Origin of the sequence: Azospirillum sp. TSO35-2 (genome assembly GCF_003116095.1) — a bacterium.
Classification (GTDB): Bacteria; Pseudomonadota; Alphaproteobacteria; order Azospirillales; family Azospirillaceae; genus Azospirillum.
This window is the reverse complement of record NZ_LGRA01000013.1, coordinates 469,773-526,984: the sequence shown is the minus strand read 5'-3', so window position 1 is coordinate 526,984 and position 57,212 is coordinate 469,773. Positions and strand designations below refer to the sequence as shown.

Annotated in this window: 50 protein-coding genes (2 of these 50 cut by a window edge); 24 read left to right on the top strand and 26 right to left on the bottom strand. The window is 69.9% G+C overall.

What is annotated here, in order from left to right:
- Positions 1–514, bottom strand: partial view of an ATP-binding protein gene (locus tag TSO352_RS09740; RefSeq protein ID WP_109107385.1) — the 5' portion only. 1,388 nt of this gene lie to the left of the window's left edge; 514 of the gene's 1,902 nt are visible here — the first part of the coding sequence; its start codon is at positions 512–514; its stop codon lies beyond the left edge, outside the window.
- Between the two features lie 103 nt (positions 515–617).
- Complete coding sequence (locus TSO352_RS09735) at positions 618–1,898, bottom strand: dicarboxylate/amino acid:cation symporter (RefSeq protein ID WP_109107131.1); 1,281 nt, start codon at positions 1,896–1,898, stop codon at positions 618–620.
- Positions 1,899–2,444: 546 nt separating this feature from the next.
- Here TSO352_RS09735 and TSO352_RS09730 point away from each other — a divergent pair.
- From TSO352_RS09730 to TSO352_RS09685, 10 genes are all read left to right on the top strand, one after another.
- The gene (locus tag TSO352_RS09730) at positions 2,445–3,686 is read left to right on the top strand and encodes a polysaccharide pyruvyl transferase family protein (protein ID WP_109107130.1); all 1,242 of its coding nucleotides are present in this window, start codon (positions 2,445–2,447) and stop codon (positions 3,684–3,686) included.
- Between the two features lie 81 nt (positions 3,687–3,767).
- Positions 3,768–4,913 carry a hypothetical protein gene (locus TSO352_RS09725; RefSeq protein ID WP_109107129.1) on the top strand — a complete coding sequence of 382 codons (1,146 nt, stop codon included), beginning with the start codon at positions 3,768–3,770 and terminating at the stop codon, positions 4,911–4,913.
- 212 nt (positions 4,914–5,125) lie between these two features.
- A complete protein-coding gene (locus TSO352_RS09720; protein WP_247872001.1) occupies positions 5,126–6,226 on the top strand; it encodes an aromatic ring-hydroxylating dioxygenase subunit alpha in 1,101 nt (366 codons plus the stop codon).
- Positions 6,223–6,984 carry a GntR family transcriptional regulator gene (locus TSO352_RS09715; RefSeq protein WP_109107127.1) on the top strand — a complete coding sequence of 254 codons (762 nt, stop codon included), beginning with the start codon at positions 6,223–6,225 and terminating at the stop codon, positions 6,982–6,984. The genes TSO352_RS09720 and TSO352_RS09715 overlap by 4 nt, the downstream gene beginning before the upstream one ends.
- A 40-nt stretch (positions 6,985–7,024) precedes the next feature.
- Positions 7,025–7,999: a PDR/VanB family oxidoreductase gene (locus TSO352_RS09710; RefSeq protein WP_109107126.1), complete on the top strand. Its 975-nt coding sequence runs from the start codon at positions 7,025–7,027 to the stop codon at positions 7,997–7,999.
- A gap of 88 nt (positions 8,000–8,087) precedes the next feature.
- Positions 8,088–8,951: a branched-chain amino acid ABC transporter permease gene (locus tag TSO352_RS09705; protein WP_247872000.1), complete on the top strand. Its 864-nt coding sequence runs from the start codon at positions 8,088–8,090 to the stop codon at positions 8,949–8,951.
- A gap of 3 nt (positions 8,952–8,954) precedes the next feature.
- Positions 8,955–10,007, top strand: coding sequence for a branched-chain amino acid ABC transporter permease (locus tag TSO352_RS09700; RefSeq protein ID WP_109107125.1), 1,053 nt, complete (start codon positions 8,955–8,957; stop codon positions 10,005–10,007).
- Complete coding sequence (locus TSO352_RS09695; protein ID WP_109107124.1) at positions 10,004–10,756, top strand: ABC transporter ATP-binding protein; 753 nt, start codon at positions 10,004–10,006, stop codon at positions 10,754–10,756. Before TSO352_RS09700 ends, TSO352_RS09695 begins: the two co-directional genes overlap by 4 nt.
- Positions 10,749–11,471: an ABC transporter ATP-binding protein gene (locus TSO352_RS09690; RefSeq protein ID WP_109107383.1), complete on the top strand. Its 723-nt coding sequence runs from the start codon at positions 10,749–10,751 to the stop codon at positions 11,469–11,471. The genes TSO352_RS09695 and TSO352_RS09690 overlap by 8 nt, the downstream gene beginning before the upstream one ends.
- Before the next feature lie 49 nt (positions 11,472–11,520).
- Positions 11,521–12,723, top strand: coding sequence for an ABC transporter substrate-binding protein (locus tag TSO352_RS09685; protein WP_247871999.1), 1,203 nt, complete (start codon positions 11,521–11,523; stop codon positions 12,721–12,723).
- A gap of 79 nt (positions 12,724–12,802) precedes the next feature.
- Here TSO352_RS09685 and hypA read toward each other — a convergent pair whose 3' ends face one another.
- Positions 12,803–13,144 carry a hydrogenase maturation nickel metallochaperone HypA gene (gene hypA / locus TSO352_RS09680; RefSeq protein ID WP_109107123.1) on the bottom strand — a complete coding sequence of 114 codons (342 nt, stop codon included), beginning with the start codon at positions 13,142–13,144 and terminating at the stop codon, positions 12,803–12,805.
- A 560-nt stretch (positions 13,145–13,704) separates the two neighbouring features.
- On the opposite strand from hypA, the gene TSO352_RS09675 reads away from it, so the two are divergent.
- The 12 genes from TSO352_RS09675 to TSO352_RS09620 all read left to right on the top strand — a co-directional run bounded on the left by TSO352_RS09675 (position 13,705) and on the right by TSO352_RS09620 (position 26,034).
- Positions 13,705–14,181 carry a 4Fe-4S dicluster domain-containing protein gene (locus TSO352_RS09675; protein WP_085091330.1) on the top strand — a complete coding sequence of 159 codons (477 nt, stop codon included), beginning with the start codon at positions 13,705–13,707 and terminating at the stop codon, positions 14,179–14,181.
- 2 nt (positions 14,182–14,183) lie between these two features.
- Positions 14,184–15,989 carry an aldehyde ferredoxin oxidoreductase family protein gene (locus TSO352_RS09670; RefSeq protein ID WP_109107122.1) on the top strand — a complete coding sequence of 602 codons (1,806 nt, stop codon included), beginning with the start codon at positions 14,184–14,186 and terminating at the stop codon, positions 15,987–15,989.
- Between the two features lie 93 nt (positions 15,990–16,082).
- Positions 16,083–16,355, top strand: coding sequence for a MoaD/ThiS family protein (locus TSO352_RS09665; protein ID WP_109107121.1), 273 nt, complete (start codon positions 16,083–16,085; stop codon positions 16,353–16,355).
- A gap of 14 nt (positions 16,356–16,369) precedes the next feature.
- Positions 16,370–18,220: an NADH-quinone oxidoreductase subunit L gene (locus tag TSO352_RS09660; RefSeq protein WP_109107120.1), complete on the top strand. Its 1,851-nt coding sequence runs from the start codon at positions 16,370–16,372 to the stop codon at positions 18,218–18,220.
- Positions 18,221–18,240: 20 nt separating this feature from the next.
- On the top strand, positions 18,241–19,458 hold the full coding sequence (locus tag TSO352_RS09655) for a proton-conducting transporter membrane subunit (RefSeq protein ID WP_109107119.1): 1,218 nt from the start codon (positions 18,241–18,243) through the stop codon (positions 19,456–19,458).
- Positions 19,455–19,964 (top strand): NADH-quinone oxidoreductase subunit NuoB, encoded by a 510-nt coding sequence (nuoB, locus tag TSO352_RS09650; RefSeq protein ID WP_109107118.1) that lies wholly within the window; start codon positions 19,455–19,457, stop codon positions 19,962–19,964. Before TSO352_RS09655 ends, nuoB begins: the two co-directional genes overlap by 4 nt.
- A complete protein-coding gene (locus TSO352_RS09645; RefSeq protein WP_109107381.1) occupies positions 19,961–20,869 on the top strand; it encodes a complex I subunit 1 family protein in 909 nt (302 codons plus the stop codon). Before nuoB ends, TSO352_RS09645 begins: the two co-directional genes overlap by 4 nt.
- Before the next feature lie 14 nt (positions 20,870–20,883).
- Positions 20,884–21,426, top strand: coding sequence for a 4Fe-4S binding protein (locus tag TSO352_RS09640; RefSeq protein ID WP_109107117.1), 543 nt, complete (start codon positions 20,884–20,886; stop codon positions 21,424–21,426).
- Positions 21,416–21,964: an NADH-quinone oxidoreductase subunit C gene (locus TSO352_RS09635; RefSeq protein ID WP_109107116.1), complete on the top strand. Its 549-nt coding sequence runs from the start codon at positions 21,416–21,418 to the stop codon at positions 21,962–21,964. Before TSO352_RS09640 ends, TSO352_RS09635 begins: the two co-directional genes overlap by 11 nt.
- Before the next feature lie 12 nt (positions 21,965–21,976).
- Positions 21,977–23,056, top strand: a complete 1,080-nt coding sequence (locus TSO352_RS09630; protein ID WP_109107115.1) for a nickel-dependent hydrogenase large subunit — start codon at positions 21,977–21,979, stop codon at positions 23,054–23,056.
- 135 nt (positions 23,057–23,191) lie between these two features.
- Positions 23,192–24,784, top strand: a complete 1,593-nt coding sequence (gene ggt / locus TSO352_RS09625) for a gamma-glutamyltransferase (protein WP_109107114.1) — start codon at positions 23,192–23,194, stop codon at positions 24,782–24,784.
- 113 nt (positions 24,785–24,897) lie between these two features.
- Entirely contained in the window at positions 24,898–26,034 is a 1,137-nt protein-coding gene (locus tag TSO352_RS09620) for a malate/lactate/ureidoglycolate dehydrogenase (RefSeq protein WP_109107113.1), read from the top strand.
- A gap of 18 nt (positions 26,035–26,052) precedes the next feature.
- Here the strand turns inward: TSO352_RS09620 and iolB are convergent, their stop codons facing one another.
- The 10 genes from iolB to iolC all read right to left on the bottom strand — a co-directional run bounded on the left by iolB (position 26,053) and on the right by iolC (position 38,705).
- Positions 26,053–26,856, bottom strand: a complete 804-nt coding sequence (iolB, locus tag TSO352_RS09615; RefSeq protein WP_109107112.1) for a 5-deoxy-glucuronate isomerase — start codon at positions 26,854–26,856, stop codon at positions 26,053–26,055.
- Positions 26,857–27,063: 207 nt separating this feature from the next.
- Positions 27,064–27,909, bottom strand: a complete 846-nt coding sequence (locus TSO352_RS09610) for a MurR/RpiR family transcriptional regulator (RefSeq protein ID WP_109107111.1) — start codon at positions 27,907–27,909, stop codon at positions 27,064–27,066.
- 85 nt (positions 27,910–27,994) lie between these two features.
- On the bottom strand, positions 27,995–29,002 hold the full coding sequence (gene iolG / locus TSO352_RS09605; RefSeq protein ID WP_109107110.1) for an inositol 2-dehydrogenase: 1,008 nt from the start codon (positions 29,000–29,002) through the stop codon (positions 27,995–27,997).
- A 65-nt stretch (positions 29,003–29,067) separates the two neighbouring features.
- Positions 29,068–30,210 (bottom strand): Gfo/Idh/MocA family oxidoreductase, encoded by a 1,143-nt coding sequence (locus TSO352_RS09600; RefSeq protein ID WP_109107109.1) that lies wholly within the window; start codon positions 30,208–30,210, stop codon positions 29,068–29,070.
- Positions 30,211–30,236: 26 nt separating this feature from the next.
- Positions 30,237–31,247, bottom strand: coding sequence for an ABC transporter permease (locus TSO352_RS09595; protein WP_109107380.1), 1,011 nt, complete (start codon positions 31,245–31,247; stop codon positions 30,237–30,239).
- A 17-nt stretch (positions 31,248–31,264) separates the two neighbouring features.
- Positions 31,265–32,821 carry a sugar ABC transporter ATP-binding protein gene (locus TSO352_RS09590; protein ID WP_247871998.1) on the bottom strand — a complete coding sequence of 519 codons (1,557 nt, stop codon included), beginning with the start codon at positions 32,819–32,821 and terminating at the stop codon, positions 31,265–31,267.
- A 91-nt stretch (positions 32,822–32,912) separates the two neighbouring features.
- Positions 32,913–33,869, bottom strand: coding sequence for a substrate-binding domain-containing protein (locus TSO352_RS09585; RefSeq protein WP_109107107.1), 957 nt, complete (start codon positions 33,867–33,869; stop codon positions 32,913–32,915).
- 62 nt (positions 33,870–33,931) lie between these two features.
- Positions 33,932–34,822, bottom strand: coding sequence for a myo-inosose-2 dehydratase (gene iolE, locus TSO352_RS09580; protein ID WP_109107106.1), 891 nt, complete (start codon positions 34,820–34,822; stop codon positions 33,932–33,934).
- Between the two features lie 49 nt (positions 34,823–34,871).
- A complete protein-coding gene (iolD, locus tag TSO352_RS09575) occupies positions 34,872–36,713 on the bottom strand; it encodes a 3D-(3,5/4)-trihydroxycyclohexane-1,2-dione acylhydrolase (decyclizing) (RefSeq protein WP_109107105.1) in 1,842 nt (613 codons plus the stop codon).
- Between the two features lie 66 nt (positions 36,714–36,779).
- The gene (gene iolC / locus TSO352_RS09570) at positions 36,780–38,705 is read right to left on the bottom strand and encodes a 5-dehydro-2-deoxygluconokinase (RefSeq protein ID WP_109107104.1); all 1,926 of its coding nucleotides are present in this window, start codon (positions 38,703–38,705) and stop codon (positions 36,780–36,782) included.
- Positions 38,706–39,137: 432 nt separating this feature from the next.
- Between iolC and TSO352_RS09565 the strand changes: the two genes are divergently transcribed.
- Entirely contained in the window at positions 39,138–39,896 is a 759-nt protein-coding gene (locus TSO352_RS09565; protein WP_109107379.1) for a FadR/GntR family transcriptional regulator, read from the top strand.
- A 139-nt stretch (positions 39,897–40,035) separates the two neighbouring features.
- Here TSO352_RS09565 and TSO352_RS09560 read toward each other — a convergent pair whose 3' ends face one another.
- The 13 genes from TSO352_RS09560 to TSO352_RS09500 form a co-directional block, all read right to left on the bottom strand.
- Entirely contained in the window at positions 40,036–41,712 is a 1,677-nt protein-coding gene (locus TSO352_RS09560) for a copper resistance protein CopC (protein WP_109107103.1), read from the bottom strand.
- 158 nt (positions 41,713–41,870) lie between these two features.
- A complete protein-coding gene (locus TSO352_RS09555; protein ID WP_109107102.1) occupies positions 41,871–42,404 on the bottom strand; it encodes a YcnI family protein in 534 nt (177 codons plus the stop codon).
- A 63-nt stretch (positions 42,405–42,467) separates the two neighbouring features.
- Positions 42,468–42,953, bottom strand: a complete 486-nt coding sequence (locus tag TSO352_RS09550; RefSeq protein ID WP_109107101.1) for a DUF2946 family protein — start codon at positions 42,951–42,953, stop codon at positions 42,468–42,470.
- Between the two features lie 124 nt (positions 42,954–43,077).
- Positions 43,078–45,279: an aldehyde oxidoreductase molybdenum-binding subunit PaoC gene (gene paoC, locus TSO352_RS09545; RefSeq protein ID WP_109107100.1), complete on the bottom strand. Its 2,202-nt coding sequence runs from the start codon at positions 45,277–45,279 to the stop codon at positions 43,078–43,080.
- Between the two features lie 3 nt (positions 45,280–45,282).
- Complete coding sequence (locus tag TSO352_RS09540) at positions 45,283–46,233, bottom strand: xanthine dehydrogenase family protein subunit M (protein ID WP_109107099.1); 951 nt, start codon at positions 46,231–46,233, stop codon at positions 45,283–45,285.
- Positions 46,230–46,886 (bottom strand): aldehyde dehydrogenase iron-sulfur subunit PaoA, encoded by a 657-nt coding sequence (gene paoA, locus TSO352_RS09535; protein WP_109107098.1) that lies wholly within the window; start codon positions 46,884–46,886, stop codon positions 46,230–46,232. Before paoA ends, TSO352_RS09540 begins: the two co-directional genes overlap by 4 nt.
- Before the next feature lie 374 nt (positions 46,887–47,260).
- Positions 47,261–47,635, bottom strand: a complete 375-nt coding sequence (locus tag TSO352_RS09530; RefSeq protein ID WP_109107097.1) for a ribbon-helix-helix domain-containing protein — start codon at positions 47,633–47,635, stop codon at positions 47,261–47,263.
- A 52-nt stretch (positions 47,636–47,687) separates the two neighbouring features.
- A complete protein-coding gene (locus TSO352_RS09525) occupies positions 47,688–49,829 on the bottom strand; it encodes a sigma-54-dependent Fis family transcriptional regulator (protein ID WP_109107096.1) in 2,142 nt (713 codons plus the stop codon).
- Between the two features lie 409 nt (positions 49,830–50,238).
- Complete coding sequence (locus tag TSO352_RS09520; protein ID WP_109107095.1) at positions 50,239–51,888, bottom strand: molecular chaperone GroEL; 1,650 nt, start codon at positions 51,886–51,888, stop codon at positions 50,239–50,241.
- 88 nt (positions 51,889–51,976) lie between these two features.
- Positions 51,977–52,333 carry an MmoB/DmpM family protein gene (locus tag TSO352_RS09515; protein ID WP_085086548.1) on the bottom strand — a complete coding sequence of 119 codons (357 nt, stop codon included), beginning with the start codon at positions 52,331–52,333 and terminating at the stop codon, positions 51,977–51,979.
- Between the two features lie 34 nt (positions 52,334–52,367).
- Positions 52,368–53,516, bottom strand: coding sequence for an aromatic/alkene monooxygenase hydroxylase subunit beta (locus TSO352_RS09510; protein ID WP_109107094.1), 1,149 nt, complete (start codon positions 53,514–53,516; stop codon positions 52,368–52,370).
- A gap of 32 nt (positions 53,517–53,548) precedes the next feature.
- Complete coding sequence (locus TSO352_RS09505; RefSeq protein WP_109107093.1) at positions 53,549–54,607, bottom strand: 2Fe-2S iron-sulfur cluster-binding protein; 1,059 nt, start codon at positions 54,605–54,607, stop codon at positions 53,549–53,551.
- Positions 54,608–54,713: 106 nt separating this feature from the next.
- Complete coding sequence (locus tag TSO352_RS09500) at positions 54,714–56,378, bottom strand: aromatic/alkene/methane monooxygenase hydroxylase/oxygenase subunit alpha (RefSeq protein ID WP_109107092.1); 1,665 nt, start codon at positions 56,376–56,378, stop codon at positions 54,714–54,716.
- A 518-nt stretch (positions 56,379–56,896) separates the two neighbouring features.
- On the opposite strand from TSO352_RS09500, the gene TSO352_RS09495 reads away from it, so the two are divergent.
- On the top strand, positions 56,897–57,212 hold the 5' portion of the coding sequence (locus TSO352_RS09495) for a c-type cytochrome (protein ID WP_109107091.1). Its footprint extends 101 nt past the window's final position; only the first 316 of its 417 coding nucleotides appear in the window; the start codon lies at positions 56,897–56,899; its stop codon lies beyond the right edge, outside the window.

Sequence of the window (57,212 nt, the reverse complement as noted above, 5' to 3'; positions counted from 1 at the left end):
TGGTGCCGTCCTCCGCCAGGGGGGCCGACAGGTAATAGCCGGCCTCCCCCCGCGTGGTGCCGACGCCGAAGAAGCGGCCCTGGCGGCCGTCCATCGCGTCGACGAAATAGGGGCGGTAGGACAGATCCTCGCCCATGAAGCTGTCGGGGCGGTTCCAGTTGCTGGTGGCGACCACCCGGCCCTCGCGGGTCAGCGCGTAGATCGACAGGGTGCCGGCCCGCTCGTTCAACCGTTCCAGATAACGGTTCAGCCCCCAGGCCGACCGCGCCCGCCCGGTCACGAGGTCGAGCACGTCGCGCTCCAACCCCAGCGTCGCCGGGAAATAGGCGTATTTGTCGATCTCCCGCTCCAGGCTGGCGGCGTAGAGGTCGAGCCGGTGGCGCCCGGTCTCCTGCAGGGCGGCCAGCCCCATCCCCTCGCTGACGCGGAAGCCGGCGAAACCGGCGAGCAGCGCCAGCGCGGCCAGCGCCGGCAGCAGGAGACCGATGGTGCGGAAACGGCGGGCGACGGGCATGAGCAGCGCCGAGAGGAGGACGGACAGGGGAGCGGGCCGCGCCATCATAGCAGAGCTTTCCCTCCCCTGGCCCCTCCCCTTGCCCATCAGGCGGCGGTCGCGGTCACTCGGCCGCGGCGGGGGCGGGCAGCGGGTCGTCGGCGCCCTCGCCGATCTCCTCCTCGGTACCGATGGCATCCTCCCACTTGGCGACGACGGTGGTGGCGATGGCGTTGCCCAGCACGTTGGTGGCGGTGCGGCCCATGTCGAGGAAATGGTCGATGCCCATGATCAGCAGCACGCCGGCCTCGGGCAGATGGAACATCGGCAGCACGGCGGCGACCACCACCAGCGAGGAGCGCGGCACGCCGGCGATGCCCTTGCTCGACACCATCAGCACCAGCAGCATGATGATCTGCTGTTCCAGGGTCAGCGGGATGCCGTAGGCTTGGGCGATGAACAGCGACGCGAAGGTCGTGTAGATCATCGAGCCGTCGAGGTTGAAGGAATAGCCGAGCGGCAGGACGAAGCCGATCACCCGCTCCTTCACGCCGAAGGCCTTCAACTCCTCCATCACCCGCGGGTAGGCGGATTCGCTGGACGCGGTGGAGAAGCCCAGCAGCATCGGCTGGCGCACCGCCTTGACCAGGCGGAAGACGTCGCCCTTCAGCACGACGAAGCCGGCGAAGACCAGCGCCGCCCACAGCACCGCCAGCGCCAGGTAGAAGCTGCCCATGAACTTGCCGTAGACCACCAGCACGCCCAGCCCCTGGGTGGTCACCACGTTGGCGACCGCGGCGAAGACGCCGATCGGGGCGAAGCGCATCACATAGTCGGTGACCTTCAGCATCACCGGCACGACCTCTTCGATCGAGCGGGCGAGCAGGCCGGCCTTGGTGTCGCGCAGCTGGCCGATGGCGAGGCCGACGAAGATCGCGAAGATCAGGATCTGCAGGATCTCGTTGTTGGCCATCGCCTCGAAGAAGTTGCGCGGGAAGACGTGGGTCAGGAAGTCCTTCAGGTTGAGGGCCGACGTCTTCAGCCCGGCGCTGGCGGTCACGTCGGGCAGCGGCACGCCGACGTTGGCGCCCGGCTGCAGCAGGTTGGCGAAGATCAGCCCGATGAACAGCGACCCGACGGAGGCCATCAGGAACCAGCCGACCGCCTTGCCGCCGATGCGGCCGACGGTGCGGGCGTCGCCCATCCCCGCCATGCCGGCGACCAGCGTCGAGAAGATCAACGGCGCGATGATCATCTTGATCAGGCGCAGGAAGATGTCCGTCACCATGGCGAAATAGCTGGCGACGTCCTTGGCCGTGGCCGGGTCGATCAGGCTGTTGCAGGCGTATCCGACCAGGATGCCCAGCAGCATGGCGACGATGATCAGCGTCGTCTGTTTGTTCATGGACTTTCTACCTCAACCTGTCCCCGCCGCCTCACGCGCCGGCCGGGTAACGGACGTATGGAAGCCCGGTCGCGGTGCGGTCCGCGGTCCGGGCGGCGGGATGGGTCAGCCGGCGGTGATCCCGTGCTGCGTCGCCTGATGGCTCATCGGATGTTTCGCTCCCCGTGATGACCGTCCCGTCTGCGCGGGAACCGATCGCAACGGAGCAACCGGCATGCCAGCCGCGGCGGGCACGGTGTCGCAGGCCAAGTCCTTGACCCGGCGGGGGTTTATTGCTGGTCAGAGCCGCCACCGTTCGGATTTCCGAACGGTGGCCGGCGCCGGGCGTTCGGATTTCCGGATGGCGGGACACCAAACGCGACCGGCCCGGCCCGCCAAGCCAAGATATCGGGTCCCAGAAGAAAATCACCCGATAATGCTTCGAAATTCGCAAGATAAGCCGAGTAATGATTCCTGTGATATTTTCGGCCGGCGCTTGCGGACATACCTCTTCTGCGCTTACCGTCGGCTTTGTTGCAGAACCCAACGTCCTGAGGCCTCGCCGACATGCTTGAAGACATCACGCTCGACACCCCTGTCGCCCAGCCGCAGTCCTCCGGACGGCCGGCATCCCAGCCCGCATCCCAACCCCTGCGCGTTGCGGTGCTGTGGAAGACGCCGAATCTCGGCCTCTACTCCAACGCCCCGTTCGACGAGCTGTTCACCGCCATCGGGCACAACAACGGCAATCTGGCCTTCGTCCATTCCATCGCCAGCCACCTCGCCAACCCGGTGACCTTCTACAGCTGGGGGGCGTCGGCGGAGACGCTGCGGAAGAACGCCGACATCATCGTCATCCCCTGCGCCAACCAGCTCGGCCGCCACACCGACTATGGGCAGATGGCCGACAACCTCGAAAAATCGGGGCTGCCCATCGTCGCCATCGGGCTGGGCGCCCAGGCCAACAGCTACGACCACGACATCGAGCTGAGCCCCGGCACCCTGCGCTGGGCCCAGGTGATCGCGGCCTCCAACCCCGCCTCGTCGACCTCGTCGAACATCTACACCCGCGGCGCCTACACCACCGGCCAGCTCGACAAGCTGGGGATCACCGGCTCGCTGCCGGGCGGTTGCCCGTCCTACTTCCTCAACCAGGCGCCCGGGCTGGGCCGGAAGATCCACGCGAACTGGACGGCGCGGGCGCTGCCGCGCTCGGTCTCCGTCGCCGCCGGCCACCAGGCCTGGGTCAAGACCCGCGAGATCGAGCACCAGCTGATCAGCCTGATGATGGATCCGATCGCCCCCGGCCAGTATGTCGTGCAGTCGATGGGGGAGATGATCAAGATCTCCCGCGGCATCTTCGACAGCATCGAGCCGAAGGTGCTGACGGAGATCCACAACCACACCGTCCCGCATTACTCCGACGAGGAGTTCAAGGCGTGGTGCCGCAACTACGTCCGCTCCTTCTATGACGTGCCGGCCTGGATGGACAGCCTGCGCCAGCAGGATCTGACGATCGGTTGCCGCTACCACGGCGTCGCCCTGGCGCTCCAGGCCGAGCGGATGGGCCTGACGGTCACCATCGATTCCCGCACGCGCGAGCTGTGCGAGAACACCGGCGTCCCCTACGCCGAGGCCGCCGACCTGACCGCCCCGCTGACCCGCAGCCGCCTGAAGTCGCTGGTCCGCTTCGACCCCGACGCCTACGACGCCCACCGCGCCGAAGCGGCCGGGCGCTACCTGGACTTCCTGGAAGCCAACCGCCTGAAGCCGGCGGCCTTCCTGAAGGCCATCGCGACCGGCAAGTGACGCCGGGGCCCGCCGGTGGACGACAGCCGCCGGCGGGCCGCCGCTTTCCCAACCGCAGCGCCCGTTGTGCGGAGATGTGACATGCCACGCCCGATCCTTGCGCTTGCGCTGACCCTGTCGCTGGCGATGGCGGCGGTGCCGGCGTCCGCGCTGACCGTCCGGACGGCGGGGGAGCCGGAAGCGGTGACCTCGTGGCAGCGGGACGCCTGCGACCGGACCGATTCTCCCGACACCCCGGCGCGCGCCTTCCGCGACGCCACCGGCACCGTCCATCTGGTCGCGTCGCATGCGACGGCGCGCGCCCTCACCGGGCGGACGCTCGACGCCGTCCGGCCGAACTGCGCCGTCATCTTCCAGGGGCATGGCCAGGACGAACCCGGCCTGTTCGACGACCGCAGCTGGATTTCGTCCTTCTACACGCTCGACGGCACGACGGTGTACGCCCTGGTCAGCAACGAGTTCCACGGCGACCAGCGGCGGGCGCTCTGCCCGTCCGGACAATACATGCGCTGCTGGCGCAACAGCATCACCGCGGCGGTGTCGACCGACGGCGGCGCCAGCTTCCACCTCGGCGCGCCGCCGCCCAACCACACGGTCGCCACCCTGCCCTACCCCTATGGCGGCGACATCGGACGACGCACCGGCTATTTCGCCCCATCGAACATCGTCCGGCGCGACGGCCATTGGTACGCCTTCGTCTGGGCCGAAGGGTTGGCGGCGCAAAAGCGCGGCGCCTGCCTGCTGCGCACCGACACCCTCGCCGACCCGCAGGCGTGGCGGGCGTGGGACGGCAAGGACTTCTCGGTCCGCTTCGTCCGCGACGCCCAGGCCGGCGGCGCGCCGGACCGCCACACCTGCGCGCCGGTGGCGCCGGACGTCCTGCAGGGAACGGTGCGCAGCGTCGTCCGCCACCGGTCGAGCGGACTGTACATCGCGACGGTGGCGATGAGCCGGGACGGCGGCACCGGGATGTGGACGACGACCTCGCCCGATCTGGTGACGTGGTCGAAGCCGCAGTTGCTGTGGGCGGCGCCGCTGCTGTTCCGCTACGGCTGCGGCGACGCCGCGGCCTTCGACTACCCCGCCCTGCTCGACCCGGCCAGCCAAAGCGCGAATTTCGAGGATGTCGGCAAGACCGCCTACGTCTACATGACGCGGCTGAACCTGGATAAGTGCAAGATCACCTGGAACCGCGATCTCGTCCGCCTGCCGGTGACGATCGAGTAGCCTGCGGCCGGCCGCCGTCGCCCAAAAACCGGTATTGGATACAAAAATCGAGGGAGCGAGACGACGGGAGCGGTCGGATACCGCACAATCCCGCCGAATATCCATAACAATTTTGTCCACAAATGATTCGTTGTATACAACAATCGGCGACACTATACTCCAACCCGAAGCGAGCCACCGCATGGCCAGAACCGCTGAAGAGGGAGGAGCCGGTGTCGGACGCCAAGCCATTTCCCATGAATTCCTGGTACGCCGCCGCCTGGGGCCACGAGATCGAGCACGCGCTGACGCCGCGGACGATCTGCGGCAAGGACATCGTGCTGTACCGCCGCACCACCGGCGAGGTCGCGGCGCTGGAGGATGCCTGCTGGCACCGGCTGCTGCCGTTGTCGCTCGGCCGGCTGGACGGCGATCAGGTCGTCTGCGGCTATCACGGGCTGGTGTTCGACGCCGGCGGGCGCTGCACCCACATGCCGGCGCAGGAAACCATCAACCCGTCGGCCTGCGTGCGGAGCTTCCCGGTGGTCGAGCGGCACCGGCTGGTCTGGGCCTGGATGGGCGACCCGGCGCTGGCCGATCCCGACCGGATTCCCGACTTCCACTGGAACGACGGCACCGACTGGGTCGGCGAGGGCGGCACTTTCTACAGCCTGAAATGCGACTACCGGCTGGTCACCGACAATCTGATGGATTTGACCCACGAAACCTACGTCCACGCCGGCAGCATCGGCGACGACGCCATCACCCGCACCCCGTTCGAGGTCACCCACACCGACCGCACCGCGACGGTGGAGCGCTGGATGGAGGACATCGAGCCGCCGCCCTTCTGGGCCCGGCAACTGGCGTCCACCGGCCGCAGCGGCCGGGTCGACCGCTGGCAGATCATCCTGTTCCAGGCGCCGTCGACGGTGGTCGGCGACGTCGGCGTGGCGCTGACCGGGACCGGGGCCCGCGCCGGCGACCGCTCGCAGGGGGTCAACGGCTGCTTCCTCGCCGCGATCACGCCGGAAAGCGAGACGAGCTGCCATTATTTCTGGAACTTCGTCCGCACCTACCGGACCGACGACGCGGAGCTGACCAGGCAGCTCAACCTCGCCCACGTCAACAACGGCCGCGGCGTCTACGACCAGGACCACGCCGTGCTGGAGGCTCAGCAGGCGGCGATCGAGCGCAACCGGCGCCAGCCCTTCTACAACCTCAACATCGACGCGGGCGCCCTGTGGGCGCGCCGGCTGGTCGACGGGATGATTGCGGCGGAGAGCGGCGCGCCCCAGCCCCAGCCCCAGCCCAAGCCCCGCATGGCGGCGGAATGAGCGCCGCCGTCGCGGACGACAAGCCGCGCAACGCCCAGACGGTCAAGGCGCTGCTGAAGCTGCGCGAGATGGTGCTGAACGGCGAACTGCCGCCGGGCGAACGCGTCGCGGAGCTGAGCATCGTCGACCGGCTCGGCGTGTCGCGCACCCCGATCCGGATGGCGCTGGTCCGCCTGGAGGAGGAAGGGCTGGTGGATTGTCTCGCCACCGGCGGCTTCGTGGTGCGGGAGTTCAGCGACCAAGACATCGCCGATTCCATCGAGCTGCGCGGCACGATGGAGGGCATGGCCGCCCGCCGCGCCGCCGAACGCCGGCCGGACCGCGCCGAACTGGCGGAGATCCGCGACTGCGTCGGCAATCTGGACGCGCTGATCCGCCGGCGCGAGCTGAGCATGGATGACTTCTCCGACTACATCCGGCTCAACGACCGCTTCCACAGCCTGCTGGTGGAACTGGCGGCGAGCGCGGTGCTCAAGCGCTCGATCGAACGCATCCTGCATTTGCCCTTCGCCTCGCCCAACGCCTTCGTCTTCGTCCAGTCGGAGCTGCCGGAATCGCGCGAGATCCTGTCGATCGCGCAGGAGCATCACCGCTCCATCCTGGAGGCGATCGAGCATGGCGAGGGCGGCCGGGCGGAGGCGCTGGCGCGCGAGCATTCCCGCATCGCCCAGCGCAACCTGCAGGTCGCCCTGTCGAACCAGCAGCAGCGCGACCGCATCCCCGGCGCCTCGCTGATCCGCCAGCGCGAGCGCGCCTGATCCCCCGTTTCATCATCCGCCTGTCGCGTGGAGAGCCGATATGCCTGTTGAGTCCGATTGGCGTGACGCCCGGCTGCGGTCGGTGACCGACATCGCCGACGACATCCGTCTGTTCGACATTGAACCTGCGGGCTGGTTCGAACCGCCGCCGCCGGGCAGCCACATCGGCGTGGCGGTCCGGATTGGCGACCGGCCGGACACCCGCTCCTACTCCGTCGTCGGCCCCTGCCGCGACTCCGTCTACCGGATCGCGGTCAAGCGCATGCCGCAGAGCCGCGGCGGGTCGGCCTATCTGTGGTCGCTGGCCCCCGGCGCGCGGCTGTCGATCACGCCGCCGCGCAATCTGTTCCCGCTGGCCCATGGCCGGCCGCAGTATCTGCTGGTCGCCGGCGGCATCGGCATCACGCCGATCTACAGCATGGCCTTGGCACTGGCCGACAAGGGGGCGGAGTTCCGCCTGCTCTACGGCTGCCGCTCGCGCGGCGATCTCGCCTTCGCCGACGAATTGCGCGCGCGGATCGGCGACCGGCTGGAGATCGCCGTCGAGGAGGACGGGCAGCGGCCCGACCTGCCGGGCGCCGTGGCGGCGCTGGCGCCCGATGGCGAGTTGTATGTCTGCGGCCCGATCGGCCTGCTCGACGCCGTCCGCCGCCTGTGGCGCGACAGCGGCCGGCCCGCCGCCAACCTGCGCTTCGAAACCTTCGGCAACACCGGGCGCTTCGCGGCGGAGCCCTTCACCGTCCGCATCCCGCGGCTGGGGATGGAGGTCCAGGTGCCGCAGAACCAGACCATGCTGGACGCGCTGGAGGCGGCCGGCGTGGCGATGATCTCCGACTGCCGGCGCGGCGAGTGCGGGCTGTGCACCGTGGAGGTGCTGGAGGTCGACGGCGCGCTGGACCACCGCGACGTCTTCTTCAGCGACCGCCAGAAGGACGAGGGCAAGCGGATGTGCACCTGCGTGTCGCGCGCGGTGCAGGGCGGCATCACCATCGACACCGCCGACCGCAACGCCTGACCCGCGGCAGAGTGTGATGGCCGGCGCCTGACCGAATCCCGGAACGGGGGCGGCGCCGGTTGACGTAAGAATTGGGGAGGGGACGACCATGATGGTCAGTCTGGGCAACGTGCTGTTCAACGGCCTTGCCTATGGGATGCTGCTGTTCGTGATCTCGGTCGGCCTGTCGGTGACGATGGGGCTGATGGGCTTCGCCAACCTGGCGCACGGCGCCTTCGCCATGCTGGGCGGCTATGTCGCGACGACGCTGATGAACAAGGCGGGGGTGCCCTTCCTGCTGACGCTGCCGATCGCCTTCGTCGCGGTCGCGGCGGTCAGCGTCGTGCTGGAGCGGGTGCTGTACCGCCGGCTCTACCGGGCGGGCGAGCTGGACCAGGTGCTGCTGACCATCGGCCTCGTCTTCATGGCGGTGGCGGGGGCGACCTATGTCTGGGGGCCGGGCCAGCAGCCGGTGCGGATGCCCGACTATCTGACCGGCCAGTGGACGGTGGCCGGCATCGACATCGGCGTCTACCGGCTGTTCATGATCCTGGTCGGCATCGCCGTCACCGCCGCCCTGGTGCTGGGGATCGAGCGCACCCGGTTCGGCGCGATGATCCGCGCCGCCGTCGACAACCCGCGCATGGCCCAGGGTTGCGGCATCAACGTCAACCGGGTGTTCAGCCTGACCTTCATGGCCGGCAGCGGGCTGGCCGGCCTGGGCGGCGCGGTCGGCATCAACCTGATCGGGCTCGACCCCGGATTCCCGGTCAAGTTCATGGTCTATTTCCTGATCGTCGTCGCCGTCGGCGGCCTCGGCTCGATCAAGGGGTCGCTGATCGCCGCGCTGCTGCTCGGCGTCTTCGATGTCGGTGGCAAGTATTACGTGCCGGAGGTCGGCGCCTTCATCATCTACGCCGTCATGGTGTCGCTGCTGCTGTGGCGCCCCGCCGGCCTGTTCGGACGGAGGTAGCCGATGGTGTCGCTTCCCGTGGCGTCGCCCCAGGCGTCCCCCCAGGAGTCTGGCGCCGCTCCCCGCAGCCGCCCGGTCACCCAACTGGAACGGCGCAGCCGCTGGCGCTGGCACGAGATCCTGTTCTGGCTGGCGGCGGCGAGCTGCCCGCTGATCGTGCCCGACGATCTGGTGCTGGCCTCGCAGGTGCTGATCGCCGGGCTGTTCGCCCTGTCGCTCGACCTGCTGCTCGGCTATGGCGGCATCGTCTCGCTCGGCCATGCCGCCTTCTTCGGCGTCGGCGCCTACGCCGCCGGGCTGCTGGCCCGCCACGGCTGGGGCGAGCCGGTCAGCGGGCTGCTGCTGTCCGGCGCGCTGGCCGGGCTGCTCGGCTTCGCCCTCAGCTTCATCATCGTCCGGGTGCGCGGCATCGCGCTGCTGATGGTGACGCTCGGCGTTTCGCTGGTGCTGCACGAGGCGGCGGTGAAGGGCTACGCCGTCACCGGCGGCGACGACGGCCTGCAGGGCATCGCCGTCGACCCGCTGCTCGGGCTGTTTTCCATGGACATGTGGGGGCGGACCGCCTTCGGCTACAGCCTCGCCGTGGCCTTCGCCGGCTTCCTGCTGGCCCGCCGGCTGGTGTCCTCCCCCTTCGGGCTGGCGTTGCAGGGCATGCGCGAGAACGGCCGGCGGATGGCGGCCATCGGCGCGCCGCTGCGCCGGCACAGCGCGCTGATCTACACCGTGTCCGCCGCCCTGGCCGGGGTGGCCGGGGCCCTGCTGACCCAGACCACCGAGTTCGTGTCGGTCGAGGTGCTGGGCTTCCAGCGCTCCGCCGAGGTGCTGATCATGCTGATCCTCGGCGGGGCCGGGCATCTCTACGGTGCCTTCATCGGGGCGGCGGTCTTCATGATCGTCCGCGACCAATTGGCGGCGGCCAACCCGGAATACTGGTTCTTCTGGCTGGGCCTGATGCTGGTGCTGGTGGTGCTGTTCGCCCGCGGCGGCATCATCGGCGGGATCGCCACGGTCGCCGGCAAGCTGGGCTCCCGCTTCCGCAAGGGAGGCACGCGATGACCCCCGCCTTGTCCACAGAGGGACTGTCGGTCAATTTCGGCGCGCTGCTGGCGACGCGCAACGTGTCGCTCGACCTGCCGGTGGGGGCGCGCCACGCGCTGATCGGGCCGAACGGCGCCGGCAAGACGACGCTGATCAACCTGCTGACCGGGCTGCTGCGGCCGAGCGGCGGCGAAATCCGCCTGCATGGCGGCACCATCACCCACGCCACCCCGGCCGAGCGGGTGCGGCGCGGGCTGGTGCGCACCTTCCAGATCAACAGCTTGTTCCCGGCGCTGACGCCGCTGGAATCGGTGACGCTGGCGGTGTGCGAACGGCGTGGGCTGACGCGGAGCTGGTTGTCGCGGCTGAGCCGCCGCACCGACGCCATCGACGAGGCGCACGCCCTGCTCGACCGGCTGGGCCTCGGCCCCGACGCGGAACGGCCGACACGGGAGCTGGCCTATGGCCGGCAGCGGCTGGTCGAGATCGCGCTGGCGCTGGCCTGCGAGCCGCGGGTGCTGCTGCTGGACGAACCGGCGGCCGGCGTCCCGGCGCGCGAGAGCGCGGAACTGTTCGAGGTGATCGCCGGCCTGCCGCGCGACCTCGCCATCCTGTTCATCGAACACGACATGGACCTCGTCTTCCGCTTCGCCGACCGCATCACCGTGCTGGTCGGCGGCCAGGTGCTGTGCCACGGCACCCCGGCCGAAATCGCGGAGAATCCGGAGGTCCAGCGCGTCTATCTGGGGAGTGCCGGTCATGGCTGAACCGCTGCTGAGCGTCCGCGGCTTGAGCGCCGGCTACGGCGACGCGTCGGTGCTGGACGAGGTGTCGTTCGAGCTGGAGGAGGGCGGCGCGCTGGCCCTGCTCGGCCGCAACGGCATGGGCAAATCGACCCTGCTCGCCACGCTGATGGGGCACACGCTGCGCCGCGGCGGCACCATCGCCCTGCGGGGACGGCCGGTGGAGCGGCTTGCCCCCTATCGGCGGCCCGACGCCGGCTTCGGCTGGGTGCCGCAGGAGCGCGACATCTTCCCTTCCCTGACGGTGGAGGAGAACCTGACGGTGGCGGCGCGGCGCGGCCCGTGGACGCTCGCCCGCGTGCACGAGCTGTTTCCGCGGCTGCGCGAACGGCGGACCAACCTGGGTTCCCAGCTGTCGGGCGGCGAGCAGCAGATGCTGGCGATCGGCCGGGCGCTGATGCTGAACCCGGCGCTGGTGCTGCTGGACGAACCGCTGGAAGGGCTGGCCCCGGTGATCGTCGAGGAGCTGTCCGCCGCCATCCGCCGGATGGTGGAGCGCGAGGGCCTCGCCATCATCCTGGTGGAGCAGCACGCCCACATCGCGCTGGGCCTGACCCGCGACGCCATCGTGCTGGAACGCGGGCGGATCGTCCACCGCGCGCCCTCGACGGCGCTGGCGCAGGACCACGCCACGCTGGAACGCTACGTCGGCATGCGCGTCGCCGCCAAGGCGGCCTAGAGACACCATTCAAGCCAGAGACACCATTCAATAAGACTGGGGGAGGTTCATGATGACGTCTGTGCTGCGGAATTGGACGCCGAATTTGACGGTGGCGGCCGTGCTGGGAACGGTGGCCGGGACGATCCTGGCCGGAGCGCCCGCCCTGGCCGCCGACCCGGTGAAGATCGGCCTGATCCTGCCGATGTCCGGCCCCTTCGCCTCGACCGGCAAGCAGATCGAGGCGGCGGTCAAGCTCTACCAGCAGGTCAACGGCGACAGCGTCGCCGGCCGCAAGGTGGAGGTGATCGTCAAGGACGACACCGGCGTGGCGCCCGACATGACCAAGCGCCTGGCCCAGGAGCTGGTGGTGAAGGAGAAGGTGTCCGTCCTCGCCGGCTTCGGGCTGACCCCGCTGGCGCTGTCGGCCGCCCCGGTGTCGGAGCAGGCGAAGACGCCGATGATCGTCATGGCGGCGGCCTCCTCCGTCATCACCACCAAGTCGCCCTACATCCTGCGCACCTCGGGCACCTTGCCGCAGTCGGCCGCGACCATCGCCCAATGGGCGGCGAAGAACGGCGCCACCAAGATGTATTCGATGGTGACCGACTACGGCCCCGGCATCGACGCGGAAACCGTCTTCAAGACGCGCTTCGCCACGTCCGGCGGCACCGTGGTCGGCGACGTCCGCATCCCGCTGAAGAACCCGGACTACGGCCCCTTCATGCAGCGCGCCAAGGACACCGCCCCCGACGCGATCTTCGCCTTCGTGCCGTCGGGCGAGGGATCGTCCTTCATGAAGGAGTTCGCGGAACGCGGGCTGGCCAAGGCCGGGGTGCGCCTGCTCGCCACCGGCGACGTCACCGACGACGACATCCTGCCGGCGATGGGCGACGCCGCCATCGGCACGGTGACCGCGCACTACTACTCGGCCGCCCATCCGTCGCCGGAGAACAAGGCCTATGTCGAGGCGTTCCGCAAGGCGAACGGCGGCTTGCGTCCCAACTTCATGTCGGTCGGCGGCTGGGACGGCATGCATCTGGTCTATGAGGTGCTGAAGAAGACCGGCGGCAAGGCCGACGGCGACAGCTTCGTCGCCGCCGCCAAGGGCATGAGCTGGACCAGCCCGCGCGGCCCGGTGACCATCGACGCCGACACCCGCGACATCATCCAGGACATCTACATCCGCAAGGTCGAACGCCAGGACGGCGAGCTGTTCAACGTCGAGTTCGACAAGGTCGCCGCGGTGAAGGACCCCGGCAAGGGCGGCTGACGCCGCTCCATCCTCTATCGAGCCAAGCGGATGGGGTGGACGAGGGTCCGCCCCATCTCGCGTTTTCACCGCCGGAACTCTATTCCCCTTCGAACGACACCACCCGCATGTCGCGGCCGGCCAGCAGCGTGCGCCGGGTCCCGCCGCAGGCCGGGCATGGCGCGATCAGCGTGTCCGGCGCGTAGTCGGTGCCGCAGGCGTCGCAGCGAGCCTTCAGCGCCGTCCGCTCGATCGCCAGTTCCGCCCCGGCGGCGAGCGTGTCCTCCGTCACCAGGGGAAAGCAGAACAGCAGCGCGTCGGGATCGATGGCGGCGCCCGCGCCGATGTCCACCGTGACGCGGGTCACCCGGCGGATGCCCTCCCGTCCGGCGCTTTCGACCACCAGGGTGACGATGCTTTCGCACAATGACAGTTCGTGCATCGGTAAGTTTCCGAAGAAATCGGGGTTTTCCCCTAGGGCCGAATTCTATGTCTTCACCATAACGAGTGCAGAGGCGTTGATGTAAATCATATCGGTGCATGCAGGCTGGTGATAAGAAAGAGCAGTCTGGTCCTAAGATTGGCGGCCCCGCCCTCCAGACACGGTCGACAGCCGGGCCCTATGTTATTTCGATCATAACGGGTCAACGATTATGGTCACTCCAACGACGCGGACCGTCCGCCCGACAGCTTCGGGCTCCGGCGGATCGACAACGAACACCCTGGGTTGCCATCCGCCCTGACGGGCGTCCCGATCACGACCGGCCGGCTTCATCCCCGGGCCAGTCCCCCATGCCCCACGTCCAAGTCCTGGCCACGCCCGGCGGTTCCCCCGCCGTTCCGGCGGCGATCCCCTGTTGCCGCAAGCCGGCCAAGCCACGATCCGAGGAACCAGCCCAACACCGGACGCGCGAGACCGGCCCGTCAGAACGGCCGGAACGCACTCGACAGGAGCGCTGAGAAGCGGAGCCCGCGTCACGGTTATTAGGAGGTCACCCGACCATGAGCATGATGCTGATGATCCATCCGGACAAATGCACCGGATGCCGCAACTGCGAACTCGCCTGCTCCATGGAGCATGAGGGAGACTTTCGGCCGAAAGCCTCCCGCATCCATGTCTACACCTGGGAACGCGAAGGCTTCTCCGTCCCCATGATGTGCCAGCAGTGCAAGGACGCCGCCTGCACCACCGTCTGCATGCCGAAGGCGATGCACCGCAACCCGGCCAACGGCCAGGTCGAGCTGGATCAGTCGAAATGCATCGGCTGCAAGATGTGCGTGCAGGCCTGCCCGTTCGGCTGCGCCTCCTGGGATTTCCTGGGGTCGCAGATCCTGAAATGCGACACCTGCGGTGGCGATCCGGCCTGCGCGACGATCTGCCCCACCCACGCGCTGGAATGGGTCGAGGACACGGTGTCGGCGCAGGCGCGCAAACGCTCCTTCGCCACCAAGCTCAAGAACGCCTTTGCGGAGGTCTGATCATGCACGGTTGGACAGGAAAAATCCTTCGGATCGATCTTAGCACCGGCAAGATCACCACCGAAGCGCTGAAGACCGACTTGGCGCGCGACTACATCGGCGCCCGTGGCCTCGGCACCAAATACATGTATGACGAGGTGGATCCCACCGTCGACCCGCTGTCGCCGGCGAACAAGCTGATCTTCGCGTCGGGTCCGATGACCGGCACCTTCGCGCCGTCGGCCGGCCGCTACGACGTGGTCACCAAGGGGCCGCTGACCGGCACCATCGCTGCGTCGAATTCCGGCGGCGCCTGGGGGCCGGAGCTGAAATACGCCGGCTACGACATGCTGATCCTGGAAGGCCGCTCACCGAAGCCGGTCTATCTGTGGATCCAGGACGACAAGGTGGAGATCCGCAACGCCGCCCATCTCTGGGGCAAGGACGTGCCGGAGACGACCGAGGCGCTGAACGCCGAGACGGCCAACGACGCCAAGATCGCCTGCATCGGTCCGGCCGGTGAGAATCTGTCCTTCATCGCCTCCATCATGAACGACATGCAGCGTGCGGCCGGCCGCACCGGCGTCGGCGCGGTGATGGGGTCGAAGAACCTGAAGGCGGTGGTGGTGCGCGGCACCGGTGCCGTCACCGTCGCCGACAAGACCGCCTTCCTCGCCGCGGTGAGCAAGGCCAGCACCATGATCAAGGAGCATCCGGTCGGTGGCACCGGCTTGCGCCTCTACGGCACCAACGTGCTGGTCAACATCCTGAACTCGGTGGGCGGCCTGCCGACCGGCAACTTCCAGGACGGCCATTTCGAGACCGCCGACAAGGTGGGCGGCGAGACGCTGGCGGCCAACCAACTGCAACGGCCGAAGGGCTGCTTCTCCTGCATCATCTCCTGCGGCCGCGCCACCAAGGTCAACCACCCCAAATACAAGGGCGAGGGCGAGGGGCCGGAGTATGAGACCGCCTGGGGCTTCGGCCCGGATTGCCGGATCGACAACCTCGACGCGGTGATCAAGGCCAACTACTACTGCAACGAATACGGCCTGGACACCATCTCGATGGGCAGCACCGTCGCCTGCGCGATGGAGCTGTTCGACCGCGGCATCATCACGCTGGACGACACCGAGGGTCTGGAGCTGACCTTCGGCAACGCCGACGCGATGGTCGAGGCGGTGCGGCTGGCCGGCGTCGGCCAGGGCTTCGGCAAGAAGCTGGCGCTGGGCTCCTACCGGCTGGCCAGCCTCTACGGCCATCCCGAGCTGTCGATGACCGTCAAGAAGCAGGAGATGCCGGCCTACGACCCGCGCGCGGTCCAGGGCATCGGCCTGAACTACGCCACCAACAACCGCGGCGGCTGTCACGTCCGCGGCTACACCATCAGCCCCGAGGTGCTGGGTGTGCCGGTCAAGGTCGACAAGGACAGCATCGACGGCAAGGCGGAGCTGGTCGCCCTGTTCCAGAACCTGACGGCGGCGCTGGATTCGAGCGGATCCTGCCTGTTCGCCACCTTCGGCATCGGTGCGCCCGAATTCGCCGAGCTGATGACGGCGCTGACCGGCTTCGCCTACACCGGCGACAGCTTCATCGAGGCGGGTGAGCGGATCTGGAACCTGGAGCGGCTGTGGAACCTGAAGGCCGGCCTGACCGCCGCCGACGACACCCTGCCGCCGCGCCTGCTGAGTGAGCCGATCGTGACCGGCCCATCGAAGGGGGCGGTCAGCCGTCTGCCGGAAATGCTGCCGCTCTACTACGGCGTTCGCGGCTGGGACGCCAACGGCGTGCCCACGCCGGAGAAGCTGAGCGCGCTGGCGCTGGCCTGACCCTGTCCGGACCGCCGCCGCGGCCATCGGCCGCGGCGGCGGCGGTCGGGTGGCGGTGGTCAGGCGGCGGTCCCGGAAAAAGGGCCCTGTCCCATGAAAGTCTCCTATTTCGCGCTGCTGCGCGACGCCACCAAAAAGTCGCATGAGGTGTGGCAGCGTCCCGCGGCGACCCTGCGGGACCTGCTGCGCGATCTGGCCGCCGAATACGGCCCGAACTTCGCCCGCTGGATCCTGAAGGACGGTGAACTCGCCGGCTACGCCATCATCCTGGTCAACGGCCAGGATGTGCGCGGTCTTCAGGGGCTGGACACGCCACTGTCGCCGGACTCCGACGTCTTCATCTTTCCGCCGCTGGCCGGTGGCTGAGAAAGGGGCTGGTCATGACGTCCACAACGCTCCCCATTCTTCTCCTGCTCGGGGGCTTCGTCCTTCAACTCCTGCTCGCCCGCTGGCTGACGCCGGTCGGCAAGGGGGTGCTCGCGACCGCCGTGGTCTTCGCCTCCTTCCTCGCCTCGCTGACGCTGGTGCCCGCCAGCATGGCCGGCGTCGCGGCGGAGGCGCCGCTGCTTGCCGGCTGGGACGGTCCGCTGTCGATCGGCCTGCGCGTCGACGGGCTGAGCGTGCTGTTCATGGTGATGGGCACCGGGATCGGCGCTGCCATCCTGCTGTTCTCCGTCCGCTACATGGAGCATGAGGAGCAGGGCACGACGCGCTTCTACGCCATCATGCTGGTCTTCATCGCCGGCCTGCTGCTGCTGGCGGGCGCCGCCGACATGCTGGGCGCCTATGTGGCGTGGGAGGTGATCGGGCTGTGCTCCTACAGTCTGGTCGGCTTCTGGTACAAGCAGAAGGCGGCGACCGACGGCGCCCGCAAGGTGCTGGTCATCACCCACCTCGCCGGCTACGGCTTCCTGGTCGGGCTGGTGCTGGTCTATGCCCGCGCCGGCACGCTGGTGTGGACCGATCCGGCCGTCGCCCCCGCCTTCACCTCGGGCGTCGCGGCGCTGTTCATCGTCGCGGCGATGGCGAAATCGGTGATGTTCCCGCTGCACACCTGGATCCCGGAGGCGATGAACGCGCCGACGCCGGTGTCGGCGCTGCTGCATTCCGCCTGCTACGTCAAGGCCGGCGTCTACCTGATCGCCCGCATGTATGTGGTGGGCGGCGGCCAGTGGCACGAGGCGATGGGAACGCCGCTGCTGGCGGTCGGCTGCGTCACCATCCTGGTCGGCGTCATCTTCGCCATGGCGCAGACCGACCTGAAGCGGCTGCTCGCCTTCCACACCGTCAGCCAGCTCGGCTACATCGTCGTCGGGCTGGCGCTCGGCACCGATCTCGGGCTGGCGGCCGGACTGTTCTATTGCCTGAGCCACGCGCTGTTCAAGGGCACGCTGTTCATGTGCGCCGGCGCCATCCAGCACGCCACCGGCACCCGCGACCTGCGCGACCTCGGCGGTCTGGCGTCGGCGATGCCGGGGACGGCGAAGGTGTGGATCATCGCCGCCGCGTCGATCGCCGGCGTGCCGCTGACCAACGGCTTCGTCGCCAAATGGCTGCTGTTCAGCGCGGCGCTCGACAAGGGGCTGCTGGTCGTCGTGCTGGTCGGCTGGATCGGCAGCATCCTGACCGCCTTCTCCTTCCTGAAGGCCACCGTCAACGCCTTCTATGGCGTGCCGTCCACGGCGCTGCTCGGCAAGCGCATCCACGAGGCGTCGCCGAGCATGCTGGCCGGCATGGGGTCGATGGCCGGGCTGTGCCTGCTGTTCGGCGTCGCGCCGCAGTTGCTGATGCTGCCGATCGTCGCCCCGGCGGTGCGCTCCCTGGGGTTCGACTGGGCGGTGGAGATGAGCTGGCTCGGCATCCTGACCGACCGCGGCACCATCGCGGTGACCGTCGGCGGCGGCGTGGTGCTGGCCTCGGCCATGCTGGGGCTGCTGGTCTACCGGCTGGCGCAGGCGCCGGCCCCTGGGCTGGTGTCGGTCTATTCCGGCGGCGAGCCGCTGCCGGCCGGCGACCGGCCCGGCGCCGTCGATTTCGCCGAGATGGCGGAAACCGCCTTTCACCCCGTCTATTCGCTCGATCCCGATCCCGGCTATCTCCGGATCTGGCGCGCCCTGACCCGTGTGGCCGGTGCGGCGCAGACCACCGCGGGCGCCGTCCTTGAGGATCGCCCGCTGCTGCCCATCGGTCTCGTCGCGATTGCCGCGCTGGCCGGCGTGTGGCTGGTCTGAGCGCTGCCGGAGGCATCGACATGGACACGGTCCTGATACCACTCTTCCTGGGGATCGCGCTCGGCGTCGGCCTGTACGCCCGCGCCATCCCGCAGGGGGATCGATCCTGGTGGCGCTTCGCCGCCACCACGGTCGCGCTCGCCGTCGCCGCCCGGCTGGCCGGCCATTCCTGGACGGCGACGCTGCTCGCCTCCGCCGCCGAGCTGGTGGCGGTCGGCATGGTGTGGAGCGGCGGAACCGACGCGGCGCGGGCCGCCGCCCGCAAATACCTGACGGCGGTGGTCCTCGCCACGCTCTGCACCTGGGCGGCGCTGGCGCTGACCGGCCTCGGCACGCTGCGGCCGGGTGCGCCGTGGGACAAGCTGGCGGTGGCGCTGCTGCTGATCGGCGTCGCGCTGAAGCTGGGGCTGGTGCCGGTCTATTTCTGGCTGCCGGCGGTGGCGCGCGCCTCGTCGGCGATGACCACCGCGCTGATCGTCGCGGTGGTCGATGTCGGCGCCTTCTGCGAGCTGCTGACGCTGCGCGATACCGCCCCCTGGATCTTCACCGGCTTCGCGCCGCTGTGGATCGGGCTCGCGGTGCTGTCACTGCTGGGCGCCGCGCTGTTGGCGCTGGCCCAGCGCGCGCTGAAGCCGATGCTGGCCTTCTCCTCGATCGACGACATGGGCTATCTGCTGCTCGGGCTGGTCATCGGCGGCGCCGACGGCATGGCCGGGGCATGGTTCGGCATTCTCGGCCACGCGCTGGGCAAGATCGTGCTGTTCGGCGCGGTCGGGGCGGCGGAATGGCATCTCGGCCGGGCGGTGACGCTGGACGACCGCGGCCTGTCGACCCCGCTGCCGGTGGCGAGCGCCGCCTTCATGCTGGGGGCGCTGGGCTTCATCGGCATCCCGCCGACGCTGGGCTTCATCGGCCATTGGCGGCTCTACCTGGCCGGGGCGGAGCTGGGCGGGCCGCTGCTGCTCATCGTGCTCTACGCCTCCTCGGCGATGGCGCTGCTGTGCTACGTCCGCGTCATCCACCGGGTCTGGCTCGGTCCGGCCGCCGCGGGGCCTGCCGTTGGGACTGGCGGGCAGCCGCTGCCGCGCGCTGCCGCCGCGGTCCTGCTGGTCTTCGCCATTGCGCCGGTGCTGTTCGGGCTGGTCCCGAACCGGCTGCGCCCCACGCTCGACCCTCATCCGCACGTCGCTGAACTCACCGGCCCGCTGGTGGCCAACCCGCTGGGAGGTGTGAAATGAACCTCATCGAACGGGTCATCGCGATCTCGCGCCGCCGGTCGCCCTGGATCTGCCGGCTGAACGCCGGCTCCTGCAACGGCTGCGACATCGAGATCACGCCGCTGCTCAGCCCGCGCTACGACGCCGAGCAGTTGGGCATCGAGCTGCACGGCACGCCCAAGCACGCCGACATCGTGCTGATCTCCGGCACGCTGACCCTGCGCTCGCGCCAGGCGATCCTCGACATCTACGACCAGGTGCCCAACCCGAAGGCGGTGGTGGCGCTGGGATCCTGCCCGTCGTCGGGCAACGTCTTCGCCGGCAGCCCGCTGGTGCTGAGCTGCTCGCTCGACACCGTCGTTCCGGTCGATGTCTGGGTTCCCGGCTGCCCGCCGCGCCCCCAGGCCATCCTGGACGGCATCGCCCGCGCCGCCAAGCTGCTGGAGGACGGCGCGACCAAGAGCCAGTTGGCCAAGAGCCGGCTTGCCGGAAGCCAGCCTGAAAGCCGGTGCGGGAGGCCGTCATGAACGCCGTCTGGTCCTATCTGGTCGCCATCGCCGTCTGGCCCGGCCTGCTGTTCGCCGCCCCGCTCGGCTGGCTGGAGCTGTGGTTCATGCGCAAGCTGGTGGCCCGGTTGCAAGGCCGCCAGGGTCCGCCCTTCTTCCAGCCCTTCTTCGACGTCATGAAGCTGCTGGGCAAGGAGACGGTCATTCCCCGGGGCGTCAGCCGCGGCATCTTCCTGGCCCTGCCGCTGGTGTCGGTGGCGGCGGTGACCGCGGCGCTGGCCATCGTGCCGCTGCCCGGCAACCCGGTGCCGTCGCTGCCCGGCGACGTCGTGCTGCTGCTGTACCTGATGGAGGTGCCGGTCCTGTGCGAGGTGCTGGCCGGCTATGTCAGCCGGTCGATCTACGGGCAGGTCGCGGCGATGCGCGAGGCGATCCTGTCGCTGGCCTACAACCTGCCCTTCCTGGTCGCCATCATCGCCATGGCGCAGGTCGCCGGCAGCTTCCAGATGCGCGCCCTGCAGGAGGTGCCCTACGGCCTCGTCCATCTGCTGGCGGCCGTGACCTTCCTGCTGGCGCTGCCGGCGCGGATGAAGCTCAACCCCTTCTCCATCGCCAACGCCGAGCACGAGATCATCGCCGACAGCCACATCGAATACAGCGGTCCGCCGCTGGCGCTGTTCAAGCTGTCCCACGCCATCGAGGTCGTGCTGCTGACCGAGCTGTTCGCCGTGGTCTTCATCCCGGCGACACCCTGGCCGCTGGTCAATCTGGTGGTCTATCTCGTCGCCGGCATCCTGGTGCTTGGCGGGGTGACGCTGTTGGCGACCACCACCGCGCGGCTGCGCCTGACCCAGGCCTTCCGCTTCTACTGGGTCTGGGGCGGCCTCGCCTCGGCCATCACCATGGCCGCGACGCTGGTCCGGTGAAGGGGGATACCGCCATGGCAATGCTGAAGACCATCCTCGGCAACCTGCTGCGACCGTCGCGCACCCGCGCGCCGGCCGACATGCCGGTCGTGCCCCCGACCTACCGCGGCGCGCTCACCCACGACGCCGGCCGCTGCACCGCCTGCGGCACCTGCGCCTTCGTCTGCGCGCCCAAGGCCATCCATTTCACCCAGGATCCCGGCATCTCGGTGTCCTGGCATTTCTTCATCGGCCAATGCTCCTTCTGCGGGCTGTGCGAGCAGAACTGCCCGACCCGCGCGATCCATCTGCGCGCCGACGTCCCCGGCTCGACGAACAGCGCCGGCGGCGACGGGCTGCGGCTGGAAAGCGTCATCCACCTGCAGCCCTGCACCCGCTGTGGCGCCGCCCATGTCCCGCTGCCGGCGGCGACGATGGACGCGCTGTGGGCGGCGGGCGCGGACGAGGCCGAGCGCGGCTATTGCCCCGACTGCCGCCGCTGGGCGGCGAGCGCACGCCTGCGCACCGCCTTCACCCCGGACGGCGCCGTCGCGGAGGGAGGTCGCCATGACCGCTGACACCATGACCGCCGACATCATGACCGCCAACACGGCCGCCGGCACCGCCGAACGCGCGTGCCCGCGCCTGACCGAGGCGCTCCGCGCCATCCCCGGCGTCCGCTCGGTCGACGTCCGCAACGGCGCGCTGTGGGCCGACGCCCCGCTGCTGGATGTGGAGGCGATGGCCGCCGCGATGGCGGCGCTGGGCATCCGGCTCGGCACCGTCACCGCCATTCCGCACCCCGACAGCGCCGAATCGACGGTGATCTACCATTACATCGACGAACACCGGATCATCAACGTCAAGACCTGCACCCGCAACGGCGCGCTCGCCTCGCTGGCGCCCCGCGTCCGGGCGGCGTCCTGGGCCGAGCGCGAGATCCGCGACCTGTTCGCGGTCGAGTTCCCCGGCCACCCCAACCCGGTCCCGCTGATCCGTCCGGAGGGGATCGACACGGCGACGCTGCGCGAGGCAATGTGCCGCCCGGCGACGGTCGCCCGCAAGCCGTCCTCTCCGCTGGCCTCTCCGCCCGCCCCTCCTCCGGCCCGTTCCTAGGAGTTCCCGGCCATGCCCTACAGCTTTCCGCTCGGCCCCTATCACCCGGCCCTGGAAGAGCCCTTCAAGGTCAAGGTGCAGTGCAAGGGCGAGGTCATCGAGTCCGCCACCGTCGAGGTCGGCTTCAGCTATCGCGGCATCGAGCTGCTGGCGCAGAAACGCAACTGGGTCGAGGTCATCACCCTGATCGAGCGCGTCTGCGGCATCTGCTCCAACACCCACGCCATGACCTTCTGCCTGGCGGCGGAGACCATCGCCGGCATCGAGCTGCCCAAGCGCGCCGCCCACATCCGCACCATCATCGCCGAGTTGGAGCGGCTGCATTCGCACCTGCTGTGGGCCGGCGTCGGGGCGGAGGACATCGGCTTCCATTCGCTGTTCATGGAGGTCTTCACCCTGCGCGAGCGGGTGATGGACACGCTCGAGGCGATCAGCGGCAACCGGGTCAATTACGGCATGAACTGCATCGGCGGCGTCCTGCGCGACATCCCCGATCCGGCGGCGCATCTGCCGGCGCTCGACGCGCTGGCCAAGGGGCTGGGCGAGGTCGTCATCCCCACCTTCACCCAGAACCCGACCGCGCTGGCCCGCACCCGCGGCGTCGGCCGGCTGAGCAGGGAGCAGGCGGTGGAATGGGCGGTGGTCGGCCCGGTGGCGCGTGCCTCCGGCCTCGACATCGACGTGCGCAAGGACCAGCCCTACCTGTCCTACGCCGATCTGGGCTTCGAAAGCGTCGTCCGGCCGGAAGGCGACGTGCAGGCCCGCGTCGTGGTGCGGGCGCTGGAGATGATGGAGAGCGTCCGGCTGATCCGCGAGGCGCTGCTGTCGCTGCCCCCCGGCCCGCTGCGGGCGACCCAGGGGCTGCCGGAGATCCCGGCCGGCGAGGCGACCATCCGCACCGAGGCGCCGCGCGGCGAGGCCTTTTACTACGTCGCCTCCGAAGGCGGGGCCTCGCCGGCCCGCGTCAAGATCCGCACCCCGTCCTTCGTCAACATCCCGGCGATCGAACCGATGGTGATGGGCCAGCCGCTGGCCGACCTGTCGATCATCCAGGCCTCGGTGGACCCCTGCATTTCCTGCACCGACCGGTAACGGCCGGGTCCCGCGCGCGGGCCGTGCCGCCGCCGGCCCGCCGAACATCACCACCGGCCTATGCGATGTCGCATGTCCCATGCGAGGGGCCGTTCATGGCAGACTGGTGTCCCGAAACAAGGAGGCCGGGACCCCATGCGGAACTTCGAGACACCGGGACGGTCGCTGGCGGTCGGCCGCGACGGCATGGCGGCGACCTCACATCCCACCGCCACCCTGACGGCGGTCGAGATTCTGAAGGCCGGCGGCAACGCGGTGGACGCGGCGGTTGCCGCCTGCGCCGTGCAGTGCGTGGTCGAAGCCGGGTCGACCGGGGTCGGCGGGGACTGTTTCGCCCTGGTGGCGCCGGGCGGCAGCGCCGACGTGATCGCCTACAACGGGTCGGGCCGGACGCCCGCCGGGCTGACGCTGGCGCGCCTGCGCGACGCCGGGGGTTCGGCCATCGACCGGCGCTCGCCCCACGCGGTCACCGTGCCGGGGGCGGTCGAGGCGTGGGCGCGCCTGGTCGCCGGGCATGGCCGCCTGCCGCTGCGCGAGATCCTCGCCCCCGCCGTCGCGCTCGCCCGCAACGGCTACCCGGTCACGCCGCGCGTCGCCTTCGACATCGGCCATCAACGGGAGTTGCTGCTGCAGGACCCGATGGCGCGCACCACCTTCCTGGCGGACGGCGCCGTGCCCAAGGTCGGCAGCCTGCAGCACCAGCCGCGGCTCGCCGACACGCTGGAGGCGATCGGCCGCGACGGTCCCGACGCCTTCTACCGGGGCCCGGTGGCGGAGGACATGGTCGCCTGCCTGCAAGGCCACGGCGGCTGCCACACGATGGCCGACTTCGCCGCGGCGCAAGGCGAGTATGTGACGCCGATCCGCACCAGCTACCGGGGCCGCACCGTCTACGAATGCCCGCCGAACGGCCAGGGCGTCATCGCCCTGATGATCCTCAACATCCTGAAGCGCTTCACGCCCGGCAGCGATCCGCTCGGCGCCGACACCCTGCACATCGAGATCGAGGCGACCCGGCTCGCCTACGCCGCACGGGACGCCTTCGTCGCCGATCAGGCGGTGGCGGAGGTGCCGGTCGATCATCTGCTGTCGGACGCGCTGGCCGACGACCTCGCCGCCAGGATCGACCTGACGCGCGCCCTCCCCCGGCAGGCGGTCGAGGAGGCGGTCGAACACACCGACACCGTCTATATCGCCGTCGTCGACAAGGACCGCACCGCCGTCAGCTTCATCAACTCGCTCTTCACCCCCTATGGCAGCGGGCTGATGGCGCCGCGGTCCGGCGTGCTGTTCCACAACCGGGGCCAGAGCTTTTCGCTGGTCGACGGCCACCCGAACGCCATCGGGCCGGGCAAGCGCCCGATGCACACGATCATTCCTGGCATGGTGGCGGAGAACGGGCGCGTCTGCCTGACCTTCGGCGTCATGGGCGGCCATTATCAGGCGATGGGCCACGCCCATCTTCTGTCGAAGCTGTTCGACCACGGGCTGGACCTCCAGGCCGCCATCGAGCTGCCCCGGCTGTTCCCCCTGCCCGGCACCGGCGAGGTCGAGGCCGAACGCGCCATCCGCGAGACGGTGGGGCCGGAACTGGAGCGGCGCGGGTTCACCATCCAGACGCCCAGGGGGCCGATCGGCGGCGCCCAGGCGATCATGGTCGACTGGGAACAGGGAACGCTGCTGGGCGGCTCCGACCATCGCAAGGACGGCTGCGCCCTCGGCTTTTAGACCGCCGCGCCCCGCGGCAATTCAACCCCTTGTTCCGCCGTGACGTTCCGACCAAATGGAGGCCGGAAACAAGACCGCCGTCCAACGGCGGTGGTCGGTGGGGAAAGCATGACATGAGCGAAACTTCCACGGATCCCTACGCCGCAGCCGCGTCGTTCAACGCCGGCACCTACGGGACCGGCATCCACCGCGTCAAGGCGGCGGGCCTGCTCGACGCGATCCGCCGGCTGCTCCAGGCGGCCGGCAGCGCGGCGGAGGAGGCCCGGATCGTCGCCGACCATCTGGTCGAGGCCAACCTCCGCGGCCACGACAGCCACGGCGTCGGCATGCTGGCGATGTACATGCCGGCCATCGCCGCCGGCTTCCTGAAACCCAACCGGCACGCGGTCGTGGACGGCCAGTCCGGCCCGTTCCTGTCGGTCAGCGGCGGGTCCGGCTACGGGCAGGTGATCGCGCGCGAGGCGATGGAGCTTGCCATCGCCCAGGCGCGGCGGGACGGTCTGGTGGCGCTGTCGCTGCGCGACACCCACCACATCGGCCGGGTCGGATCCTATGGCGAGCAGTGCAGCGACGCCGGTTTGGTCGCCATGGCCTTCGTCAACGTCGCCAGCCGCCCGATGGTGGCGCCGTACAGCGGCCTCCAGCCCCGGCTGGGCACCAACCCGATCTGCATCGCGGTTCCGGCGACGTCGTCCACCCCGGCCCTCATCCTGGATTTCGCCACCAGCGCCGTCGCGGTCGGCAAATGCCGGGTCGCCATGGGCAAGGGTCAGGAGATGGCCCCCGGCCTGCTGCTCGACGCCGAGGGGAACGGCACGCGCGACCCGAAGGTGATGTTCGACGACCCGTCCGGGGCCCTGCTGCCGCTGGGCGGTGTGTCCGGCGGCCATAAGGGGTTCGGTCTGGCGCTGATGTGCGACGTCCTCGCCGGGGCGCTGGCCTCGGCGATGCCCGGCACGCCACCGCACCAGGGCCGGGAGCGGGTGATGAACAACATGTTCGCCGTCATCTTCGATCCGGCGCGCGGCGGGAACGCCCAGTGGGCTGCCGATCTGGACGATCTGGTCGCCTATGTCCGCGACACCCCCGCCGCGCCGGGCTCGGACGCCATCCTGATGCCGGGCGAGCCGGAGCGCCGGACGCGGGCGCAGCGGTTGGCGGACGGCATTCCCCTCGACAGCGCGACGCTGGCGATGCTGAACAGCCTGGGCCAGGAGCGTGGCGTGGCGGTGGCCGACCTGCTGGGTTGAACCGTCCGCCCTCCGGCCTCACCCCAGCAGCCAGCGGTGCTCCGGCGCGGTGTTGAAGTGCCACGCCCGGCGCGGCCCGGCCATCACGTTGAGGTAATAGCCGGTGTAGCCGTGCGCGGCGCCGACCGGGTGGTAGCCGCGCGGGACCATGACCAAGTCGCCGTCCTCGACCGCCATGGCTTCGTCGAGCGAGCGGTCGTCGGTGTAGACCCGCTGGAAGGCGAAGCCCTGCGGCGGGTTCAGGCGGTGGTAATAGGTTTCCTCCAGCTGGGTCTCCGCCGAGCCGGACTCGACGTCGTGCTTGTGCGGCGGATAGCTCGACCAGTGGCCCGGCGGTGTGATCACCTCGACCACCAGCAGGCTGTCCGCCGGCTGCTGGTCCGGCAGGATGTCGAAGACGTGGCGCGTGTTGGTGCCCTGGCCACGCACCGAGGCGCGGACATCCTCCGGCCGGATCAGCCGCACCGGCAAGCCGCCGGCGCGCCCCGGCGCGCTGCACACCGCCAGCTCGAGCGGGGTCGCCGCCGTCACGCTCCAGGTCTCGCCCTGCGGCACATAGATCGAATAGGGACGCTTGTCCTCGAAGGGACTCATCCGGTCGCCGAGGCCGCTCCAGCGCTCCGCGCCGGCGGCCGCATCGCCGCGGCCGGCGACGAAGACCAGGCAGACCTCCCGGTCGCCGGTGTCCCCGGTCACGCTCTGGCCGGGTTGAAGACGGTAGAGGTCGAAACCGATGTTCGTCCAGCCGGCGGATTCCGGGGTGACGTGATGGACCCGCCCCGTGTCGTCCGGTGCGTGGTTGCGCAGCAGAAGCTTGCTCATGGTCGGTTCCAGTTCCTGCATGAGGGGCCGCGCGGTGGCGGCGCGCCAAAGGATAACACACACATTCCGCCTTGCGGCGGATAGGGAATTTATATTCTATGACGCTGGCTCGCTGGAGCCACGCCGGTCACGCGTGATCGGCTTCCCTCGGGTGCGTCCGCCTCTTGCGATCTCCTGGCAGAGAGGCCACTTGGACCGGACGGTGCGTCACCGTCCGGTCTTTTCCCGATCCAGCCGCTGCCCCAGCGCCACGATCAGTCCGACCGCCAGACACATCGTCGCGGTCAGCGAGCGGAAACCCTTCACCTGGGCGTCCTCGACCGTCAGCGTCACCCCGGCCAGCGGCGCGATCGGGCTCAGCGTTCCATCGGTGATGCCCAGCACCGGCACGCCGTTCCCGGCGGCCAGCCGGCAGACCTCGACCGTGTCGTCGGAATAGGGCTTGAAGCTGATCGCCACCAGCAGGTCGCGGTCGCCGATCGCCTGCACCTGCTGGCGCAGCATGCCGCCCAGCCCGTCGAGCAGGATCGTCCGCCGCCCCAGCCGCCCCAGCGCGTAGCCCAGATAGGCGGCGACCGGGAAAGACCGGCGCTGCCCCATGACGTAGATGTGGTCGGCCTGTTCCAGCCGGTCGATCGCCTTGTCGAGGTCTTCGGCGCTGACCTCCCGCCGCAGATCCTCCAGCGCGTGGACGCCGGCATCGATGAAATGTTCCAGCACGCGCGAGGCGTCGGACAGGCTGGCGCCGCCGTCGGCCAGGGCGCGGATGCGCTCCTTGTAGTTGGGCATGTTGTCGGTCAGGCGGGTGCGGAAGACGCGCTGCATCTCCGTGAACCCGTCGAACCCCAGCGTCTTGGAAAAGCGGATCAGCGCCGAAGGCTGGACGCCGGCCCGCTCCGCGATCTGCGCCACGGTTTCCAGCGCCATGTCGTTGGGGTTCGACAGCGCATACTCCGCGATCTGGCGCAGGCGCGGGCTGAGGCTGTCCTGGCGCTGGGCGATGGCCGCCTGGAGAGCGGCGAAGCTCTCCGGCGGGTCGGTGTCGATCTCCATGGCGGGCGGATCAGTCCATCAATGGGCGGTTGCGATAGAATAAATGTTCCGGAACCCCGGTCCAAGCCAATTGTCCCGGCCGCCCCTACCCGGCCACGACGTCGGCGACGCGCACGGTGGCGCCGGTGCGCAGCGAGCGGATCGCCGCCTCGGCCAGCCGTTGCGCCTCGCGGCCTTCCTGGAAGCTCGACAGCGGGGTGGCGCCGGTTTCGACGCAGTCGATGAAATGGTCGATCTCGGCCAGATAGGCGTCCTGGTAGCGCTCGATGAAGAAGTCCAGCACCGGGTCCATCGCGCCGGTGCGTTCAGCCCCCCAGGATTCCACCGTGGTGGCGCGGCGGTTCTGCGCCTGCAGCATGCCCTTGGCGCCGAACGCCTCGACCCGCTGGTCGTAGCCGTAGGCGCTGCGCCGGCTGTTGTTGATGTGGACCAGCGCGCCCGACGCCGCGCGCAGCACCAGCATGGCGGCGTCGATGTCGCCGGCCTCGCCGATCGCCGGGTCGATCAGGTTGGCGCCCATCGCCTGGACCTCGACGATGTCGCCGGCCAGATAGCGGGCCATGTCGAAATCATGGATGGTCATGTCGCGGAACAGCCCGCCCGACTTCGCCACGTAGGAGGCCGGCGGCGGCGACGGGTCGCGGCTGGTGATGACGACCTGTTCCAGCCGGCCGATCTCGCCGGCCTGGATGCGGTCGCGCACCGCCTTGAAGGACGGGTCGAAGCGGCGGTTGAAGCCGATCATCACCAGCGGCTTGAGTGGGCCGATCTCGGCCCAGCAGGCGTCCACCCGGCCCATGTCGAGGTCGATCGGCTTTTCGCACAGCACCGGCTTGCCGGCCTTGGCGCCCTGGGCGATCAGGTCGACGTGGGTGTCGGTGGAGGAGGCGACGAACACGGCATCGACCGCCGGATCGGCCAGCGCCTCCTCCACCGTGCCGGCGACCCGGGCGCCGACCGCCGCGGCGGTGTCCCCGGCGGCGGCCGGCGCCACGTCGTAGACGACGGTCACATCGGCGCGCGGGTGCGCCTTGATGTTGCGGGCGTGCATGCGGCCGATGCGGCCACAGCCGAGAACGGCGAAACGAAGCATGATGGACTCCTGACGGCTCGTGCGCGGTTGCGCGTGATGGTGGTGATGGTGACGGAGCGTGTGGCTCAGACCGTGGCGACCTCGATCCAACGCCGTTCGCGGGCCGAAACACGGATGGCCTCGGCCACCCGTTCGATCTCGCAGGCGTCGCGGAAATCCGGGTAGGCCGCCGCCTTGCGGCCCGCCCGGACCGCGCCGATGGCCTCGACCAGCGCCTTCACCTCGATGGTCTTCAGGTCGTTGAAGCCGATCTGGTGGCCGGGTGCCGGGCAGAAGGCGCCGTAATCGCGGTGCTCCGGCCCGGCGACGATGGTGCGGAAGCCGTCGCGTCCCGCCGGCCCGCCGCTCTGGTAAAGCCGCAGCTCGTTGAAGCGCTCCTGGGTGAAGGCGATGGAACCCTTGGTGCCGACCAGCTCGAAGGCCAGCTGCATCTTGCGCCCTTGCGCGATCCAGCTGGCGGTGATGGTGCCGGTCGCCCCGTTGGCGAACTCGACCAGCGCGTGGGCCTGGTCGTCGACCGTCACCGGCCGCGTCCCGGCAGCGCCCGCCATCACCGGGCGTCCGGGATGGACGGTGTGCAGCCGCCCGGCGACGGCGGTGATGTCGCCGACCAGATGGCGCGCCATCGCCAGGATGTGGCTGCCGATGTCGGCCAGCGCGCCGCCGGCGTTGTCCGGCTCGCACCGCCAGGTGAAGGGATGCGCCGGGTCGGCCATGAAATCCTCGGCGTGGATGCCGCGGAAGCCGGTGACGGTGCCGATGTCGCCGCTCTCGACGATCTCGCGGGCCAGCGCGATCATCGGGTTCTTCAAATAGTTGAAGCCGACCAGCGTGACGACGCCGCGCGCCTCCGCCGCCGCCATCATCGCGCGGGCGTCGGCCAGCGTGGTGGCGAGCGGCTTCTCGCAATAGACATGCTTGCCGGCGGCGATGGCGGCCAGCGCGATCGGGGCGTGCAGCCGGTTCGGCGTGGCGATCGCCACCACGTCGACCGCCGGATCGGCAACCAGCGCCCGCCAGTCGCCGGTGTGGCGGCGGAATCCCAGCGCGGCGGCCGCCTGCGCCGCCGTCGCCGCGTCGCGGTCGGACAGCAGGTCGAGCACCGGGGTCAGCGGCAGGTCGAACAGGCCGCCGACGGCGCGGAAGGCCTGGGCGTGGGCCCGGCCCATGAAGCCGCTGCCGACCAGCCCGATGGTGAGGGTGTCCATGAGGATCGTCCGTCCGGTCCGTCGGTTCAGCGCTTGCCGCGCCGCATCTTGGCGTAGGTGTCGAAGGCGACGGCGAGGACGATGATCACGCCCATGACGATCTGCTGGTAGTAGGGCGAGACGTTCATCATCACCAGCCCGTTCAGCAGCACGCCGATCAGCAGCGCCCCGATCATCGTCCCGCCGATGCCGCCCATCCCGCCGAACAGGCTGGTGCCGCCGATCACCACCGAGGCGATGATGCGCAATTCGTAGGACGACCCGGCGATGGCCTCCGCCGAGCCCAGGCGGGCCGACAGCAGGAAGCCGGCCAGACCGGCGAGGAACCCGACGATGACGTAGACCGACACCAGGATGCGGCTGACGTCGATGCCGGTCAGCCGCGCCGCTTCCGGGTTGCCGCCGACCGCGTAGATCTGGCGGCCGTAGCGGGTGTAGCGCAGCACGACATAGCCCACCGCCGCGACGGCGAACAGCACCAGGACCGGCACCGGAATGCCCAGCACGTCGCCCCGCCCCCACCAGCGGTAGCCGGCGTCGAAGCCGGCGATCGGCGCGCCGTCGTTCATCACCAGCGTGGCGCCGCGCCAGATGGTCATGCCACCCAGCGTGACGATGAAGGGCGGGACGTTGAAGGCGGTGATGGTCTTGCCGTGGATGTAGCCGGTCAGCGTGCCGATGGCGCAGGCGATCAGCAGCGCCACCAGGAAGCCCATGCCGAAGAAGGCGCCCTGCCCCACCCCGGTGATGACCCAGGCGCCGGCCAGCGCGGCGAAGGCCAGCACCGAGCCGACCGCCAGATCGACGCCGCCGGTCAGGATGACGCAGGTCATGCCGACGGCGACGATGCCGTAGATCGACACCTCGGTCAGGATGTTGGTCAGGTTGCGCACCGACAGGAAGTTCGGGCTGCTCATCCCGAAGGCGACGCACAGCACGATCAGGAACAGGAGAACGCCGTATTTCTCCAGGAACTGCACGACGTCGAAGGAGCGCTTCCTGTTCGGCGGTTCGGTCGCCAGCGTGGCGGTGGCCATGGTCTTGTCCTTCCCCATCAATGCGCTGCGTGGACGTGTGCGGCGCCGTCGGCCGGCCCGCCCAGCGCCATCAGGCTCATCAGATCCTCCTCGGTGGCCGCCTCCGCGGCGACGCTGCCGGTGATGCGGCCTTCGCGGAAGGTGACGATGCGGTCGCTGACCGCCATCACCTCCGGCAGTTCGGACGAGATGACGATCACCGCCACCCCGGCCTTCGCCATCTCGAACAGCACCTGATGCACCTCCGCCTTGGCGCCGACGTCGATGCCGCGCGTCGGCTCGTCGACGATCAGCACCTTGGGGTGCAGCGCCATGCAGCGGGCCAGCAGGACCTTCTGCTGGTTGCCGCCCGACAGGGTGCCGATGGCGACCTCGTCGTTCGCCATGCGGATGCCGAGCTTGCGGGTGTAGTCGGCGATCAGCGCCCGCTCGCCGGCCTCGTCGACGAAGAACTTCCACTTCGACAGCCGCTTCAGGCTGGGCAGCGACATGTTGTGGCGGATCGAGTGGGGCAGGAAACAGCCCTGCTGCTTGCGGTCCTCCGGCACCAGCGCGATGCCGGCGGCGATGGCGTCGCCCGGCTTGCGCATCGGCACCACCCTGCCGTCGACGACGATGACGCCGCTGTCGCAGCCGTCGGCGCCGAAGATCACCCGCGCCAGCTCGGTCCGCCCGGCCCCGACCAGACCGGCGAAGCCGACGATCTCGCCGGCGCGCACCTGCACCGACAGGTCGTCCAGCACGCAGGCGTGCGGGTCGGCGAGGTTGCCGGCCCGCGACACCCCGCGCACCTCCAGCATCACGCGCTCGCCGGCGAAGCGGTCGCTGCGGCGCTGGAACTCGACGTCGCGCCCCACCATCAGCCGCACCATGTCACTGACCGACGATCCCTGGACGTCGCGGGTGGCGACGTAGCGGCCGTCGCGGAACACCGTGTAGCGGTCGCACACCGCCATCACCTCGACCAGCCGGTGGGTGACGTAGATGATGCTGATGCCCTTGGCGCGCAGGCCGTGGATGATCCGGTGGAGCTTGTCGACCTCCTTGCCGCTCAGCGCCGCCGTCGGCTCGTCCATGATGATCAGCCGGGCGTTCATGGTCAGCGCCTTGGAGATCTCGACCATCTGCTGCTCGGCCACGCTCAGCACGCGCACCGGCATGCGGGGGTCGAGGTCGAGCCCCAGCTCGTCGATCACCGCCTGGGCGTCGCGGTACATGCGGCGCCAGTCGATCAGGCCGTTGCGCCGCAGCGGCTCGCGGCCGAGATACATGTTCTCGGCGATGGTCATCGCCGGCAGCAGGTTGAATTCCTGGTAGATGGTGACGATGCCCAGCCGCTGGCGCACGATGGGCGTGTCGGCGCGATCCAGCGTCCGGCCGTCGAACAGCAGTTCCCCGCCGTCGCTGGGCTGCGCCCCGGCCAGGATTTTCAGGAAGGTGGATTTTCCGGCACCGTTCTCGCCGAGCAGGGCGTGAACCTCGCCCTGCTCGACCGCGAGCCGGACACCGTCGAGGGCGACGACGCCGGGAAAGACCTTCCGGATGTCCGCCGCTTCGAGGATCGCGTGACCCATCATCGGCTCCCAAATGGAGGGGGGTTGGACCGCAAGGGGGGCTCTTGCGCAGACGGAACCGTGCCCGCCCGCTCAAGGCCCCCGTCCGGGCTTACTTCACCTCGGCGATGCGGTCGGCCTTGTCGAGATTGTCCTTGGTGATCAGCGTCGGCTCCAGCGCCAGGCTCTTCAGCTCGCTGCCCTTGCGGATGTGATCGACCAGCGTGTTCAGCGCCGTGCGGATCTGGGTGCTCGGGCTCTGCTCCACGGTGGCCGACATCTCGCCCGCGCGGATCTTGCCCAGCGTCTCGGGCAGCGCGTCGAAGCCGATGACCAGCGTCTTGGCCTTGCCGCCGCTGGTCGAGCGCACCGCCTCCAGCGCGCCCAGCGCCATGTCGTCGTTGGAGGCGACGATGACGTCCGGCGGGTTGCCGGCGTTGGCGGTCAGGATGCCTTCGGTGACGGTCAGCCCCTCGGCCCGCTTCCAGTTGGCGGTCTGGTCGGCGATCAGCTTGTATTTCGGCCCGGCGTCGGCGATGCCGTCGCGGAAGCCCTTGGCCCGGTCGATGGCGGAGCTGCTGCCCGGCTGGCCGCTGAGATGGACGATGCGGGCGCCGTCGGGGAAGGTCTTCACCACCCAGCTGGCCAGCGTGCGGCCGCCGGCGACGTTGTCGGCGCCGACATGGGCGACCGGCTTCGACGTGCCCTCGACCCGGCGATCGACCGTGACCACCGGGATCTTCTCGGTGATCAGGTCGTCGATCGCCGGGGCCAGCGCCTTGGCGTCGTTGGGGGCGACGATGACGCCCTTGGCGCCCTGCACCACGGCGTTGGCAAGGTCGGCCGACTGCTTGGGCGAGTTGCTCTGCGCGTCGACCACCGACAGGTTGACGTCCAGCCGCTTGGCCTCGGCCTGCAGGGCGCGGTTCATCGCGATGACGAACGGCTCCGACAGGTTCTGGAAGCTGACGACGATCTTCTCCCCGGCGGCCAGGGCCGAAAAGGACGCCAGCGCCGTGCCGGCGGCGAGGATGGCACCGAAAGCAACACCGAACGCGTTCCTGGGCATGGTTTCCTCCGATTATTGGGTTTTTTGGTGATGAATTCTGCTGCGTGGCGCCACCGGCGCCGTCACAGGCCGAGTTCGGCGACCAGCGCGCTCAGATGCTGGCGGCCCCTGGTGACGTAGGTCAGCGGGTGGGCCTTGGCGGGGTCCTGCTCGGCCTCGATCACCAGCCATTGGCCGCGATACTCCGCCGCCTTCAGCGCGCCGAGCACCGCCTTGAAATCGACGCAGCCGTCGCCCGGCACGGTGAACACGCCGTCGACCACCGCGTCGAGGAAGCTGCTGTCGCCGGCCTTGGCGGCTTTCAGCACGTCGGGGCGGACATCCTTGCAATGGACGTGGTTGATGCGGTGGCCCCACGTGGCGATCACGTCCAGCGGGTTGCCGCCGGCGAAGGTCAGGTGGCCGGTGTCGAGCAGGATGCCGACGCTGTCGCCGGTGACCTCGGCGAAGCGGTCGATCTCGTCCGGCGTCTCGACCACCGTGCCCATGTGGTAATGGTAGGCCAGCGGCGTGCCCTGCTCGCGCAGATAGTCGCCGAACGCCGTCATGCGGCGGCCGAACCCGGCCCATTGGCCGGCGTCCAGCACCGGACGGGTGGACAGCGGCGCGGCGCGGTCGCCATGGACGCAGCCGGTGGTCTCCGCCACCACCATGACGGAACAGCCGAACGCCTTCAGCAGGCGCAGATGCGGCTGCACCGCCGCGATCTCCTCGTCGACCGTGCGGTCCAGCAGGCCGGCGCTGTACCAGCCCGACACCAGGTCGAGGCCGTGGCGGGCCAGGATCGGGCGCAGCGCGTCGGGTTCGCGGGGAAACTTGTGGCCCAGCTCGAAACCGGCGAAGCCGGCCTGCCGACCCTCGGCCAGGCACAGCTCCAGCGGGGTGTCGCCACCCAGCGCCGGCATGTCGTCGTTGCTCCAGGCGATCGGGTTGACGCCGAGACGAACGGTCATGATCGAATGCTCCCACGCGTAAGGAGGAAAATCGGGGAAAGGAGCGGGCTCAGCGGCGCTGGCGGGCCTTGGCGGCGACGTAGCGCTGGCGGGCCGCCGTCACCTCCGCACGGGCGGACACTTCGGGCACCGGCACGTCCCACCACGCCCCGCCTTCCGCGGTCGAGGGCAGCGGGTCGGTGTCGATGACGATGGCGTAGGTGTCGGCGGACGCCTTGGCGCGCTGCAGCGCCTGCTCCAGGGCGGCGACGCCGGTGACCTTCTCGGTCACCGCGCCCAGCGCCCGCAGATGGGCGGTGAAATCGACGGCCGGTGGACCATCCGTTTCAAAATGGCTGTCGCGCAGCAGGTTGTTGAACGGCGCCCCGCCACAGGCGTTCTGCAGTCGGTTGATGCAGCCGTAGCCGCGGTTGTCGAGCAGCACGACGATCAGCTTGCGCCGCATCGCCACCGCCGCGGCGAGTTCGGAGTTCATCATCATGTAGCTGCCGTCGCCGACCATGACGTAGGTCTCGCGGTCCGGGCAGGCCATCTTGACGCCCAGCCCGCCGGCGATCTCGTAGCCCATGCAGGAGAAGCCGTATTCCAGGTGGTAGCCGCCGGGCCGGGCGGTGCGCCACAGCTTGTGCAGCTCGCCCGGCAGGCCACCCGCCGCGCAGACGACGATCCCATCCGCGCCCGCCGCCCGGTTGACCGCGCCCAGCACCTGCGCGTCGGTCGGAAGATCCAGCCCGGCATCGGCGGTCGCCGCGTCGACGGCGCGGTTCCACACCGCCATCCGCTCCTGCGCCAGCGCCTGCCACCCGGTCGGGGCCGCCCAGTCGCCCAGTTCCGCATCGAGCGCCGCCAGCCCGCGCGCCGCATCGGCGACCAGCGGCAGCGCGTTGCCCTTCACCGCGTCGAACGCCGCCACGTTCAGCCCGGCCAGCCGGGCCTCGCCGAACACCGACCAGGACGCCGTGGTGAAGTCGGCCAGCCGGGTGCCGACCGCCAGCACCAGATCGGCCTCCGCCGCCAGGGCGTTGGCGGTGCTGGACCCGGTGACGCCGATGGCGCCGACGGTGCACGGATGGTCCCAGGCCAGCGCGCCCTTGCCCGCCTGGGTTTCCGCCACCGGGATGCCGTGGCGTTGGGCGAAGGCGGCGAGACCGGCGCAGGCGCCGCTGTGATGGACGCCGCCGCCGGCGACGATCAGCGGCCTCGTTGCGCCGCGCAGCGCCGCCGCGACGGCGGCCAGCTCGTCGCGGTCGGGCTCCGGACGGCGGGTGCGGCGGACGGTCTTCTCGAAGAAGGACAGCGGGAAGTCGTGGGCTTCGGCCTGGACGTCCTGCGGCAGGCACAGCGTCACCGGGCCGCAATCGACCGGGTCGGTCAGCACCTGGATCGCCCGGCGCAGGCTGGGCATCAGCTGTTCGGGCCGGCTGATGCGGTCCCAGAAGCGCGACACCGGGCGGAAGCAGTCGTTGGCCGACACGGTCGGGTCGTAGAAATCCTCCACCTGCTGCAGCACCGGATCGGGGGCGCGGGTGGCGAAGGTGTCGCCGGGCAACAGCAGCACCGGCAGCCGGTTGACATGGGCCAGCGCCGCCGCCGTCACCATGTTGACCGCCCCCGGCCCGACCGAGCTGGTGCAGGCCATCATGCGGCGGCGGTTCTGCGCCTTGGCGTAGGCGATGGCGGCGTGGGCCATGCCCTGTTCATTGTGGCCGCGGTAGGTCGGCAGCGTGTCGCGGGCGGCGTGCAGCGCCTCGCCCAGCCCGGACACGTTGCCGTGGCCGAAGATCGCCCACACCCCGGCGAACAGCGGCAGCTCCCGGCCGTCGATCTCGACATGCTGGGCGCTCAGGTGCTTCACCAGGGCCTGGGCCACGGTCAGCCGCAAGGTAGCCATCGATCCGTCCTCCCGATCACTCGTCTTTTTGCGGGCCTTGCGCCCCTTGTCGTTTTTCGGTTCGTGTCAGGCGGCGGCGCGCTTGCCCGCCGCCCGTTGCTCGTCCCAGAAGCCGATCAGCCGGGCATAGGCGTCCGCCATCGTCCGTTCCGCCTCGTCGTCGCCGACACGGCCATCCAGCCAGGCCTCGGCCACCGCGCCGAACAGGGTGCGGCCGATGGCGAAACCCTTGCAGACCGGCTGCCGGGCCGCCAGCGCCAGACCGGCCTTGATCTCCTCCTCCGGCGCGTCGAGGCCGAGGATCAGCACGCCGTGGCACAGCGGGTCCTCCGCCGCGATCACCCCGGACACCGCGTCCCACGCCGCCTGGCTGGCCGGGGCCGGCAGCTTCCACCAGTCGGGGAACACCCCCAGCGCGTAGAAGCGGGCCAGGGCACGGGCGAGCGTGCCGTCGTCCACCGGCGATCCCTTCGGCGGGATGAGTTCCAGCAGCAGCTCGTGACCGGTGGCGCGGCAGGCGGCGAACAGGGCCTGCACCTGCCGCTCCTGCTCCTCGCGCAGCCCGGCCTCGTCGTCGGGGTGGTGGAAGACGAGGCACTTGACGACATGCTCGGCCGGCCATTCCCGGATCGTCACCGCCGGGTCGGGACCGCCCTCGAAGCGCAACGGGCGCGAGCCGGGCTGTTCGATCGGGCGACCGATCCAGGCGTTGCCCCCGCTCAGCCGGTCCAGCGCGTCCTGGCCGTGGATGCCATCGAGCAGCATGCCGAAGCCGTCGCGCCCCTGGGTGACGGAGCGCGCCGCCGCCAGGGCGAGCCGCTTGAAGCCGGCGATGCGCTCGGGCGGCGCGCCACAGCGCCCGGCCATCACCTCCAGCTGGAGCCGGTGGTCGATGGCGAAGGCGAGAACCTCCGGCCAGGCCCGGCGCCGCGTGGTCGCCCAATGGATGTGCGACAGCCGCGCGTCGTGGCGCAGCCGCGGGGTGGCGCTGCCGTTGTCCAGGAAGAAGGACAGCTCGGTCCAAGTCGGGATCGCCGGGGCGCAGCCGTGGCGCGACACCGCGAAGGCGCCGCAGGCGTTGGCGTAGGCGCAGCATTCCTCCAGCGGCCGGTCGCGCAGCCAGCCGCGCAGGAAGCCGGACATGAAGGCGTCGCCGGCGCCCAGCACGTTGAAGACCTCCACCGGGAAGCCGGGACCGCGCACGCCGAGATCCAGGCTGTCGGGAACCTCGCCGGGGAAGACGACGCAGCCCATCGGTCCGCGCTTGCACACCAGCGTGGCGTTCGACAGGCCGCGCACGGCGCGCAGCGCGGCGACGGTGTCGGTGCTGCCGCCGGCGATGTGGAACTCCTCCTCGGTGCCGACGATCAGGTCGCAGTCCGGCAGGATGGTCTGCAGATGCGCGGTAACGCCGCCGTCGGCGATGAAGCGTTCCTCGCCCAGCCCATGGCCGGTCAGCCGCCACAGCACCGGGCGGTAGTCGATGTCCAGCACCACCCGGGTGCCGGCCGCCCGGGCGATCCGGATTGCCTTGCGCATGGCGGCGTCGGTGGTGGCGGTGGAGAAATGGGTGCCGCTGACGACGACGGCGCGGGCCGACGCGATGAAGGACTCCGGGACGTCGTCCTCGCAGATCGCCATGTCGGCGCAGTTCTCCCGGTAGAAGATCAGCGGGAAGGTCTTCCTGTCGCGGATGCCCAGGATGACCAGGGCGGTCAGCCGTTCCGGATCGGTGACGACATGGCTGGTGTCGACGCCCTCGCGGGTCAACTGCTCGCGGATGAAACGGCCCATATGCTCGTCGCCGACACGGGTCAGCAGCGCCGACCGCAACCCCAGCCGCGCCGTGCCGACGGCGATGTTGGTCGGGCAACCGCCGACGTATTTGGCGAAGCTCTGCATGTCCTCCAGCCGGCCGCCGACCTGTTCGCCGTACAGGTCGACGGAAGAGCGGCCGATGGCGATGACGTCGAGCGTGCGTGGGTTTGGCATGGCGTGGGCTTCCTTGGATTCTCACGTCGCGTGGGTGTCGGCGCGCATCGGCCCGCAGGGGAGGCGCCGTGCCGGCTTCGGGATGGGGCGGTTCCGGTCACCATGGTCCCGGCCACCGTCCAGCATCGCCGGCCTATCTGCGATGGCTCGTCTGCGAATGGCCCGGGTCGGATCAGGCGAAACTCTCGATGGTCAGTAGAACAAACATTCCGTAACGGGTCAATGGGGAATTTTTGTTCCATTCCCATCGATGCCGGCGGAGGGTACCGTCCGTGCCGGGACCCGCACCCCTTCACCACGCCGGGCCGTGTTGAAACGCTGGCAATTGGGCGGTTACATGTTTACAAATTTACCGGTGGCCGATGAGCCGGTGAGCAAGAGGCTGGGAGCGGAACGATGGGCGCAGGGTCGGTGGATGTCGACAGCCGGGACATGACGACCGTCAACGACGGTCCGGGCCGGCGCGAGGGGGAGGACCTCCCCCGGGGGCGCCAGACGCCGCTCGTCCAGCGGATTTACCAGCAGTTGCTGGCCCAGATCAGCGCCGGCGATTTCCAGCCCAACGAACGGCTGCCGGGCGAGAACGACCTCGCCACCCGCTTCCAGGTGTCGCGCCCGGTGGTGCGGGAGGCGTTGAAGCGCCTGCGGACGGAGGGGCTGATCTATTCCCGGCAGGGCGCCGGCAGCTTCGTCCGTGTGGCGGTGGAGGAAAGCCGCCCGCTGCTGGGCTATGCGCCGGTGGAGACGATCGCCGACATCCAGCGCTGCTATGAATTCCGGCTGACCATCGAGCCGGACCACGCCTATCACGCCGCCCTGCGTTGGAACGAGGCGGCGCTGGACAACATCGTGGCGGCGCTGGGCCTGATGGGCGACGCCACCCGCGCCCACCGGCATCGCGAGGACGCCGACTTCGCCTTCCACACCGCCATCGCCGAGGCGACGAACAACCATTATTACCTGTCATCGATGCAGGCGCTGAAGGATCACATCTCCGTCGGGATGAAGTTCCATGGCGTGTCGCTGATGGGGCCGAACCCGGGGCTGTCGGGGGTGTTCGACGAGCATCGCGGCATTTTCGAAGCCATCCGCGCCCGCGATGCCGAAACGGCCCGCAGCCGCATGCGCCAGCACCTGGAGGGATCGCGCAGCCGCGTGTTCGAGGGGCGGACGCTGGATCTGTCCCTGTAGCGGGACGGCGAGCGGTCGGACCGCACCTCCGCCATTTCCCCAACATGTAAACGCACACTGCGGCGGGACGGTCGGTCCGCGTCCTTTCCCAGCGCGCAAGATTACAACATATCGGCGCGACGCCGGACGTCATCGCCGCTCAGTTCGCGCCCGTTGCCGTGGACCCGATCGGCAGTTCGGTCCGGAACATCTGCTTGTCGAACTCGTCGACCAGCACGTCCAGGCGCAGCGACCAGCGGCCGGACAGCGGCAGCGTCACATCGTCGGCACCGAACAGCCCGGGCCCGAGAACGGACAGGGTGCGGCGCAGCGGGGCCACGCCGGCGGCCGGCAGTTCCCATTCCAGCGTCACCTCGCGGGCGGCCAGCGGCTGGCCCTGGGCGTCCTGCAGGTGGACCTGCACGCCGTTGACCCCCGGCACCGCCGGGTTCACGTCGACCAGCGCCATGTGGTCGCCCTTGACGATGGCGGTCGACAGGCCGGCGTGGCGCAGCTCGCCGGCGGCGTCCAGCGCGCGCGGCGGTGGGGTGAGGGCGAAGGCCGCGGTCAGCAGCAGCGCGGCGCCGACCGCCGCCATCTCCAGGGCGACGCTGCGCCGCAGAAGGCTGGCCGGCCGGCCGTCGCCGCGGTCGAGCGCCGGCGTCAGCGACCATTTGTTCCACGCCGCCAGCCCGAGCAGGGCCAGGACCGCCAGCATCTTGGCCGACCACAGCCAGCCGTAGCCGGTCGCGTACAGCGCATCGACCGACCCGAGCTGGATCACCGACAGGACGCCGCCGGCCCCCAGCAGGATCGCCACCGCCGCGACGGCGAGGCGCGAGAAGCGGCGGGTCAGCCGGGCCGCCTCGGCCGGCGCTTCCAGCCGTAGCGCCACGGTCAGCGGCCACAGCGCGCCGACCCAGACGGCGGCCATCAGGCCATGCACCCCGACCAGCGGGGCGCTCAGCCAGCGCGGCGAGGCGGTGGCGGCATGGCCGGTGACGGCCAGCGAGGCGGCGCCCAGCACCGCGCCCGCCACCAGCAGCGCCGGCCCGGCCGCCCGCCGGCTGTCGAGCGCCAGTCCGCTGGCGGAACAGAGCATGGCCAGCAGGGCAACCCCGGCGCTGAGGCCGACGCTGCTCGCGGCGCCGGTGCTCCAGGCCGCGCCGGTCGCCAGATCGGCGAGCGGCCGGCCGGTCAGCACCACCCCCGTCGTGCCGACCAGCAGCAGCGCCGACAGCGCCGCCGCCAGCAGCATCAGGCACAGGCCGGGCTTGAGGCGGTCGCCCAGCGGCGACCAGCGCCCCGTCACCAGCAGCAGGAACAGGCCGCCGCCGGTGCCGGCCAGCAGGCTGGCGTAATGCAGGGTGCGCAGCAGCACGCCGGCCAGCGCGGCGGGTTGGGACGGGTCGTCCGTCTCCGCCGCCGGTCCCGCCGGTTGGGGCGTCACGCCGATGCCAAAGGTGAAGGACCCGGTGACCGGATGGCCGTCGGCGGAGGTCACGCGGTAGCTGGCGACGTACAGGCCGGTCGGCAGGCCCGGCGGCAGGGCGAGGCGGACGCCGTCATTCTCGGCCGAAGCCGCCTCCGGGGCGGCGGCGTCCCGCCCCTGCGGGTCGAGCAGTTGGACCCGGATCGGCGTCACCGGTTCGTTGAAGCGCAGGCGAAGTTCGCCCGGCGCGCTGCCGAGGGTCGCGCCGTCGGCCGGAACCGACTCCATGAGGATGGCGTGCGCCCAGCCCGGATGGGCCGAGCCGGCCAGCAGCAACAGCCCGAGGAAAACACCGGGCAGAAGGAAGCGCCAGAGAGCCGGCCGGCGTCGAGAGCCACGACACATGGGGGTATCCCGCCTTTGCGGAGGGTGTGCGGAAGGACCGCGTGCCGGAAACGCCCTGTCGGCGCTCCGGCACGCGGCCCAGCGGTCCGGCCGCAGCCGGGCCCGGTCACTGTGACCCGAACCCGGTCAACACGACTTGAGCGCGGTCAAGATGGTGGTCAATGCGCCTTCGGCTCGGTCAGCGTCACGCCCGGCGCCGGCTCGCGATAATCGTCCGCCGACTTGCCGGCTTCCGGGATCTCGATCCAGCGGTGGACGCCCTTCTCGCACTCCTGCACCACCGGGATGCGGACGACGGTGCCGGCCGGCAACTTGGGCAGCACGACCTGGAAGACGAACTCGTCGTACCAGGCGTCGGGCAGGCTGCCGCCGGTCCAGGCCAGCTCGGTAACGCCCTGTGTGATGCTGCGGCCATGCGACTCATAGGGCTGGGCGTAGGGGCCCTCCTTGGTCGACAGCGTCCAGCCCGGCTTGGGCATCGGCTTCGCCAGCACGGCGCCGTCGGGCAGGCGGACGCGGATGGCGGTGGTCGGCGAGCCGTCGCAGCCATGGCCGACCTTCAGGACCGCCTTGTAATAGCTGCCGGCGGGCGCCTCGCGGGTTTCCAGGGTGACGTGGGCGGCGGCGGTGCCCGCGGCCAAGGCAAGGCAAAGGGTCCCGGCGCCGAGCGCCAGGGAAAGGATGCGATTCATGATGCGCTCCGGATACGGATGGGTGCCGGACAGCGGTCCGGCATTGACGGTGGTGGTGGTCCGTCAGGCCGGCGGAGCGCGCGGGTTGAGGCAGGTCAGGAACTGGTCGATCGGCCGCACACTGCGCTCCGCCGCAGCCGGCGCTGCGGCATGGACGACGGGACGCGGGGGAACGACGACGGAACCGGGGCTCAGCCCGTGGGTGCCGAGGGCGAGGCAGAAGGCGCAGAGCGCGCCGTGGTCCGCGCCCTCATGGCCAGGGCTGTCTCCGCCGGGGCGGCCCGGACCGTCCGCCCGGTGGACCCCGGCCGGCGGCCCGCCATCCTCGGCGGGACGGCAGTGATCGGACTCGGCGAGCGCGGTCAGCACACCGGCCGGCAGCCCGGCCCGCGCCCGCGCCGCCATGGCGAGGTCGGGAACGGCCACCTGGACCAGCAGGGCCAGCACGGCGATCCAGCCGACCAGCGCCCGGCGCAGCCCGTCCACACCGGCCGGAAGACCGGCCGGTGTCACGAGGCGCAGGAGGCGGGCTGTCCGGCGACGGGCCATGCGAGCGGAACCACCAGAAATGTACGTACGCCATCCATCACTGTCGGCGCCACCCGGTCAAGTCATTCCGCAACTCCTGGGACGATTGGCCCACCCCCACACCCTCAATGGGCGATCCGGGGCGTCAGGCCAGCGGCGGCAGGCGGTCCAGCAGCTTGTCCAGCGTGACCGGGTAGTCGCGCACGCGGACGCCGGTGGCGTTGTAGACCGCGTTGGCGACGGCGGCGCCGACACCGCAGAGCCCCAGCTCGCCGACGCCCTTGGCCTTCATCGGCGAGGAGATCGGGTCGGTTTCGTCGAGGAAGATCACCTCCTGGTGCGGGATGTCGGCGTGGACCGGCACCTCGTAGCCGGCCAGGTCGTGGTTGACGAAGAAGCCGCTGCGCGTGTCCACCGCCAGCTCCTCCATCAGCGCCGCGCCGACGCCCATGGTCATGGCGCCGATCACTTGGCTGCGCGCCGACAGCGGGTTCAGGATGCGGCCGGCGGCGCACACCGCCAGCATGCGCCGCACCCGGGTCTCGCCGGTGGCGGCGTCGACGGCGACCTCGACGAAATGGCCGCCGAAGGTCGATTGCTGGTAGCGCTTGCCAAGGTCGCCATACTCGATCGCGTCCTCCGCCGACAGCTCGCCGCCGCCCGCCGCCTGGGCGAGCGGGACGCTGCGGTTGCCGGACCGCACCTGCCCGTCGGCGAATTGCGCGTCGGCCGAATTGACGCCCAGCCGCTGCGCCACCGCCTCGCGCAGCTTGACGCAGGCGGCGTAGACGCCAGCGGTGGCGTTGTTGGCGCCCCACTGCCCGCCCGAGCCGGCCGACACCGGGAAGCTGGAATCGCCCAGCCGCACCACCACCCGGTCCAGCCCGACGCCCATCATCTCGGCCGCGGTCTGGGCGATGATGGTGTAGCTGCCGGTGCCGATGTCGGTCATGTCGGTTTCGACCGTCACCACCCCGCGCGTGTCCAGCCGCACCCGCGCCGCCGACTTGGTCAGCAGGTTGTTGCGGAAGGCGGCGGCCATGCCGATCCCGACCAGCCAGTCCCCGTCGCGCGTCGCGCCCGGCCGCGGGTTGCGCTTGTCCCAGCCGAACCGCTCGGCACCGACGCGCAGACATTCGACGAGCTGGCGCTTGGAGAAGGGCCGCTCCGGCTTCTCCGGATCGACCTGGGTGTCGTTGCGGATGCGGAACTCGACCGGGTCGAGCCCGAGCCTCTCCGCCATCTCGTCCATGGCGATCTCCAGCGCCATCAGGCCGGGCGCCTCGCCCGGCGCCCGCATCGCGTTGCCCTCCGGCAGGTCGAGCACCGCCAGACGGTTCCCGGTCAGGCGGTTGGCGCCGGCGTAGAGCAGGCGGGTCTGGTCCACCGCGTTCTCCGGCTTGCCGTCGGGCAGGTTGCCGGACCAGCTTTCGTGGGCGATGGCGGTGATCCGCCCGTCGGCGGTCGCGCCGATGCGGATGCGCTGGATCGTCGCCGGCCGGTGCGTGGTGTTGTTCATCATCAGCGGCCGCTGCAGCGCCACCTTGACCGGCCGCCCGGCCGCGCGGGCGCCCAGCGCCGCCAGCAGCGTGTCGGCGCGCAGGAACAGCTTGCCGCCGAAGCCGCCGCCGACGAAGGGCGAGATGAGCCGGACCTTCTCCTTCGGCATCCCCAGCGTCCTGGCGAGATCGCCGGTGGTCCAGTCGACCATCTGGTTGGAGGTCCAGACCGTCAGCCGGTCGCCCTCCCAGGCGGCGACGGTGGCGTGCGGCTCCATCATCGCGTGGCTCTGGTCCGGCGTGCGGTAGGTCTCGTCGAGCTTGACCGGGGCCGCGGCGAACGCGGCGGCGAAGTCGCCGACGTTCGAATCCTCCTTCTTCGCGTCGGCCGCGTCGCCCATGGCGGCCTTGGCCTGCGCCAGATCGAACCGGCCCTCGCCACGCTCATACTCGACGCGGATCAGTTGGGCCGCGGCGCGCGCCTGCTCGAAGCTCTCGGCGACGACCAAGGCGACGGCCTGATGGTAATGGTCGATCTCCGGGCCGCCCAGCAGTTTGGCGATGTTGAGCCGGCCCTTGCCGAGCTTGCCGGCGTTGTCCGCGGTGACCACGGCGAGCACGCCGGGCGCCGCCTTGGCCGCCGCGACCGACAGGGACGCGATGCGGCCCTTGCCGATGCCGGCGCCGACGACATAGCCGTAGGCTTGGTTCGGCACGACATCATGCCGCTCGTAGGCGTAGGGCGCGGTGCCGGTGGTCTTCAGCGGCCCGTCGATGCGGCTGGTCGATACGCCGACCACCTTGAGCTGGTCGATCGGGTTGGTGGTCGCGGGGGTGTCGAACTTCATGGCTCAGCCTTTCGCTTGGGCCAGCACGGCGGCGAGCGTGCGCTCGACCAGCGGCAGCTTGAAGGCGTTCTCGGGCGTCGGCTTGGCGCCGGCGAGCAGCGCCGCGGCGGCGGCCTTCGCCCCACGGGGCAGCTCGGCCTCGGCCGCCTCGACCCGCCACGGCTTGTGCGCCACCCCGCCCAGCGCCACCCGGCCGCTGCCATCGGGCTGCAGGATGGCGCCGACGGCGACCAGGGCGAAGGCGTAGGACGCGCGGTCGCGGACCTTGCGGTAGATGTGCCGGCCGCCGAGCGGCTTCGGCAGGGTCACCGCGGTGATCAGCTCGCCCGGCTCCAGCGCCGTCTCGATGTGCGGCGTGTCGCCGGGAAGCCGGTGGAACTCGGCGATCGGGATGCCGCGGGTGGCGCCGTCGGGCCGGACCGTCTCCACCGTGGCGTCCAGCGCCCGCATCGCCACCGCCATGTCGCTGGGATGGGTGGCGATGCACGCCTCGCTGCCGCCGATCACCGCGAGCTGGCGGCTGAAGCCGCCGATGGCGGCGCAACCGCTGCCCGGCTGGCGTTTGTTGCAGGGCTGCGCCGTGTCGTAGAAATAGGGGCAGCGGGTGCGCTGGAGCAGGTTGCCGGCGGTCGTCGCCTTGTTGCGGAGCTGGCCCGAGGCGCCGGCCAGCAGCGCGCGCGACAGCAGCCCATAGTCGCGCCGCACCCGGTCATCGGCGGCGAGGTCGGTGTTGCGCACCAGCGCGCCGATGCGCAGGCCGCCATCGGGCGTCGGCGCGACGGTGTCGAGCGACAGGCCGTTGACGTCGATCAGGTGCGGCGGCGTCTCGATCTCCAGCTTCATCAGGTCGAGCAGGTTGGTGCCGCCGGCGATGAACTTGGCGCCCGGCGTCCGCGCCGCCGCGGCCGCGGCGTCGGCGGGCGTCCGGGCGCGCTCATAGCTGAAGGGCCTCATGCTTCCCTCCCGGCGACCTCGGTGATCGCATCGACGATGTTGGAATAGGCGCCGCAGCGGCAGATGTTGCCGCTCATGCGCTCGCGCAGCTCGTCGGCGGTCAGCCGCGGCCGTGCCGTCAGGTCGGCGGTCGCATGGCTGGGGATGCCGTCCTCGATCTCCTTCAGCACGGCGACGGCGGAACAAATCTGGCCCGGCGTGCAGTAGCCGCACTGGTAGCCGTCATGCTTGACGAAGGCCGCCTGCATCGGGTGCAGCTTGTCCGGCGTGCCCAGCCCCTCGATGGTGGTGATGCGGTCGCCCTGGTGCATCACCGCCAGCGACAGGCAGGAATTGATCCGCCGGCCGTCGACGATCACCGTGCAGGCGCCACACTGGCCGTGGTCGCAGCCCTTCTTCGGACCGGTGAGGTGCAGGTGCTCGCGCAACGCGTCGAGCAGCGTGGTCCGCGTGTCGAGCGCCAGATCGTGGGCCGTGCCGTTCACGGTGAAGGACACCGTCGCCGTGACCGGCGACGCGACCGGTTGCGGGGCGGGTTCACCGGTCGCCGCCCGGGCGGGCATCGGCAAGCTTCCCACCGTCAACGCGACCGTGGCCGCCGTTCCCATCAGCAGGCCGCGCCGCGTCATGTCGAGGTCGGCGAGAGGATCCATCGCGTGCTTCCATCCTGTTCGTTGAAGCGGTGTCGGTCGGTTCGGCCCCGTTGGCCGGGGCGGACCACGGACAGCGTCGCGGTGCCCGTTTCCACCGACGGGTTCCGGAACCGCTGGTCAAACAGCTGGGTCGCCCGCGGCCGGTGATTAGCGGTCCGCCGTCGATAGGGCCTATTCGTCCAGCTCATGAAACGAATGGGGCCTTCCGGCGGTTATGGGAGATTCCGCGCGATGATCGGACCGGTTCGGCCGATCAGCCGCCATACGGCGCATCGGTGCGGATGGTGCCGGCGAAACGACAACAGCGCAGGCCGGCATTCGGCACGGTGCATCCGGCGGACGGACGGCCGGAACTGGACCGCGCCGGCCGCCCCTCACACCCGATCGGGGGGAGGACGGTCCCGCCATAAGGCGACGACGGACGCGCCGTCGTCGGTGGAGGGGGCGGCGGGCGCCGTCCCGTGCGACGCGGACACCGACGCTTCCCCCGCCGCCATGGTCAGATAGCGCACGCAACTGACGCGCAGGAAGGAGGCCAGATTCTGCACGGCGCCATGGACCTCCACCACCTCGTCGTGCAGCGTGACGATCAGCCGGTTGGTGGTGGTGCCCTGTTCCGCCGCGATGTCGGCCAGGACGTTCCAGAACAGGTTTTCCAGCCGGATGCTGGTGACCATGCCGTGGATGCGCACCGAACGGGACCGCGCCTCGTACAGGATCGGGTCGGTGTTGACGACGATCTGGCACATGCCGCAGCCTCCCTCGGAACCATGGTCCCGTTATGCGATGCCCTGGCCGGTGTCAGGCCTGACCGAACCCGCAGCCGACCGTGCCCTGATCGGGCCGCGCCTTGCCGGCCGCGGTGCGCCGGATGCCGTGCAGGCTCATCTTCCGGTACAGCGTGCTGCGCGAGATGCCGAGCACCGCCGCGGCGTCCGACAGGTTGCCGCCGGTTGCCATGATGACGTCCTCGATCGTCCGCTGCTCGGTGACGGTCAGCGACATCGGCGGGGAAATGGGCGACGCCATGCTCGGCTGAGTGGCGAGCGGCATCGCCGGTCCCTGCAAAGACCAGCCGTCGCTGTCCCCACGGCCGCAGGACGGACTCAGCTCTTCCGGAAGATCGTCGACATCGACGAGGCCGCCGGTCGACAGCAGGACCGCGCGCTCGACCAGGTTTCTCAGCTCCCGCACGTTGCCCGGCCAGTCGTAGCGATGCAGGCGGTCGAGCGCCGCGGCGGTGAAGCGGACCGGACCGCGCCCATGCCGCTCGGCCAGCAGGCCGTTGAAATGGGCGATCAGGCGCGGCACGTCGCCCTGCCGCTCCCGCAGCGGCGGCACCCGCAGCGCGGTCACGGCGAGGCGGTGGTAGAGGTCGCGGCGGAAGCGGCCGGCGGCGACCTCCTGCCGCAGATTGCGGTTGGTCATGGCGAGCAGCCGCACCGACACCCGGCGCGGCGTGTTGTCGCCGATGCGGTACAGTACCCCCTCCTCCAGCACCCGCAGCAGATAGGGCTGGAGGTCGAGCGGCAGCTCGCCGATCTCGTCCAGGCACAGCGTGCCGCCGTCCGCCAGTTCGAAACGGCCGATCCGCCCCTCGGTCGCCGCACCGGTGAAGGCGCCGCGCACATAGCCGAACAGTTCGCTGCCCAGCATCTCGCGCGAGACGGCGCCGCAGTTGAACGGCACGAAGGGGCCGCCGGCCGCCGCGCTGTGGCCGTGGATGGCGCGGGCGAACAGCTCCTTGCCCACCCCGGTCTCACCCTCGATCAGGATGGGGACCGGCAGCGGCGCCAGACGTTCGCCCTGCCCGATCACCGCGCGCAGGCTGTCGCTGGCCCCGACGATGTCGGCGAAGCGCGAGCGCGCCTGGTCGGACTCGTCGAGCACCGCGGGCACCGTCCGGCGCCCGGCCGCCGGGCGGGCCGAGACGGCGCCGGGAATGACCAGCAGCGTCCCCCGCCGCTCCCCGTCCAGCATCAGCGGGCGGACCCAGTCGGCCGGCACCGGCAGCCGGCCGCCGCCAACGATGGCCGCATCGCCCGCCGGGTCCGTGGCGCCAACGATGGGCAGCCGCGCCCCCCGGCTCAGTTGCGGCAGGTCGGACCCGAGGCTGGCCCGCAACAGATGCGCCGCCTTGCGGCTGGCGTAGAGCAGGCGCCCGCGGGCATCCAGCGCAATCAGCCCCTCGCCGGCGTATTTCTGGCTGTCCTCCAGGCAGGCTTCCAGCAGGCGCACATGCTCGGCCTCGGTCTGGCGGGCGAGGTTCCATTCGACCTGCCGGGCGGCGACCACCGCCAGCGCCAGCGCCTGCCCGCTGAAGCCCTGTTTCAACCCGGAGATGTCGAGCAGCCCGACGACCGACCCGTCGACCGGATCGTGGATCGGCGCCCCGGCGCAGCTCCATCCCTTGATGCCGGCGCAGTAATGCTCCGCCGCCTGGACCAGCACCGGCTGTTTGGACGCCAGCGCCGTGCCGATGCCGTTGGTGCCGGCGCAATTCTCGCTCCAATGGCCGCCGCAGGCCAGGCTGATGTCGCGGGCCGCGCTCAGCGTCGCGCGGTCGCCGGCGGCCTCCAGCACCACGCCGTTGGCGTCGGTGATCAGCATCACCGTCCGGGTGCCGGCCAGCAGGTCGGCCGCCTCCGCCAGCGTCGTGGCCGCCGCCTGGAGCAGGTCGCGGTTGTCGCGGCGCAGCGCCTCGATGTGGTCGGCCGCGATCACCGGCGCGGCGTCCGCCCGCGCGTCGACCAGAAAGCTCTGGCAGCGGGCCCAGGACCGCACCACCACATCGCGGACCGGCAAATTCTCCCGCCGCGACCCGGACACGAAATCCTCCCACGCCTTCATCGTCGCCGTTTCGCCGTCCACCAGCGCATGGAACGCCGGACCGGACGAGGCGACGGCCAGACGGCCGATGCCGATCTTGTCGTTGGCCAACACATTCCCCTCCCTGCTTCCCGGCGTCTTTCGCGGTGTCCGTCTCGTGCGCCGATTGTTCTTGGGTCCGGATGCGGAGGTTCGCCCCGAAGTCCTCCGCATCCGGAATTGTTCGTATAAGAAACCATAAGCCGAACCGAAGCGGGAGCGGTAGTAGCGGAATACTCTATGGCCTTTTTCCTTGCTCCTTTCTCCAAAGGGGGAGGTGCCCGCCAACGGCGACGGGGGGTCAACTCAGGGCAGTCGCATATGACGATCATGTTCCCTTCCAAGGAAACCCGTCATCCCCGCGAAGGCGGGGATCCAGGCTTACCCATTGGTTTCGCTTGGGAAACACTGGATCCCCGCCTTCGCGGGGATGACGGAAACCCTCATCAAGGAAGGCAGTTCCCGTATGCGGTTGCTTTTGGGATCAGGCACGCCCATAGCGCTCCATGCCGCCGCCGCGGGCCGGGCCGGCGGTGGGATCGACGTCGTCGGGGATGTCGGCGATCAGGGTGTGGGTGGTCAGGACCAGCTTGGCGACCGACACCGCGTTCAGCAGGGCGAGCGTGGTGACCTTGACCGGGTCGATGATGCCGGCGGCGAACAGGTCGCCGAACCGGCCGGTCCGGGCATCGAAGCCGGCGCCGTCGGGAAGCCCGGCGACGCGGGCGGCGACGGCGGCGCCATCCAGGCCACCGTTTGCGGCGATGCAGATCAGCGGTTGCAGCATCGCCCGCTGCACCAGCCGCACCCCCTCCACCAGGGCGGCGCGCTCGCCCTCCCCGACATCCTCGGCCAGCCGGTCGAGCAGCGGGGCGACGCGGGCCAGCGCGGTGCCGCCGCCGGGCACCACCCCCTCGGCCAGCGCGGCGCGGGCGGCGGCGAGCGAGTCCTCCAGAAGCTGCGCGGTGCGTTTCTGCTCCACCGGGGTGGCGCCGCCGACCTCGATCAGGGCGGTGCCGTGCGTCAGCTTGGCCAGCCGCTGGGACAGCTTGTCCCGCTCGATGTTGGGCGGCGCCTCCTCCCATTGGCGCTGGACCAGGGCGCGGCGGGCCGCCAGCGCGTCGGCACGGCCATGGCCGCGCAGAATGGCGGTGCGGGCGGCGGAGACCTCGACACGGTCGGCGCTCCCCAGATCCTCCGCCGTCACCGCGTCGAGCCGGCCGCCCAGGTCGCGGGCGACCACCCGCCCGCCGGTCAGGATGGCGATGTCCTCCATCGTCGCCTGACGCCAGTGGCCGAACTCCGGCGGGTTGATCGCCACCACGGTGGCGCGGCCGTCGCGGCGCAGCGCCATCAGCGCCGCCACCACCTCCGGCGCAACGCTGTCGGCGACGATCAGCAGCGGGCGCTTGTCGGCGATGCGGTCGATCAGGCGCAGGACCGGTTCCGGATCGGCGATCTTGTGGTCGGTCAGCAGGATGTGCGGCCGCTCCAGCACCGCGGTCTGGCCGCTGGGCTCCGTCGCCATGTGGTGGGACAGGAAACCGCGGTCGAGCACCATGCCCTCCAGCACATGCAACGCCGTCACCGCGCCCGGCTGGCCGTATTCGATGTCGATCACCCCCTCGGCACCGACCCGGCCAAGGGCATCCGCCACCAGCCGGCCGAGCGCCGGGTCGGTCGCGGCGACGGTCGCCACCTGTTCCAGCCGGGCATCGCCGTCCAGCGGCCGGGCCATCTGGCGGAGCTGGTCGATGACGAAGCCGCAGGCGCGCTCCATCCCCGCGATCAGCTCGACCGAGCCATAACCATTGGCCAGCACGGCGACGCCGTCCTGGATCAGCGCGTCGGCCAGCACGGTGGCGGTGGTGGTGCCGTCGCCGGCGACGTCGTTGGTCTGCTTCGACACCTCGCGCACCACCTGCGCGCCCATATTCTCGAAGCGGCAGGGCAGCTCGATCTCCGCGGCGATGCTGACGCCGTCGCGCGAGATCATCGGCGTGCCGATCGGGCGGTCGATGATCGCGTTGGTGCCCTTCGGCCCCAAGGTGCCGCGCACCGCCAGCGCCAGCTTCCCAACCCCGCGCGCCAGCGCGGCCCGCGCCTCGGCCTGGTGCAGCATCATCTTCGGCATGGTCTCGTTCCCTCCCATTCTTGATTTTGCGGATTTAAAAAGGGGGGCGGGGCCCACCGGACCTGAGCGGACCCCGCCCCGTCCGCGCTCATTCGTAGGCGAGCGCGTCGTCCATGTTGCCGAAGAGGACGACGGTGTCCTCGTCGATCATGACCATGCGGCCATAGTGGGTGGAGGTGGAGATCTCGAAGATGTGCGGGGTCATCTCGCGGCCCAGCGCTTCGCCGATCTCGCTCATCTTGAACTCGATCTTGCCTTCGCCGTCGATGCGGATCATCGCCGGCAGGTAGGTGACGGTGATGCCGGGCTTGCTCTCCATCACCTCGGCGATGCAGCGCGCTTCGACGCTGTCGTTCATCGTCACGCCGCACTGGTGGGAGATGGTGCCGTCCTGGGTGATGTCCTTCAGCGGCTTGAAGAGCTGCTGCACGGTGGTGACGCTCATGGCTTTCGTCCTCTTGGCGGAAATGCGGGATGGCTTACTCGGCCGCGGCGTCGGTAATCGCGGGCGCGGAAGCGGGCTGCCCCACCTCCATCGGCGGCAGGGCCGGCAGGTCGGCGTCGATGCCGATCTCGCGCCCGATGGCGGCGACGCGGTTGCGCGCCCGGTCGAACGCCTCGACGAAGCTGGCCGCCTTCACCCGGGGCAGCGACCACAGCGGCTGGAGCTGCAACGCCGCCTTCACCGCCAGCCCGGCATGGTGGGCGAACCAGCGCTGCAGGATGGCGCGGTTCGCCTCGCCATGCGCCGGGTCGCGCAGCAGCAGGGCGAACAGTTCCACCGCGTTGGCGAGGTTGCGTTCATAGTCGGCCTCGGCCGCCGAGATGACCGACGGGGTGGAGAAGTCGTTCTGCGCCGCGGCGACCTGCATGACGAAGCCGCTGCGGAACAGCTCGCCCACCAGCGGTTCGAAGACGAGGTTGACGGCGAAATACTGCTCCAGGAAGTCGGTCGCGGCGCGGATGTGCTCCACCGCCTCGCGGCAGGGCTGCCAGATCGGGTCATCCAGCCAGTGCGCCTTGCCGGCGTCGAGGTCGAAGCCGCCCCCATTGGATCCGGCAATATCGCTGCCGATTTCAGCCAGATAGAGCGTCAGGTCCTGGGCGAAGCGCAGCTTGTAGGAGGCGTTGGTCAGGATGGCGTTGTTCACCATCTGGGTGTAGCCGTAGCGCTGCGCCCGCATCAGCGCGGTGCCCAGCCCATATTCGGCGTGCTTGAAGGCGCCGACATGGTTCTGCAGCAGGGTGACCCAGGCCTTGTCGAAGCGCGCCGGCGCGCCGGCACGCCGCGCGTTCTCCACCACGTTCTGGATCATGCCGACGATGGTCGACTGGCGCTGGTAATGGGTGCGTTCCCACTCCTGGTCGGGGGCGCGGAAGCCGTGCCAGTCGGTGCACGCCAGCGCCGTCCAGTCCTTGGAATAGGTCGGCGTGCCGTCGCCGAAGGAAATGATCCAGTTCTGGAGCAGGTAGCGCTCCGGATCGGGCTGGACGTCGACCGTCACGTCCTCGTAATGGGTCGCCTTGCGCCCCTTCGGTTCGAAGTAGTTGTAGCGGCGGCTGTCGGAACCGGGAAAGGCCTTGGCCCCGGCGGCGGCGGATTTGGTTTCGGTGTCCTGCATGGTCATCGTCTTTCCTCCCGTATTTGCAAAATCCCGGCTCAGCGGGTGGCGGGGGTGAATTTGTCGAAATAGACGCGTGCGGAATCGACGCCGGCCATCTGCAGGACCGGCAGGACCGCGTCGATCATCGGCGGCGGCCCGCAGGAGAAGACGTCGGCCTCCTCCACCTCCGCCATCTCGGACAGGTGCCGGCGCAGCACCTCGTGGATGAAGCCGGTCTCCCCGGTCCAGCCGTCGCCCTCCTCGGCGTGCGACAGGGCGGGGATGAAGGCGAAGTCGGGCAGGCTGCGGGCGAACTCCTCGAACAGGTCGAGGTGGAACAGGTCCCTGTGGCTGCGGGCGCCGTAGAAGAGCCGCACCGGTCGGGTTTCACCGCTGGCGGCCTGATCGCGCAGGATCGACAGCAGCGGCGCCATGCCCGACCCGCCGCCGACCAGGATCATCGGCCCCTCCCGCCCCTCGCGGCGGAAACAGGTGCCGTAGGGACCGCGGACGCTCACCCGGTCGCCGACCGACAGGCCGCCGTCCAACTGGCGCGAGAAGGCGCCGTCCGGGTATTTCTTGATGATGAACTCCAGCCGGTTGCCGTCGGCCGGCGGGTTGCCCATCGAGAAGGAGCGGGTGAGGCCGATTCCGGGCAACGTGATGTCGACATACTGGCCGGCCCAGAATTTCATCGGCTGGTCCAGCTCCAGCGCGATGGCGACGATGTCGTGGGTCAGCGGCTCCACCGCGGCCAGCCGGGCGGCAAAGTCCTTGACCGGGATGGAGCGGGACAGCAGATCCTCGTCGTAGTTCAGCAGTTCCACCGCCACGTCGCTGTAGGCCAGCGAGCGGCACAGCAGGATGTGGTTGCTGTCGCGCTCCGGATCGGAGAGCGCGAAGGTGGAGTATTTCAGCATCTCCACGTCGCCGTCGATCAGCAGGCATTTGCAGGCGGAGCATTGCCCCTCCTTGCAGCCATGCATCAGCGAGACGCCCTGGCGGAAGGCGGCGTCGAGGATGGTTTCCCCCTCCGCGACCTCCATTTCGATGCCGACCGGCTCCAGCCGCACCGTGTGGACGGCCGGGCTGTCGTGTAGCGCTTGTGCGGTCATGGTCTGTCGATCTCCGCGGTGATGTCCGCCTGTGATGTCCGCAGGGGATCCCCGTTCCCCCTCTCCATCCGGAAAGGGGGGCGGGCCCAGGCAAAAGGGCTGGGGATCAGACCCGGCGGATTTTGAAGCCCTTGCGGTACTCGTCGATGTGCGTCTGGCGCTGCTGCGGCGTCATCCCGCGCAGGGCGAGCAGCGGGCTGCGGATGGTGTGGCCGCGCACATGGTCCAGCGTCCACATGTCCTTCTCCTCGAAGGACAGATGCGGCTGGGCGATCAGCGTCTTCCCGTCCGGGCGGACGAAGCCCATGTCCTGGATGGCGTCGGCGAGGTCCCAGCCGTCATAGACCTCCTCCCACTGGCGCCGGCCGGTGAACCGCCCCATTGCTGGGGTCGGGCGGCCCTGGTATTCGGCGGCGAACGCCTCCTTGTGGGTCCAGCGGTCGACCTCGGAGGCGTAGGTGAACAGCTCGCCATCCACCTCATCGACCTGGAAATCCTCGCGGATGACGCAGGGCACCAGGCTCGACCAGCAGCGGTGCGGATAGACGTAGCCGGTGTCGGCGAAGGTGATCGGCACGCTGCCGGGCTTGCTGAGCTTGGCGTAATTCTCCCACCAGACGCCGAACTCGTCGTACCAGCCCGGATACTTGCTCTCGAACCATTCGAAATCGCGCTCGGTCATCGCCTCGATGCGCCAGAAGTTGGCCCACCAGCCGGCCGAGAAGAACTGGGCGATCTTGTGGACGTAGTTCTTCTTGACGATGCTGTCGAAGGCTTCGTGGACGTCGTCGTGGTGGATCTTGATGCCGTACTTCTCCAGCGGCAGCAGGTAGGTGCGGTAGTAATCCTCGAAAATCCAGCGATGCCACAGCTCGGCGTAGGATTCCTTGTTCTTGTCGCGGTGCTTGGTGCCGTATTCGATGATCGTGCCGATGGCGGCGTCGACGATCATGTGATTCTGCCAGAAGGAATAGCGGATGTCCCGTTCCAGCAGCAGATGGTTGTCCGGCTCTTTCAGCACCGACATCAGCATGGAATGGCCGTTGCCGATGTGGCGGGATTCGTCGCTCTGCACCGACAGGAAGACGGTCGGCAGGGCATAGTCGCCGTTGCGCGCCGCTTCCGACGGCATGGCGACGAACAGCGTGTTGGTGAAGGCGGTCTCCGCCACGACCTGCAGATAGATGTTCGACGCGGTGATGGCGTCGCCGGTCAGGAAGGCTTCACCGAACTGCCGGCCGATGGTGGTGGCGTAGCATTTGCCGAATGCCTTCTCGGTGATGTCGAACCCGGCCGGGTCGATGTAGTTCTCCATGTACCATTTCTTGAGGTTCATCTGGATCGTCGAGTGCCGGAACTCGTCGATCATCTGCATGGTGAAGCCGGTGCGCAGGTCGTCGCCCGGCGCCAGCTGGCCCAGCGTCGCCATCGACCGCGCCGCCGAGATCTCCGGGAAGGGGATGATCGCCAGGAACAGCTTCATCCATTCGATCCAGCGCGGTTCGACGTTGCGGAACATGTCGCCGCGCAGCGCCGCGTCCAGCGCGCCATAGACGCGGTTGTCCTTCTCCTCCTGCATCGGGAAGTAGGAGCGCAGGACCTGCTTCATCGGGTCGCGCGGCGCCTTGGAGATCTTGTAGTCGGTCGGAAAGGCCATCGCCTCCTTGACGTAGGACGGCGTCCAGCCGAGGTCGGCGACACGGCGCGCCGCCTCGCTGATGCCGATGCCCTTCTGGCTGGTGATCTTGTTCAGCGTCAATCCATCCGGCATGTCGTCTCTCCCCATGATTTTGATGGTGTTGATCCGGTGACGGGCCTGAAGGGTCGCGTCGGCCGCAAGAGGCCGGACGAAGGGGCGTCGGCTTGCGGGCCAGGCGATGTCGGCGGGAATGGCACCGGTCGGCAGCCCGATCGTCGAAGGCTGCCGGCCTCAGGCCGCTTGCGTCCGCCGAACCGGGGCGGGCGCATCGTCAGCCCCATAAAGCAACGACCGTGCCAAAACACCGGGCCATGCCCATGGGCCGTTTTAAAGAAAGTTCGTGTCACGCACTGTCCCAATGTGGGACGATATGTCGCGGGCCGGTGTCTCAAAACGAAACAGTCGGGACGGCCGGGACCGGCGCCACGCCCGGGAAAGCGGCTTTCGACCATGCCGACGGCGCCTTTTTGCAGGCTGGCATGACGCTTGCTCTTTCCCGGTCGACGGCGCCGCCCCGGCTGACCCGGAGGCGAACCACAACGGGCGCCGACCCAACGCTTCGGGAGGGATTTGAAACGATGAGGCACGCGATGCACGCGAGGCTGTCGCCGCGCCGCTGGGTGATGCTGCTGCTCCTCTTGATGATACCGTTCTCACCCTTCACCGGGAAATCGGCGGCGGCGGAAGGCGAAGCCCTGTTCCGCCAGCAATGCGGAACCTGCCATTCGGTGAAGAAGGACGACGGGCCACGCGCCGGGCCGCCGCTCTACGGGGTGATCGGCCGCAAGGCCGGCACGGCGGACCGCTTCGAGTATTCCGATGCGCTGCGCGGCGCCGGTTTCGCCTGGGATGCCGGGCATCTGGAGCGCTGGCTGACCAACTCCAACGCCTTCGTGCCCGGCAGCT

Coding starts and splice junctions, on each gene's coding strand:
- TSO352_RS09735 (WP_109107131.1), bottom strand. CDS start 1,898: ATGAACAAACAGACGACGCTGATCATCGTCGCCATGCTGCTGGGCATC.
- TSO352_RS09730 (WP_109107130.1), top strand. CDS start 2,445: ATGCTTGAAGACATCACGCTCGACACCCCTGTCGCCCAGCCGCAGTCC.
- TSO352_RS09725 (WP_109107129.1), top strand. CDS start 3,768: ATGCCACGCCCGATCCTTGCGCTTGCGCTGACCCTGTCGCTGGCGATG.
- TSO352_RS09715 (WP_109107127.1), top strand. CDS start 6,223: ATGAGCGCCGCCGTCGCGGACGACAAGCCGCGCAACGCCCAGACGGTC.
- TSO352_RS09710 (WP_109107126.1), top strand. CDS start 7,025: ATGCCTGTTGAGTCCGATTGGCGTGACGCCCGGCTGCGGTCGGTGACC.
- TSO352_RS09705 (WP_247872000.1), top strand. CDS start 8,088: ATGATGGTCAGTCTGGGCAACGTGCTGTTCAACGGCCTTGCCTATGGG.
- TSO352_RS09700 (WP_109107125.1), top strand. CDS start 8,955: ATGGTGTCGCTTCCCGTGGCGTCGCCCCAGGCGTCCCCCCAGGAGTCT.
- TSO352_RS09695 (WP_109107124.1), top strand. CDS start 10,004: ATGACCCCCGCCTTGTCCACAGAGGGACTGTCGGTCAATTTCGGCGCG.
- TSO352_RS09690 (WP_109107383.1), top strand. CDS start 10,749: ATGGCTGAACCGCTGCTGAGCGTCCGCGGCTTGAGCGCCGGCTACGGC.
- TSO352_RS09685 (WP_247871999.1), top strand. CDS start 11,521: ATGATGACGTCTGTGCTGCGGAATTGGACGCCGAATTTGACGGTGGCG.
- hypA (WP_109107123.1), bottom strand. CDS start 13,144: ATGCACGAACTGTCATTGTGCGAAAGCATCGTCACCCTGGTGGTCGAA.
- TSO352_RS09675 (WP_085091330.1), top strand. CDS start 13,705: ATGAGCATGATGCTGATGATCCATCCGGACAAATGCACCGGATGCCGC.
- TSO352_RS09670 (WP_109107122.1), top strand. CDS start 14,184: ATGCACGGTTGGACAGGAAAAATCCTTCGGATCGATCTTAGCACCGGC.
- TSO352_RS09665 (WP_109107121.1), top strand. CDS start 16,083: ATGAAAGTCTCCTATTTCGCGCTGCTGCGCGACGCCACCAAAAAGTCG.
- TSO352_RS09660 (WP_109107120.1), top strand. CDS start 16,370: ATGACGTCCACAACGCTCCCCATTCTTCTCCTGCTCGGGGGCTTCGTC.
- TSO352_RS09655 (WP_109107119.1), top strand. CDS start 18,241: ATGGACACGGTCCTGATACCACTCTTCCTGGGGATCGCGCTCGGCGTC.
- nuoB (WP_109107118.1), top strand. CDS start 19,455: ATGAACCTCATCGAACGGGTCATCGCGATCTCGCGCCGCCGGTCGCCC.
- TSO352_RS09645 (WP_109107381.1), top strand. CDS start 19,961: ATGAACGCCGTCTGGTCCTATCTGGTCGCCATCGCCGTCTGGCCCGGC.
- TSO352_RS09640 (WP_109107117.1), top strand. CDS start 20,884: ATGGCAATGCTGAAGACCATCCTCGGCAACCTGCTGCGACCGTCGCGC.
- TSO352_RS09635 (WP_109107116.1), top strand. CDS start 21,416: ATGACCGCTGACACCATGACCGCCGACATCATGACCGCCAACACGGCC.
- TSO352_RS09630 (WP_109107115.1), top strand. CDS start 21,977: ATGCCCTACAGCTTTCCGCTCGGCCCCTATCACCCGGCCCTGGAAGAG.
- ggt (WP_109107114.1), top strand. CDS start 23,192: ATGCGGAACTTCGAGACACCGGGACGGTCGCTGGCGGTCGGCCGCGAC.
- TSO352_RS09620 (WP_109107113.1), top strand. CDS start 24,898: ATGAGCGAAACTTCCACGGATCCCTACGCCGCAGCCGCGTCGTTCAAC.
- iolB (WP_109107112.1), bottom strand. CDS start 26,856: ATGAGCAAGCTTCTGCTGCGCAACCACGCACCGGACGACACGGGGCGG.
- TSO352_RS09610 (WP_109107111.1), bottom strand. CDS start 27,909: ATGGAGATCGACACCGACCCGCCGGAGAGCTTCGCCGCTCTCCAGGCG.
- iolG (WP_109107110.1), bottom strand. CDS start 29,002: ATGCTTCGTTTCGCCGTTCTCGGCTGTGGCCGCATCGGCCGCATGCAC.
- TSO352_RS09600 (WP_109107109.1), bottom strand. CDS start 30,210: ATGGACACCCTCACCATCGGGCTGGTCGGCAGCGGCTTCATGGGCCGG.
- TSO352_RS09595 (WP_109107380.1), bottom strand. CDS start 31,247: ATGGCCACCGCCACGCTGGCGACCGAACCGCCGAACAGGAAGCGCTCC.
- TSO352_RS09590 (WP_247871998.1), bottom strand. CDS start 32,821: ATGGGTCACGCGATCCTCGAAGCGGCGGACATCCGGAAGGTCTTTCCC.
- TSO352_RS09585 (WP_109107107.1), bottom strand. CDS start 33,869: ATGCCCAGGAACGCGTTCGGTGTTGCTTTCGGTGCCATCCTCGCCGCC.
- iolE (WP_109107106.1), bottom strand. CDS start 34,822: ATGACCGTTCGTCTCGGCGTCAACCCGATCGCCTGGAGCAACGACGAC.
- iolD (WP_109107105.1), bottom strand. CDS start 36,713: ATGGCTACCTTGCGGCTGACCGTGGCCCAGGCCCTGGTGAAGCACCTG.
- iolC (WP_109107104.1), bottom strand. CDS start 38,705: ATGCCAAACCCACGCACGCTCGACGTCATCGCCATCGGCCGCTCTTCC.
- TSO352_RS09565 (WP_109107379.1), top strand. CDS start 39,138: ATGACGACCGTCAACGACGGTCCGGGCCGGCGCGAGGGGGAGGACCTC.
- TSO352_RS09560 (WP_109107103.1), bottom strand. CDS start 41,712: ATGTGTCGTGGCTCTCGACGCCGGCCGGCTCTCTGGCGCTTCCTTCTG.
- TSO352_RS09555 (WP_109107102.1), bottom strand. CDS start 42,404: ATGAATCGCATCCTTTCCCTGGCGCTCGGCGCCGGGACCCTTTGCCTT.
- TSO352_RS09550 (WP_109107101.1), bottom strand. CDS start 42,953: ATGGCCCGTCGCCGGACAGCCCGCCTCCTGCGCCTCGTGACACCGGCC.
- paoC (WP_109107100.1), bottom strand. CDS start 45,279: ATGAAGTTCGACACCCCCGCGACCACCAACCCGATCGACCAGCTCAAG.
- TSO352_RS09540 (WP_109107099.1), bottom strand. CDS start 46,233: ATGAGGCCCTTCAGCTATGAGCGCGCCCGGACGCCCGCCGACGCCGCG.
- paoA (WP_109107098.1), bottom strand. CDS start 46,886: ATGGATCCTCTCGCCGACCTCGACATGACGCGGCGCGGCCTGCTGATG.
- TSO352_RS09530 (WP_109107097.1), bottom strand. CDS start 47,635: ATGTGCCAGATCGTCGTCAACACCGACCCGATCCTGTACGAGGCGCGG.
- TSO352_RS09520 (WP_109107095.1), bottom strand. CDS start 51,888: ATGCCGAAGATGATGCTGCACCAGGCCGAGGCGCGGGCCGCGCTGGCG.
- TSO352_RS09515 (WP_085086548.1), bottom strand. CDS start 52,333: ATGAGCGTCACCACCGTGCAGCAGCTCTTCAAGCCGCTGAAGGACATC.
- TSO352_RS09510 (WP_109107094.1), bottom strand. CDS start 53,516: ATGACCATGCAGGACACCGAAACCAAATCCGCCGCCGCCGGGGCCAAG.
- TSO352_RS09505 (WP_109107093.1), bottom strand. CDS start 54,607: ATGACCGCACAAGCGCTACACGACAGCCCGGCCGTCCACACGGTGCGG.
- TSO352_RS09500 (WP_109107092.1), bottom strand. CDS start 56,378: ATGCCGGATGGATTGACGCTGAACAAGATCACCAGCCAGAAGGGCATC.